The sequence below is a fragment of the Clostridium sp. Ade.TY genome (genome assembly GCF_000498355.1).
Lineage (GTDB): Bacteria > Bacillota > Clostridia > Clostridiales > Clostridiaceae > Clostridium.
This window is the reverse complement of the sequence record NZ_AVSV01000018.1, coordinates 1-57,289: the sequence shown is the minus strand read 5'-3', so window position 1 is coordinate 57,289 and position 57,289 is coordinate 1. Positions and strand designations below refer to the sequence as shown.

General features: G+C 27.6%; 50 protein-coding genes, 3 tRNA genes and 1 rRNA gene. 47 read left to right on the top strand and 7 right to left on the bottom strand.

The features are described 5' to 3' along the window. Positions 1–51: 51 nt before the first annotated feature. From rrf to O212_RS0106585, 4 genes are all read left to right on the top strand, one after another. Positions 52–168, top strand: a 5S ribosomal RNA gene (gene rrf / locus O212_RS0106600). Positions 169–175: 7 nt separating this feature from the next. Continuing rightward, positions 176–251, top strand: a tRNA-Phe gene (locus tag O212_RS0106595). 10 nt (positions 252–261) lie between these two features. Continuing rightward, positions 262–337: transfer RNA gene (locus O212_RS0106590), tRNA-Ala, on the top strand. A gap of 245 nt (positions 338–582) precedes the next feature. Next, positions 583–1,326, top strand: coding sequence for a peptidylprolyl isomerase (locus tag O212_RS0106585; RefSeq protein WP_024614338.1), 744 nt, complete (start codon positions 583–585; stop codon positions 1,324–1,326). Between the two features lie 98 nt (positions 1,327–1,424). Here O212_RS0106585 and O212_RS0106580 read toward each other — a convergent pair whose 3' ends face one another. The 3 genes from O212_RS0106580 to O212_RS0106565 all read right to left on the bottom strand — a co-directional run bounded on the left by O212_RS0106580 (position 1,425) and on the right by O212_RS0106565 (position 3,854). Next, on the bottom strand, positions 1,425–2,090 hold the full coding sequence (locus O212_RS0106580) for an HAD family phosphatase (RefSeq protein WP_024614337.1): 666 nt from the start codon (positions 2,088–2,090) through the stop codon (positions 1,425–1,427). Between the two features lie 82 nt (positions 2,091–2,172). Further along, positions 2,173–3,519, bottom strand: a complete 1,347-nt coding sequence (locus O212_RS0106575; protein ID WP_024614336.1) for a [Fe-Fe] hydrogenase large subunit C-terminal domain-containing protein — start codon at positions 3,517–3,519, stop codon at positions 2,173–2,175. A gap of 259 nt (positions 3,520–3,778) precedes the next feature. Then, positions 3,779–3,854, bottom strand: a tRNA-Pro gene (locus O212_RS0106565). 416 nt (positions 3,855–4,270) lie between these two features. Between O212_RS0106565 and O212_RS0106560 the strand changes: the two genes are divergently transcribed. The 3 genes from O212_RS0106560 to rsmI all read left to right on the top strand — a co-directional run bounded on the left by O212_RS0106560 (position 4,271) and on the right by rsmI (position 7,267). Beyond that, positions 4,271–5,533 carry a C40 family peptidase gene (locus O212_RS0106560; RefSeq protein WP_024614335.1) on the top strand — a complete coding sequence of 421 codons (1,263 nt, stop codon included), beginning with the start codon at positions 4,271–4,273 and terminating at the stop codon, positions 5,531–5,533. Positions 5,534–5,663: 130 nt separating this feature from the next. Beyond that, positions 5,664–6,419, top strand: a complete 756-nt coding sequence (locus tag O212_RS0106555) for a tRNA1(Val) (adenine(37)-N6)-methyltransferase (RefSeq protein ID WP_024614334.1) — start codon at positions 5,664–5,666, stop codon at positions 6,417–6,419. A 2-nt stretch (positions 6,420–6,421) separates the two neighbouring features. Next, positions 6,422–7,267, top strand: coding sequence for a 16S rRNA (cytidine(1402)-2'-O)-methyltransferase (gene rsmI, locus O212_RS0106550; RefSeq protein WP_024614333.1), 846 nt, complete (start codon positions 6,422–6,424; stop codon positions 7,265–7,267). 94 nt (positions 7,268–7,361) lie between these two features. Here the strand turns inward: rsmI and O212_RS0106545 are convergent, their stop codons facing one another. Next, positions 7,362–7,601, bottom strand: a complete 240-nt coding sequence (locus O212_RS0106545; RefSeq protein WP_024614332.1) for an AbrB/MazE/SpoVT family DNA-binding domain-containing protein — start codon at positions 7,599–7,601, stop codon at positions 7,362–7,364. Between the two features lie 574 nt (positions 7,602–8,175). Here O212_RS0106545 and O212_RS0106540 point away from each other — a divergent pair. The 3 genes from O212_RS0106540 to O212_RS0106530 all read left to right on the top strand — a co-directional run bounded on the left by O212_RS0106540 (position 8,176) and on the right by O212_RS0106530 (position 11,311). Beyond that, a complete protein-coding gene (locus O212_RS0106540) occupies positions 8,176–8,766 on the top strand; it encodes a DUF1836 domain-containing protein (RefSeq protein WP_024614331.1) in 591 nt (196 codons plus the stop codon). An 82-nt stretch (positions 8,767–8,848) separates the two neighbouring features. Further along, positions 8,849–8,995, top strand: a complete 147-nt coding sequence (locus tag O212_RS16390) for a YvrJ family protein (RefSeq protein ID WP_081705811.1) — start codon at positions 8,849–8,851, stop codon at positions 8,993–8,995. A 42-nt stretch (positions 8,996–9,037) separates the two neighbouring features. Beyond that, a complete protein-coding gene (locus O212_RS0106530; protein ID WP_024614330.1) occupies positions 9,038–11,311 on the top strand; it encodes a helicase C-terminal domain-containing protein in 2,274 nt (757 codons plus the stop codon). 28 nt (positions 11,312–11,339) lie between these two features. Here O212_RS0106530 and O212_RS0106525 read toward each other — a convergent pair whose 3' ends face one another. Then, entirely contained in the window at positions 11,340–12,215 is an 876-nt protein-coding gene (locus O212_RS0106525) for an aldose 1-epimerase family protein (protein ID WP_024614329.1), read from the bottom strand. 185 nt (positions 12,216–12,400) lie between these two features. Here O212_RS0106525 and O212_RS0106520 point away from each other — a divergent pair, with 185 nt between their 5' ends. After that, positions 12,401–13,249: a YihY/virulence factor BrkB family protein gene (locus tag O212_RS0106520; protein WP_035279232.1), complete on the top strand. Its 849-nt coding sequence runs from the start codon at positions 12,401–12,403 to the stop codon at positions 13,247–13,249. Positions 13,250–13,289: 40 nt separating this feature from the next. Here O212_RS0106520 and galE read toward each other — a convergent pair whose 3' ends face one another. Beyond that, on the bottom strand, positions 13,290–14,276 hold the full coding sequence (gene galE / locus O212_RS0106515; RefSeq protein WP_024614327.1) for a UDP-glucose 4-epimerase GalE: 987 nt from the start codon (positions 14,274–14,276) through the stop codon (positions 13,290–13,292). 147 nt (positions 14,277–14,423) lie between these two features. Here galE and O212_RS0106510 point away from each other — a divergent pair, with 147 nt between their 5' ends. The 28 genes from O212_RS0106510 (at position 14,424) to O212_RS0106365 (ending at position 46,687) form a co-directional block, all read left to right on the top strand. Further along, positions 14,424–14,789, top strand: coding sequence for a single-stranded DNA-binding protein (locus O212_RS0106510; RefSeq protein ID WP_024614326.1), 366 nt, complete (start codon positions 14,424–14,426; stop codon positions 14,787–14,789). Between the two features lie 409 nt (positions 14,790–15,198). Next, positions 15,199–15,513 carry a DUF6514 family protein gene (locus tag O212_RS0106500; RefSeq protein ID WP_024614324.1) on the top strand — a complete coding sequence of 105 codons (315 nt, stop codon included), beginning with the start codon at positions 15,199–15,201 and terminating at the stop codon, positions 15,511–15,513. A 94-nt stretch (positions 15,514–15,607) separates the two neighbouring features. Further along, positions 15,608–15,979, top strand: a complete 372-nt coding sequence (acpS, locus tag O212_RS0106495; protein WP_024614323.1) for a holo-ACP synthase — start codon at positions 15,608–15,610, stop codon at positions 15,977–15,979. 2 nt (positions 15,980–15,981) lie between these two features. Then, positions 15,982–17,487: an NAD(P)H-hydrate dehydratase gene (locus O212_RS0106490; protein ID WP_024614322.1), complete on the top strand. Its 1,506-nt coding sequence runs from the start codon at positions 15,982–15,984 to the stop codon at positions 17,485–17,487. A 60-nt stretch (positions 17,488–17,547) separates the two neighbouring features. Next, positions 17,548–18,228, top strand: a complete 681-nt coding sequence (locus O212_RS0106485) for a germination lipoprotein GerS-related protein (protein ID WP_024614321.1) — start codon at positions 17,548–17,550, stop codon at positions 18,226–18,228. A gap of 291 nt (positions 18,229–18,519) precedes the next feature. Beyond that, positions 18,520–18,747 carry a hypothetical protein gene (locus O212_RS0106480; RefSeq protein ID WP_024614320.1) on the top strand — a complete coding sequence of 76 codons (228 nt, stop codon included), beginning with the start codon at positions 18,520–18,522 and terminating at the stop codon, positions 18,745–18,747. An 8-nt stretch (positions 18,748–18,755) separates the two neighbouring features. Then, positions 18,756–19,109, top strand: a complete 354-nt coding sequence (locus tag O212_RS0106475) for a type II toxin-antitoxin system PemK/MazF family toxin (RefSeq protein WP_024614319.1) — start codon at positions 18,756–18,758, stop codon at positions 19,107–19,109. 290 nt (positions 19,110–19,399) lie between these two features. Continuing rightward, the gene (locus O212_RS0106465) at positions 19,400–20,224 is read left to right on the top strand and encodes a transketolase (RefSeq protein ID WP_024614318.1); all 825 of its coding nucleotides are present in this window, start codon (positions 19,400–19,402) and stop codon (positions 20,222–20,224) included. A gap of 1 nt (position 20,225) precedes the next feature. Then, the gene (locus O212_RS0106460) at positions 20,226–21,170 is read left to right on the top strand and encodes a transketolase family protein (RefSeq protein ID WP_024614317.1); all 945 of its coding nucleotides are present in this window, start codon (positions 20,226–20,228) and stop codon (positions 21,168–21,170) included. Positions 21,171–21,264: 94 nt separating this feature from the next. Next, the gene (locus tag O212_RS0106455; protein WP_024614316.1) at positions 21,265–22,110 is read left to right on the top strand and encodes a YitT family protein; all 846 of its coding nucleotides are present in this window, start codon (positions 21,265–21,267) and stop codon (positions 22,108–22,110) included. A gap of 72 nt (positions 22,111–22,182) precedes the next feature. After that, positions 22,183–23,037: a YitT family protein gene (locus O212_RS0106450; protein WP_024614315.1), complete on the top strand. Its 855-nt coding sequence runs from the start codon at positions 22,183–22,185 to the stop codon at positions 23,035–23,037. Between the two features lie 158 nt (positions 23,038–23,195). Further along, a complete protein-coding gene (gene ftsE / locus O212_RS0106445) occupies positions 23,196–23,882 on the top strand; it encodes a cell division ATP-binding protein FtsE (protein WP_024614314.1) in 687 nt (228 codons plus the stop codon). Beyond that, positions 23,872–24,762, top strand: a complete 891-nt coding sequence (gene ftsX, locus O212_RS0106440; RefSeq protein ID WP_024614313.1) for a permease-like cell division protein FtsX — start codon at positions 23,872–23,874, stop codon at positions 24,760–24,762. The genes ftsE and ftsX overlap by 11 nt, the downstream gene beginning before the upstream one ends. Positions 24,763–24,907: 145 nt before the next feature. After that, complete coding sequence (locus tag O212_RS0106435; RefSeq protein WP_024614312.1) at positions 24,908–26,158, top strand: S41 family peptidase; 1,251 nt, start codon at positions 24,908–24,910, stop codon at positions 26,156–26,158. Between the two features lie 8 nt (positions 26,159–26,166). Beyond that, complete coding sequence (locus O212_RS0106430) at positions 26,167–27,432, top strand: hypothetical protein (RefSeq protein ID WP_024614311.1); 1,266 nt, start codon at positions 26,167–26,169, stop codon at positions 27,430–27,432. A 20-nt stretch (positions 27,433–27,452) separates the two neighbouring features. Further along, a complete protein-coding gene (gene uvrB / locus O212_RS0106425) occupies positions 27,453–29,426 on the top strand; it encodes an excinuclease ABC subunit UvrB (RefSeq protein WP_024614310.1) in 1,974 nt (657 codons plus the stop codon). Positions 29,427–29,858: 432 nt separating this feature from the next. After that, entirely contained in the window at positions 29,859–31,445 is a 1,587-nt protein-coding gene (locus O212_RS0106420; protein ID WP_024614309.1) for a bifunctional aspartate transaminase/aspartate 4-decarboxylase, read from the top strand. 156 nt (positions 31,446–31,601) lie between these two features. Then, positions 31,602–33,269: an aspartate-alanine antiporter gene (gene aspT, locus O212_RS0106415; protein ID WP_024614308.1), complete on the top strand. Its 1,668-nt coding sequence runs from the start codon at positions 31,602–31,604 to the stop codon at positions 33,267–33,269. A 154-nt stretch (positions 33,270–33,423) separates the two neighbouring features. After that, entirely contained in the window at positions 33,424–34,086 is a 663-nt protein-coding gene (locus tag O212_RS0106410; protein WP_024614307.1) for a Pr6Pr family membrane protein, read from the top strand. Positions 34,087–34,132: 46 nt separating this feature from the next. Then, positions 34,133–34,579, top strand: a complete 447-nt coding sequence (locus O212_RS0106405; protein ID WP_024614306.1) for a C-GCAxxG-C-C family protein — start codon at positions 34,133–34,135, stop codon at positions 34,577–34,579. Positions 34,580–34,823: 244 nt separating this feature from the next. Then, a complete protein-coding gene (gene uvrA / locus O212_RS0106400) occupies positions 34,824–37,649 on the top strand; it encodes an excinuclease ABC subunit UvrA (protein WP_024614305.1) in 2,826 nt (941 codons plus the stop codon). A 166-nt stretch (positions 37,650–37,815) separates the two neighbouring features. Next, entirely contained in the window at positions 37,816–38,289 is a 474-nt protein-coding gene (locus O212_RS0106395) for an FHA domain-containing protein (RefSeq protein WP_024614304.1), read from the top strand. Positions 38,290–38,308: 19 nt separating this feature from the next. Continuing rightward, a complete protein-coding gene (locus O212_RS0106390) occupies positions 38,309–39,529 on the top strand; it encodes an FtsW/RodA/SpoVE family cell cycle protein (protein WP_024614303.1) in 1,221 nt (406 codons plus the stop codon). A 1-nt stretch (position 39,530) separates the two neighbouring features. Next, complete coding sequence (locus tag O212_RS0106385) at positions 39,531–41,009, top strand: penicillin-binding transpeptidase domain-containing protein (protein WP_024614302.1); 1,479 nt, start codon at positions 39,531–39,533, stop codon at positions 41,007–41,009. Between the two features lie 227 nt (positions 41,010–41,236). Continuing rightward, positions 41,237–43,105, top strand: a complete 1,869-nt coding sequence (uvrC, locus tag O212_RS0106380) for an excinuclease ABC subunit UvrC (protein ID WP_024614301.1) — start codon at positions 41,237–41,239, stop codon at positions 43,103–43,105. Between the two features lie 100 nt (positions 43,106–43,205). After that, positions 43,206–44,111, top strand: coding sequence for a UDP-N-acetylmuramate dehydrogenase (gene murB / locus O212_RS0106375; protein ID WP_024614300.1), 906 nt, complete (start codon positions 43,206–43,208; stop codon positions 44,109–44,111). Positions 44,112–44,438: 327 nt separating this feature from the next. Beyond that, positions 44,439–45,317 carry an RNase adapter RapZ gene (gene rapZ / locus O212_RS0106370; protein ID WP_024614299.1) on the top strand — a complete coding sequence of 293 codons (879 nt, stop codon included), beginning with the start codon at positions 44,439–44,441 and terminating at the stop codon, positions 45,315–45,317. Further along, on the top strand, positions 45,314–46,687 hold the full coding sequence (locus O212_RS0106365) for a gluconeogenesis factor YvcK family protein (RefSeq protein WP_024614298.1): 1,374 nt from the start codon (positions 45,314–45,316) through the stop codon (positions 46,685–46,687). The genes rapZ and O212_RS0106365 overlap by 4 nt, the downstream gene beginning before the upstream one ends. 80 nt (positions 46,688–46,767) lie before the next feature. Here the strand turns inward: O212_RS0106365 and O212_RS0106360 are convergent, their stop codons facing one another. Next, a complete protein-coding gene (locus tag O212_RS0106360; RefSeq protein ID WP_024614297.1) occupies positions 46,768–47,268 on the bottom strand; it encodes a DedA family protein in 501 nt (166 codons plus the stop codon). Between the two features lie 268 nt (positions 47,269–47,536). Between O212_RS0106360 and ugpC the strand changes: the two genes are divergently transcribed. The 8 genes from ugpC to glgP all read left to right on the top strand — a co-directional run. After that, a complete protein-coding gene (gene ugpC, locus O212_RS0106355) occupies positions 47,537–48,649 on the top strand; it encodes a sn-glycerol-3-phosphate ABC transporter ATP-binding protein UgpC (protein ID WP_024614296.1) in 1,113 nt (370 codons plus the stop codon). 29 nt (positions 48,650–48,678) lie between these two features. Beyond that, positions 48,679–49,641, top strand: coding sequence for a helix-turn-helix domain-containing protein (locus O212_RS0106350; protein WP_024614295.1), 963 nt, complete (start codon positions 48,679–48,681; stop codon positions 49,639–49,641). Between the two features lie 273 nt (positions 49,642–49,914). Further along, a complete protein-coding gene (locus tag O212_RS0106345; protein ID WP_024614294.1) occupies positions 49,915–51,126 on the top strand; it encodes a maltose ABC transporter substrate-binding protein in 1,212 nt (403 codons plus the stop codon). Positions 51,127–51,185: 59 nt separating this feature from the next. Beyond that, positions 51,186–52,124 (top strand): sugar ABC transporter permease, encoded by a 939-nt coding sequence (locus tag O212_RS0106340; RefSeq protein ID WP_024614293.1) that lies wholly within the window; start codon positions 51,186–51,188, stop codon positions 52,122–52,124. Next, complete coding sequence (locus O212_RS0106335; protein ID WP_024614292.1) at positions 52,125–52,988, top strand: ABC transporter permease subunit; 864 nt, start codon at positions 52,125–52,127, stop codon at positions 52,986–52,988. A 270-nt stretch (positions 52,989–53,258) separates the two neighbouring features. Further along, positions 53,259–54,275, top strand: a complete 1,017-nt coding sequence (locus O212_RS0106330; protein ID WP_024614291.1) for a LacI family DNA-binding transcriptional regulator — start codon at positions 53,259–53,261, stop codon at positions 54,273–54,275. Positions 54,276–54,304: 29 nt separating this feature from the next. Further along, on the top strand, positions 54,305–55,792 hold the full coding sequence (malQ, locus tag O212_RS0106325) for a 4-alpha-glucanotransferase (RefSeq protein WP_024614290.1): 1,488 nt from the start codon (positions 54,305–54,307) through the stop codon (positions 55,790–55,792). Beyond that, positions 55,792–57,289: glycogen/starch/alpha-glucan family phosphorylase (gene glgP / locus O212_RS0106320; RefSeq protein WP_024614289.1), on the top strand; the 1,498-nt coding region annotated here is incomplete at its 3' end. The genes malQ and glgP, both read left to right, overlap by 1 nt.

Here is a 57,289-nt window from a genome sequence, read left to right as displayed (position 1 = left end):
AAAAAATCGTGTGCAATTTTCAGAGAACAAATCTCTTTAAAATAAATGAAATCTAGTGATGATGGCATAGAGGAAACACTCCTTCCCATTCCGAACAGGAAAGTTAAGCTCTATAGCGCCAATGGTACTGCACGGGTGACTGTGTGGGAGAGTAGGACGTTGCTAGGTATTGTGTGGCTCGATAGCTCAGTCGGTAGAGCAGAGGACTGAAAATCCTCGTGTCGCTGGTTCGATTCCTGCTCGAGCCACCATACAATTTCTGGGGGTATAGCTCAGCTGGGAGAGCACCTGCCTTGCACGCAGGGGGTCAGGAGTTCGAATCTCCTTACCTCCACCAGTAAAGATGTTCATTAGAACATCTTTTTTTATTTTAAAAAGAGAAATTTAAAAAGTTATACACAGTAAAAACAAAAAAATGTGGATTTTTTTAACAGAAAAAAATAAAACTGTGGATAAAAATTAAAAATTAAATGAAATTTATAATAGATTTATTGCAAAAAAATAATTTACGTTGTTAATTTATAAGTATATTGGTAAAATTAAATAGTAAAATAAATTATTTACCTAAAAGGAGAAGATAATATGGAAAACAAAATATTAGCAACAGTTGGCTCAGAAGAAATAACTGAAAAGGATTTAAATGATATAATCTCAAAATATCCAGAAGATAGAAGATCAATGTTTGAAAATGAAAATGGAAGAAAACAATTATTAGAGCAAGTAATTTCATTTGAATTATTCAATAATTTAGGAAAAGAATTAAAGTTAAATGAAACAGAAGAATACAAAGAAACTGTTGAACGTTTAGCTAAAGAAATATTAACTCAAATGACTATTTCAAAAGTATTAGCTGATGTAACAGTTACTGATGAAGAAGCTAAAAAATTCTATGAAGAAAATAAAGAAAGATTTGAAGAACAACCTACAGTTTCAGCTAAACATATTTTAGTTGATAATGAAGGAGATGCTATAAAAATTAAAGAAGAAATAGATAATGGAATGTCATTTGAAGAAGCTGCAAGCAAGTATTCAAGTTGTCCATCAAAAGAGCAAGGCGGAAATCTTGGAGCTTTTGGTAGAGGCATGATGGTTCCAGAATTCGAAAAAGCTGCATTTGAAGCTGAAATAGGAAAGGTAACGGAACCAGTACAAACTCAATTTGGATACCATTTAATATTAGTTGAATCTAAAAATGATGCTAAAGTAAGACCTTTTGAAGAAGTTAAAGATGGAGTTATTCAACAATTACTTCAAGAAAGACAACAAAGAAAATACTTAGATGTATTAAAAGAATTAGAAGGAAAATATGTTGTTACTAGAAAATAATATATTATAGTGTATAGACATATACAAAAGGGAATTTTTAAAAGAAAATTCCCTTTTTATTTTAATAAGTTTTTTATTATTTTATATAGATAATTAATTTATATTGCTATATCTTTAGATGGAATTAATTCCAAAAAGTCTGATATAAATTTATCTGATAGTGAAGTAAGTTCTTCTTTTTCAGGTAAGCTTCTCTCATCTTCTACGGCTATAACCTTCATATTAGCCTTTTTAGCACCTTTTACAGCTTGTACAATATCTTCGAATACAATACAGTTTTTAGGGTTTACATTTAATTTTTGAGCAGCTAATAAATAAACATCTGGTTCATGTTTACCTATTGATACTTCATCTGTAATTGTTATAGCATCAAAATAATCATATATCTCATTATTTTTTAATACTAATTCTAATAATTGTTTGGAATTACTAGTAGCTAGTCCTATTTTTATATTTGATTCTTTTAAAAAATCAAGAAATTCTTTTACGCCTTTTTTTAATTTTATAGTATTTGAATAATGATAATTGGCCATATCATTCCAAGAATTTTTTATTTCATCTAGTGAGTCTTCTAATTTAAATCTTTCTTTAAAGTATAAAGCAACTTGATTAAAACTTAGGTGTCCAATTTCATCATTTAAATTTTTAGGAACCGGTATATTTTTAGATGTTAAATAATCAATATCTATTTGGTCCCATACCCACATAGAGTCTATTAATGTTCCATCTAAATCAAATATTGCAGCTTCTATGTTATTAAACATTTGCTACCTCCTTCATTTGTAATAAAAAACTGTAGGAATTAAAGTAAAACCTACAGTTTATTATACTATAATATTATCACTATTAAAAAGTTCTATGAAAAATCTTAGTTTTTTCTTTATCTAATAGATCCTCAAAGTTATTTATACCCAATCTTTTAAATAAATCTATTATTACATCACTATGAGTTGCAACTTTTATTGGTGAAGAATGTGCAAATTCGGTAACGTATTCAGTTCCTTTATTAGTATCTATTAATTTTTTAGGACCTCCAACGCATCCTCCAATACATCCCATTCCCTCAATGAAGTTAAAAGTATTACTAGAACTTTTAACTTCATTTAACAATTCCTTGCAAGCTTTTACACCACTTGCACTTTTACCTTTGAATAATGGTATTTTATCAGGGTATAATTCATTTACTGCATCTTTTATAGCTGTAGTTACACCGTCAGTTCTTGCATAAAGTCTACCGCCTCTAGAAGCATATTCTCTGGTAATTGTTTCATTTAATTCTGCTAGGTTTATATTTAATGTGTCAAATAATCCTTTAACTTCTTCAAAAGTCAAGACTAAGTCAACATCACCTACCAAATCTTTTTCTCTTGCTTCAGCCTTTTTAGCTATACAAGGGCCTATAAATACGACTTTTACATCTTTATTGAGATATTTAATAACTCTTGCAGCTGCTATCATTGGAGATACAGAAGGAGTTACATGCTTAACTAGAGAGCTATAAACACCTTTTATCATTCCTATCCACATTGGGCAACAACAAGAGGTTATAAGTAAGTCATCAAAACTATTTACATGACTGTTAAACTCACAAGCTTCTTTTATTGTAAGCATATCAGCAGCAAATGCTACTTCTATCATGTCAGTAAATCCAAGCTTTATAAAGGCAGTTCTAAGTTGATCCATTGATACATCAATACCAAACTGACCAGTTATTGCGGGAGCAACAGCAGCTATAACTTTAGAGTTATTTTTTAATAGCTCTAAGAGTGGTATTAGTTCTATTTTTTCGAGATAATTTCCATTTTCACAACTAGAAACACAAAGACCGCAATCAGTACATAAATTATTATCAATATAAGCATTATTAGTTTTTGTATCTTTTAATATAGCATTAAAAGGACAAGCATTTTGGCAATTGGTTTTACCATTGACATCTGTCTTGCAATAAGAACATTTTCTTACTTTTTCTACTAATTTGGTTTTTACTGAATAGTCAGTAATAGATTTTTTTAAGTTATAAATAAAATTATCTCCTTCAGGAACAGAAACTCCACATAGAGATGAAATAATAGATTTTAAATCGTCCCTTGAAAAATCATTAGATTTAAGAATTTTTTTTACTTCTTCATCAAAATTGTCATTATAATAAGAAGCAATAAGCTTATTAAGTATGTCTTTATACTTTTTATTCATAAATTTCACTCCTAAGAATTTAATAGTAGCTATGTTAATATTATTTATATTTTTGTCAATAATAATACTTAGAATATGAAATTTTGTATATAGAGAGGTTTTTAACTTATGGGATACTTTTTTTTAGGATATATAGTTATTTTTATAATAACATTATCATTATGTAAGGCAGCTAAGTTAGGGGATAGGTATATTGAAGAAAATAATAAAGAAATAGATGAATAAAAAAAAGACTATGAATATTTTCATAGTCTTTTTTTGGTCGGGGTGACAGGTCTCGAACCTGCGACCTCATGGTCCCAAACCATGCGCGCTACCATCTGCGCCACACCCCGATACAACAAAAAATATTATATATGAATAAATAAATAATGTCAACATGTTTATAATTTATTAAAAAAGGTTACAATTTTGTAATTTATGTGTTATCATATAAATAGAATAAATTTAATAATAATTTTGAATGCTACTTTTTAAGATAGTATTTTGATTAAATTTAATCATATAAAGTATGGAGTCTAAGTTTAATTTAAATAGATTACTTTATATGAAATATAATACAATTTATGGTATATCGTTGTAAACAATATCATATTTTAGGCAAATTGTTTTAAATTTTTTATTGACTTTAATGAATATGTAATAAATTACGGTTGTGCCATTTATAATGTGATGTTATAATAATAAATGTATTTTTTTACTAGATACACATTTTGAAAGGGGGGAGGTTCTACAAAGAACCGATTAACTCATGAAGAAAAAAATAGTTGCAGCTGTTATTGCGGGTATGTTAGTTATGAATTCAGCTATCCCTGCATATGCTACACCAAGTAATAAAGAAGTAAATCAAGCAAGAGATGAATATGCTGAATTAGGAGCAAAAATCTCAGGAATACAACAAAAAATAGACGAATTAAATGTTAAAATAGAGCCATTAGTTGAAAAAGTAAAAAACAATCAAGACCAAATAAACAACACTAAGAAAGAAATTGACACAACTCAAAAAGAAATCGATCAAACTAAGAAAGATATCGAAAAACAAGAACAAGTTTTAGGTGGAAGACTTAGAGAACTTTATAAAAATGGTGGACAAACTAGCTACCTTTCATTAATATTTGGAGCACAAAGTCTATCAGATTTAATAGGTAAAATTGATTCAGCAAATAGATTAGTAAATATCGACAAAGATGTTGCAGATCAATTAATAACTAATAAGAAGAGCTTAGATGAAAAAGCTACATCACTTCAAGAAAAAAATAAAAAGCTTGAAGAATTAAATGCAGAGACTAAGAAAGAATTATCTAATTTTGAAACTTTAAAGAAAGAACAAGAAAAATTATCAGATGATGCTAAATCAGCACAAAAAGAATTTGATTCAAAATATCTTTCAAAGATGGAAAGACAAATAATTGAAGGACAACTTAACGTTATAAATAACTCAAATAGTTCAATTGATGCTTTAAAATCAGCTATATCACAATTAAAAGATTTAAAAGCTAACCAAATTAAGAGTCCAACTGTAGTATCAGAAATAGATTCTGCTATATCAAAAGGACAAGATTCTATTTCTAAAAAACAAAGAGAACAAGCTGCTCAAGCTGCTAATAGAGGTGAAGCTACAAATAATAGTGGATCATCAAGTAATGGTGGTGGATCAGTTCCATCAGCACCATCAGGAAGTGTACAAGCAGTATTAAATGAAGCGTACAACCAACTAGGAAAACCATATGTATTTGGAGCAACTGGTCCAAGTTCATTCGATTGTTCAGGATTTACAAGCTATGTATATCGTAAAGCAACAGGAATTGATATAACTAGAACAACATATAGCCAAATAGGTGTTGGAAGACCTGTATCAAGAGATCAACTTCAACCTGGAGATTTAGTATTCCCACATGCTGGTCACGTTGGAATATATGTAGGTAATGGTAACATAATACATGCTCCACGTACTGGAGATGTTGTAAAAGTATCACCTATATGGAGCTTCTACGCAGCAAGAAGAGTATTATAATAGAAGTATAATTGAATTTTATAGAGATCTTAGATGTTTCTAAGATCTCTTATTTTTTTATCAAGTTGTGAACTGATTTTTTATAATGTATAATGAAAAAGAAATTTAGATGTAAAAAGGATGATTACATATGGAAATAAATAAAGTTGATTTAATAAAAAGTGATGAGAATATAGATGATTTACAACTAAATGATTTAATGTTAATTCAAAAAAAAGATGGATTTAAATTTGGTGTTGATGCAGTACTTTTATCAGATTTTGCTAACGTAAAAAAGAAGCATAAAGTAATAGATTTTTGTACTGGAACTGGTATAATACCATTTTTATTATATGGAAAGTATTCTCCAATACATATTACTGGTATTGAGATACAAGATGATATGGTTGAGATGGCTAAAAGAAGTGTAAAATTAAATAATATAAATAATATTGATTTTATAAATAAGGATTTAAAAGATATAAACTATTTAAAAACTATGGAAAAAGTAGATGTTGTAACTGTAAATCCACCATATAAACTTAATAATGCAGGAATAATTAATCCATCAGATAAATTATCAATAGCAAGACATGAAATAATGTGTAATTTAGAAGATGTTATAAAAGCAGCAAGAACTGTACTTAAAGATAATGGTAGATTGTTTATGGTTCATAGGCCAGAAAGACTTATAGATATTTTTATGTTAATGAGAAAATATAAAATAGAACCTAAAAGAGTAAGAATGATACATCCTAATAAAAATAAAGCTCCTAATATAGTATTGGTAGAAGGACAAAGAGATGGTGGCGAATTTTTAAAGTGGGATGCACCACTTTATGTTTATAATGAAGATGGAAATTATTCAGATGAAATAAATAGAATATATGGTAGAGAGGAGAAGTAAAATTGAGTAATGGAAAATTATATTTAGTTCCTACGCCTATAGGTAATTTAAAAGATATAACTTTAAGAGCTTTAGAAGTGTTAGAAGGTGCAGATGTTGTAGCAGCGGAAGATACTAGACAAACAATAAAGTTATTAAATCATTTTAATTTAAAGAAAACTTTAATTAGTTACCATATGCATAATGAACAAGGAAAAAGCAATGAGATTTTAGATAGATTAAGAGCTGGAGAAAATATAGCTTTAGTGAGTGATGCAGGAATGCCTGGAATATCAGATCCAGGAAGCGTAATAGTAAAAAAATGTATAGAAGAAGGATTAGATTTTGAAGTTTTACCTGGGGCAACAGCTTTTTCTACGGCATTAATATATTCTGGATTAGATAGTACGGCTTTTACATTTAGAGGATTTATTCCAAGAGATACTAAGTCAAGAAAAGTTGTAGTTGAAGAATTAAAAAATCAAAAAGAAACGTTAATTTTTTATGAGGCACCGCATAGGTTATTGAGTACACTTACATTTCTTAAAGAAAATTTTGGAGATAGAAATTTATCAGCATGTAGAGAACTTACAAAGCTTCATGAAGAAATAATTAGAGGAAAAATATCAGAAGTAATTGAACATTTTAATGAAAATAATCCTAGGGGAGAATTTGTTCTTGTAATGGAAGGTTTAACAGAAGCGGAAATAGAAAAAGAAAAAAGAGCAAGTTTTGAGGATCTTTCAATTGAGGAACATATAATTAAATATATTGAAAATGGTATGAGTAAAAAAGATGCTATAAAAGCAGTAGCAAAGGATAGAAAAGTTCCTAAAAATGAAATATATAAATATTCAACTAATATATAAAAATAAAAGGCCACTAAGTTTTACTTAGTGGCTTTAGTTTCAATTATGTTATAAATATATTTTAGGGGAATATATTTATATAATTAAATAAAAACTATTTCTTTAATTCCGCTAAACAGTTTTTACAGATGTTCTTTCCTTTGTAGTTAACTACATCTCTAGCATCACCACAGAATATACAAGCTGGTTCATATTTCTTTAATATGATTTGCTCACCATCTACATATATTTCTAAAGCATCTTTTTCTGCTATATCTAGAGTTCTTCTTAACTCTATAGGAATAACTATTCTTCCTAATTCATCTACTCTTCTAACTACACCTGTTGATTTCATAAAAGTTTCCTCCTCAAATTATACACTATATGATAAATTATCAAAAAAATCGCAATTTTCGACAATTTACTATGTTATCTTACCAAAATTGTAATTTAAAGTCAACATTAAAAATATTAAGTTTTATTTAACTGCAAAAATTACTAAGAAGATTACATTAATAAATATACTACCAAAAAATAGAAATGTCAATACTTTACAAATTAAAAATAAATACTCACTTAAAACAAATAAAAATACAATGAATAAGGTTGAAATATTGAATAAAATTTTAATAAATATTAAAAAAATGTATAAAAATAGAAAAAAGAAGGAATACTTAATAAGTTATGATTAAATAAAAAAGTGAAAAAAAGAGGGAAAGATGTTGAAATTTAAATTGTAATTGGTATAAGATAACATAGATGGATGTTTTAAATTATATAAATTTTATTTAAAATAGTAAAAATTTATTTGATTAGAAAACTTTTTACAGGGAATAATAAAACATAATGATGGTAAAAATAACTTGTAATAAGTTTATTCATACTATATAATAAGATTAAAGCTTGTATGGAGGTAAAGGTGAGAAAGAATGAATAAAAAAATTGATGCAGACTATATTAATGAACTTACTGAAGAAATGTCAAGAAATAGTATGATTTCATATAATGAATTGCCAAAGTACGATTTATTTTTATCCCAAGTCATAGATTATTTAAATGATAAATTTACTGATGATAAATATACAAATAATATAGTTCAAAATTATATTAAGAGTGAAGTTATAAGTAAACCAGAGGATGGTAAAAAAAGAGGTTACACAAAGATACATTTGGCTCAACTTGTTTTATTAAGTTATATGAGACCTATACTTACAACAGAAGAGATTAAGAAAGTATTTAGTTTAGCATTCAATGAAATTAATGATAGAACAGATGATATAATATCATGGGAAACTGCATATAAGATGTTTGCTGAAACGCAAAAAGAAAGTTTAGAGTCATTTTTATCAAATTCTGTAGAAACAGAAGAGAAGCTAGATGAGATAATTAAAAATCTTAAATTAGAAAATGATGAAGAAGAAAGAATAAGAATATTTTTATTAGTAGTTTCTTTAATAGCCCAAGCAAGTGTAATTAAGAAATTAGTACAGAAAATAGTAAAAGAATATCATTCAGAATAGATTTTAAAGATGGTTTTTATACCATCTTTTCTTTTTATATTTATAAATATGCATATTTATAAAATATAAGGAGGTGTTAACAATGGAACAAATTATTGATATTATAGGGAATGTAGGATTTCCTATTTCTATTTCATTGTATTTACTTATAAGGATAGAAGGAAAACTTGAAACTTTGACTAATAGTATAAATAATTTATCTAATGTGATGAATAAGCTTGAAAAATAATAAATAATAGTATTTTCTTATGTAATGAGAGGGAATGATGTTGTGAAGCGTACTGTAAGAGAGTCTGTAAGAGGGCTTGTTGAATTTATATTAAAAAGTGGAAGTATAGATAGTAGATTCTCTACTTCTAAAAGGGCTGTTGAAGGGATAAGAGCTCATCAAAAATTACAAAAAAGCAATGAAAATTTGTATGAAAAATATGATAAAGAAGTTTATTTAAGTGAAGAGTTTGATTTTGAAAATTTTATACTTAAACTTGATGGTAGAGCAGATGGGATTATATATGAAGATGAGAAAATTATAATAGAAGAAATAAAATCAACTTATATACCTTTTTTAGAAATTACTGATGAAAATGAAGTACATTGGGCCCAGGCTAAAGTGTATGGATATATTTATTTGCTTCAAAATAATTTAAATAATATAGATATACAATTAAGTTATTATCAATTAGAATGTGATGAAGTAAAAAGTTTTAGAAGAGAATATACTTTTGAGGCATTAGAAAAGTTTTTTAATGATTTAATGCATAAATATGAAAAATATATAATATTACAATCCAGCCATAAAGATAGTAGAAATGATTCTATAAAAAAAATAGACTTTCCGTTTAATAAATATAGAGAAGGACAACTTAAAATGGCAAAAGCTGTTTATGGAACTATAAAAGAAGGAAAAGAGCTTTTTGTTCAGGCTCCTACAGGAACAGGAAAGACTATATCAACTTTATTTCCAGCGATTAAAGCAATAGGAGAAGGATGTATAGAAAAAATATTTTATTTAACAGCAAAAACTATAAATAAACAAGTAGCAGAAGATACTTTTAATATATTGAGAAATAAAGGGCTAAATTTTAGAAGTATAACAATTACTGCAAAGCAAAAGATTTGTTTAAATGATAAGGTTAGTTGTAATCCAGATGAGTGTAAATATGCTGTTGATTATTATGACAAAAGTAAGGATGCTATATATGAACTTTTAAAAGAGGATAGGAATATTGATCGTGAGTTGATATTAGAAATTAGCAAAAAGTATAATATATGTCCCTTTGAATTATCCCTTGAATTAATTAATTGGTGTGACGGTATAATTTGTGATTATAATTATATTTTTGATAAAAGAGTTGGATTAAAAGGAATTGTTGATGAGGTTGGAGATGAAATTGCAGTATTGATAGATGAAGGGCATAACCTTGTTGATAGAGGTAGAAATATGTATTCAGCATCATTAAATAAAGAGAAAATTTTGAATTTAAGAAGAAATTTAAAAAGCAAAAGTAATTCATTATATAAAATAATTAATAAAATAAATTCATATTTTATTAATTTAAGAAAAGAATGCGAAAGTATAGAAAAAAATAATTATTACCAAAAGGAAGCACCAAAAGATTTATATAAGATTTTAAGAATTTTTATGAATGAAAGTGAAGATGAACTCGTAAAGCTTAAAGATGAACCTTATTATGATGAATTGTTAGAGGTGTACTTTGATATAAATAGCTTTTTATCAATTAGTGAAGAATATGATGAAAATTATGTAACTTATATTGAAAAAGGTGGAAAAGATATAAGCATAAATTTATTTTGTGTAAATCCAGCTGAAAAAATAAAAAATATAATCAAAAAATTAAAAGGGACTATAATATTTTCTGCAACTTTATCTCCTATTGAATATTATATAGATTTACTTGGTGGAGATGATGAATCTTATAGGTTAAGATTAAAATCACCATTTGATAGTAATAAGTTTATTGTGAAAAGACTCCCTATAAACACTAGGTTTAGGTTTAGGGAATTAACTGTTAAAGATATAGAGAAGGAAGTTAGAAATTTTCTAAGCAATATAAAAGGGAATAGTATGATATTTTTTCCATCATATGAGTATTTAGATATGTTTTTGAACAATATCGAAGATGATTTTGATGGGTATGAGTTATTAATTCAAAAAAGAGAAATGAATGAAGTAGATAAAGAAGAATTTATAAAAGCATTTAGAAATAAAAAGAATATAGTTGGCTTAGTAGTACTTGGAGGAGCATTTTCAGAAGGAATAGATTTGCCAGGAGATATGTTAGTAGGCGCTATAGTTGTTGGAGTTGGATATCCTAAAATTTCTACAGAAAGAGAAATAATAAGAGAATATTTTAATGAAAAAGGATATGATTATTCATATATATATCCAGGAATAAATAAAGTTTTTCAGGCTGTTGGTCGGGTAATAAGAACAGAAGATGATGAAGGTAGTGCTTTACTTATAGATGATAGATATTTTAATAAAAAATATGATAGATTACTTCCAACTGAGTGGAAAATATAAAGGGACATTTAATATGTCCCTTTTTTTATTATGATAATGTTAATGTATAACTAACTTCGAAAATTTCACCAATGTTTAATTTTTGAATTCCTGCTTTATCTTTTAATTCACCATCAAAATCAAAGAAATCAGCATGTCCATACCAAGGCTCTATGCAAACAAATGGTGCACCATCAAATTTTGACCATAATCCCATAAATGGAAAACCTTCAAAATTCATAGTTAAGAATTTTGAGTGATTCTTAGATTTTAATGATATCTCATTTGATTTTAAGTTATCAAATACTAATGCATCACCTTGGAATAATTCTTTGCTTAGGTTTATTATATTTTCATTATTTAAAAATTGTTTTCTATCTTTTATGAAGTAGCCATCTTTATTTAAAAGCATTGTGCTAACATTTTCTTTTTCATTAAATTCAAAATAATAATCATCTATAGTTTCATTAGGTTCTATTGAACATAAAAATGCAGGGTGAGCACCTATTGAGAAATATATTGTTTTATTATCTAAATTTTCTACTATATAAGATACTTTGACACTATTTTCTATAAGAGTATATTTAATTTTTAATGAAAACTTATAAGGATAAACCTTTAAAGTATCTTCAGAATATTTTAACTCAAATGTTATAGAATTTGAAGTTTGATCAATCATCTCGTAATTAGAAATCCTTCCAAGACCATGTTGAGGAAGTTCGTATATATTTCCTTCGGCTCTGTATTTTCCATCTTTAACTTTACCTACTATTGGGAAAAGTACTGGTGAGTGGTATTTCCAATAAGTTGCATCACCATTCCATAAAAACTCAGTATTATCTTTTTTAGAAATTAAATTATGTAATTCAGCTCCATAAGTACTAGCTGTAATTTTAACTAATTCATTTTCAAGTGTGTATAACAAAAAATCACTCCTTCCATATATATCTAATAAATTATACTATAAGTGAAAACGTTAATAAATACATAATAAGTTTAATAATAAAAAATAATAGTAACATAATAAATAAGTTTTGCTACAATTAATAATAAATGTTATATTATACAATAGAAATAAAATTAAGCAATAATTTTTATGTTGGTGAGATGATGAGAAATAAAAGAAAGAAAGCTTGTAATAGATCTTTTTTAGATATGATGTTATTTTTATTTATAAAAGTAAAAAGAGATGATCTATTTGCATTAGGTTCCCAAATGGCATATTATTTAATACTGTCATTTTTCCCATTTTTAATATTTTTAATAACTTTAATAGGTTTTATTAGGCTTAATTCTAATGAAGTTTTACTAGGATTACAAAATTTACTTCCAACTGCTGTATTTGAATTAACCGCTAATACTATTGAAGAGGTTGTAAATTCACAAAATACAGGTTTATTAGGAATTTCTATTATTTTGACCATATGGTCAGCATCATCAGCATTTAGAGCTGTAACTAAAGGAGTAAATAAAGCTTATAATATACAAGAAAATAGATCTTTTGTAAAAAGGTCTATAATAGGAATGATAAGTGTAATAGCATTAGCACTAACTATTATATGTACTTTACTTATGCTTGTATTTGGAAATTTGATAGGTAATTTATTAAATGAAGTATTGCCCTTTGAACATATAATAAATTTTATTTGGAATATTTTAAGATACTTAATTATAATAGTTATGATGATTATAGTTTTTGCTAGTATTTATAAGGTTACTCCAGCGAGAAAAGTTAAGTTTAGAAATGTACTTCCAGGTGCAATAATAACAACTATAGGATGGTTAATAGTATCGTTAGGTTTTTCTTTTTATATAAATAACTTTGGAAACTATTCACGATTGTATGGAAGTTTGTGGGCTGTATTTGTACTTATGATTTGGCTTTTTATAACTTCAATGGTATTTATATTTGGAGTTGAGGTTAATTCAGTTTTAGATGATGAAAAGGAAAGGATGTAATAATTAATTATTACATCCTTTTTATAAAATTTTATAAAAATTATTTTTCAAATCCATTTGGGTGATTTTTATGCCAGTTCCAAGCTGTTTCAATTATAGTTTCAACACTATTAAATTTAGGTTTCCAATTAAGTTCTTCAACAGCTTTATCACTTGAGGCTATAAGAACAGCAGGGTCACCAGCTCTACGAGGAGCAACTTCTGCAGGAATTGGATGATTAGTTACTTTTCTAGCTATTTCAATCATTTCTTTAACAGAGAATCCTGTTCCATTTCCTAAGTTGTATATTCTACTTTCTCCACCATTCATAAGTCTTTCAAGTGCAAGAGAATGAGCTGATGCTAAGTCAGAAACGTGTATATAATCTCTTATACAGCTTCCGTCTTTTGTATCATAATCATCACCAAATATCATTATTTTATCACGTTTTCCTAAAGCTACATCAAGTATAAGTGGAATTAAATGAGTCTCAGGTGAATGATCTTCTCCTATTTTTCCATTTATGTGAGCTCCAGCAGCATTAAAATATCTAAGAGTAGTATATTTTATACCATAAGCATGATCACACCATCTTAATATTTTTTCTACAATAAGTTTAGATTCTCCATAAGCATTTGTAGGAATAGTTTCGCTTTCTTCTAATATAGGAACTTCTTTTGGTTCTCCATAAGTAGCTGCTGTAGAAGAGAATACTATATATTTTATATTATGCTCTTTCATAGCTTCAAGTAAGTTTATAGTTCCATAAACATTATTATTGAAGTATTTTAAAGGTTCTGTCATACTTTCACCAACTAATGAATAAGCAGCAAAATCAATAACAGCCTCTATTTTATTTTCAGTAAAGATTTTATTTAATATATCTTTATCTCTTAAATCACCTATATATAATTTTCCGCCTAAAAGGGCATCTTTATGACCTTTCTCTAAGTTGTCTAAAATAACAACCTCATTTCCTTTTTCTAAAAGTTCTGCAACCATATGGCTACCAATATAACCCGCACCACCACAAACTAATATTGCCATTAAATCACTCCCCTAATTATTATTTATAACTCGATTTACCAACATAATAATTATATCATTAAAAATTCGCAAATATAATACTGAAAATATGAATAATTTTATTAATTAGGGAAATAATTCTAAGTATATTATTCAGGAGGTATAGATATGAATAAGATAGTTTTATTAGGAAAATTAATTAAAGACCCTGAACTTAAGCAATTAGAAAATAGTGAAAAGGTAAATACAAGATTTATTATTGCTGTTGAAAGAAGTTTTAAATCATTAGATGGTCTAAGAAAATCAGATTTAATACCAATAAGTGTTTGGGGGAAAAAGGCAGAAGTAATATGTAAGTATTTGAAAAAAGGTAATTACATAAGCATAAGTGGAAGACTTAGAACTGGAAGTTATGAAGGTAAGGATGGAACTAAAAAGTATATAGCTGAAGTTGTAGCCGAAGATTTTAAATTTGTTGGTAATAGAACGCATATTAATAATAATGTAAATGAAGATGAAAAAGCAGTTGAATAATTAACATAACAAGAAGAAATAAAAATAAATGTAAAAAATTATAAAAAATTTTCTAGAATATATTGTAATCTATTTAAGATATGTGTTATAATAAATTCAAGTTATGGTAACGTATTCACGTTTCAATTATGGTTGTTTAGGGGAAATTATGAGAAAAAAAAGAAAGCTGTGGGAGCTTTCTTTTTTTTATATTTATATGGAAAAATTATACTTAAACATTTATCGACATAATGATAAAGAAAAATTAAAGAAAGTATTGTACTGTGTAGAAAAAAATACATTTAATAGGAAAATTACGAAAGATGTCTATAAAAAAATAATTATAGGAACACTCTTTGACATATTTCACACAATACCTATGATATATTGAAATAGAAGGGTGATTTTAATATATTAAAGGGGGATGAAAATGATTAAGGAGAAATTTGTATTTTCAAGAGTTAATAATGGGATAGAAAGGAAATATTATTATAAGTTAGTTAAAAGCATAAGAGGTAATGAAGATGTATTTGGAATAGAAGTTGAAAGAATTGATATAAAGGGAGATATTGTAATAGATTCTTTTAAGGATTCTGTTGAATTAATATCACCGGTAGAGGAGAAGGTTAAGAAGTTATTAAAGATGCTTTATGATAATCAAGTATCACCTATTCATTTGATAGACATAATAGGTCCATTTGTAGATGAATATGTAAGTGATTTTAAAGAAATCAGTTTTAATTAAGTTTATATAATATTTTTAATGAATACCAGAAAGAAATATAAATTTATTTATAGTAAAATATAAATATGGAATATATTTTAAGAAGGTGAAATTATTGATACTAGGAATAGGGACAGACATTATAGAAATAGATAGAGTTGAAGTTGCAGTAAAGAGGAATCCAAACTTTTTGAAGAAAATGTTTACAGAAAGAGAAATTAGATTTTTCGAAGAGAGAAAATTTAAGTCAGAAACATTAGCAGGATCATTTTCAGTAAAAGAAGCTGTAAGTAAGGCTTTGGGTACTGGAATAAGAGGATTTGCTTTTAAGGATATTGAGGTACTTAGAGATAGTTTAGGAAAACCTAAAGTTATATTAAGCAATCACATAATGGATACTTTTAACTTAAAAAATATAAATATACATGCTAGTATATCTCATAACAATAATACAGCAGTAGCTTTTGTTGTAATAGAGGAGGCATAAATTTGGAAATTCTAAGTAGAAAAACATGTATGAATATAGATAAAGAAACTATAAATCATATAGGAATACCTTCTATTGTACTTATGGAAAATGCCGCAAATTCAATTACTGAAGAAATTAAAAATTTTGGAAATAATGTTATTATATTTGCTGGTATTGGAAATAATGGTGGAGATGGACTAGCTATATCTAGAAAATTAACTTTACTTAATAAATCTGTGAAAGTTGTTTTAGTTGGTAATACGGAAAAGCTAACTGAAGATAATAGTATAAATTTAAAGATAGTCGAAAATTTAAATATTCCAGTAATTAAGGTAAATAAGTTACTATGTTTAAATGATAAGGAATATATAAAAAAAATTATAAAAGATTCAGACTATGTAGTTGATGCTATATTTGGAGTAGGTTTAAATAGAGAAATAAAAGGTATATATAAAGAAGTAATAGATTTAATAAATCAATTTTCTAATTTTACAGTATCTATAGATATACCTTCAGGACTTGATGCAGATACAGGAGAAACACTTGGTATGGCAGTAAAGGCTAATAATACATTTACTATAGAATTTATGAAAAAAGGTTTTTTTCAAACTAAAGCTGTAAATTTAATTGGTGATATAAAGATAGTAAAAATTGATATTCCAAAATTTATAAAAGAAAAAAATAGCGAAAAGACTTACATAATATCAAGAGATAGATATAAAAAAATGATTCCAATAAGGGATATTACTGGACATAAGGGGACTTATGGAAAGGTGTTAATAGTAGCTGGTAGCAAAAAATATAGCGGAGCAGCATTTATAACAACTGAAGCTTGTGTTAGAACAGGTAGTGGATTAGTTACTTTGTTAACTCATAAATATATAGCTGATTCACTAAAAAGTAGATTAATAGAAGCGATGGTAAATGAATATTCTAATGCAGATGATATTAAAGCTTTGGATAAATTTGATGTAATAGCTTGTGGACCTGGGTTTAGTACTGAAAAGGAAAGCATTGAAATATTATATAAGATAATAAAAGAAAGCAAATGTAAACTTGTATTAGATGCAGATGCTTTAAATATAATAAGTGAAAATAAAGATATGTTAAACAAATTAAAAGGTAGAACTATAATAACTCCTCACCCTGGAGAACTAGCAAGATTAATTGGAGTTTCAATTAATGAAATCGAATCAAACAGAATAGATATAACAAGAAGTTTTGCGAAGAAACATGAAATAATAGTATTGCTTAAAGGATATAACACAGTAATATCTGATGGAACAAATACTTTTGTAAATACTACAGGAAATAGTAAAATGGCTTCAGGAGGAATGGGGGATTGCTTAACAGGAATAGTTGCATCATTTCTAGGACAACAATTATCTATGATAGATGCAACATTACTTGGAGCATATATCCATGGTTATATAGGTGATGAACTTTCAAGGTGTAGATATTCAGTAAATGCAAGAGATATAATAGAAGAATTACCTAAAACAATAGAAAAATTATGTGAAAATTAGAATAAATCTTACGTTAGCTTAATATTAGTATTAATGAACAATTAAGCTACGGAGGTTTAAATGAAAGTTTTAGATAAGATAAAAAATATTTCTATAAAAAAAGAAAATAAAAATAAGTCTAATGATAATAATTTAAAAAAGAAATTATTAGTGACAGTTTTAATGATAATACCCTTTGTTTCAATAATATTAATAATATCATTAAGGCACGTAATAACCCCAACTAATGAAGATATATTAAATAGTGTTAAAAATTTAGATGATTATACATCTATAGTTGAATATAAGATAACAAATGATAATGGAACATATAATCAAAAAGCCGAATTATCTTATTGTAAAGACAATGGTATAAGATTAGATTTTGGGGAAGAACTTACTAAAATATATAGTGATGAAAAAATAACTATGATATATAACAAAACAGATGAAAAGTATGAGGTTGATAGAGAATTAGATAGAGTATATGATTTAGCTGCAATGAAAGAACTTTTTAAAAACCCAATTTTAGAATTTAAAGAAGGACAAGAAGAGTGGGGAGATTTAAAATACTTAAAAGTTGAATTTGATTTAATTACTAAAAACATTCATATTGATAGAGCAACTTTATATATAGATAAAAATAAAAAAGAGCCAATGCTTTTAAAAGTATATGATAGTAATAGTAAAGAGAGAATTAAAATAGAATATAGAGAATTTCTAAAGAAAAAGTTTTGTGAAAAGGAAAAATTTAAAAAATAGTATAAAATAAATTTGTAAACAGAATATATTATGAACAAGTAGGATAATAAGAAAGTTTACAATATAAATGGATATAAAAAATAAAATAAGCCAAAGGTCAAAATCATAACATTATAAATGGTTAAGTGTTAATTTAAATGTACATATAGATAAAAAAATAGGGTATCAAATGATTTTTAGAAAATTTAAAACAAGTTTAAAAATATATTACAAATCCTTTGACATTGTGACATACTTTTATATATAATTTGAATATACATAAAATTCTTTGTTGAATTAGGAGGAATTATCATGTCACGTCAAAAGGATTTAGAAAAGTTACGTCAATTACAAGAAAGTTGTAAATATAATGGAGATAATTTAATAGTATATATAGATAGTAAAAATAATGATGAAATCGAGGATATTATGAAAAAAGGATATCAGGAGATGGCTTTCTTAAATTTACAATTAGCTTTGATGACAGAACATGAACTAGTTGATGTTGATGATTATGAGACATGGCTTTGCGGAGAGTGATAATTCTTATGACGACTATGGTAGTAAAAAGAGGAGATATATTTTATGCTGATTTGAGTCCAGTTATTGGATCAGAGCAAGGTGGTATAAGACCTGTTATCATAATTCAAAATGATATAGGTAATAGATATAGCCCTACAGTTATTGTAGCAGCTATAACATCTCAAATTAATAAAGCAAAATTACCAACTCATGTTGAAATATCTTCAGAAGAGTATGGTTTAAATAGAGATTCTGTTGTTCTTTTAGAGCAAGTTAGGACATTAGATAAAAGAAGGCTTAAAGAAAAAATAGGACATATGACAGATGAGGATATGAAAAAAGTAAATAGAGCTTTATTAATAAGTTTGAACTTAATTTAGAATAATTAATAAAATTTAAATAAAAGATGAACAAGCTACGCAAATGATTACATTGGCGTAGCTTTTATTGTTTTATAATATCTATTAAACTGTTGAAATATTTAAGAAAACTAATGTAAAGGATATACTATTAGAAATAGAGTATGCTAAAACGTTAAATATGAGATACTATTTAAAAATAGTGTATATTATTATGTATACAAAGTGGAAGATATATGATAAAATAAAAAACGTAAATAGCGGAAAACTAAATCTATATAATGTTAAATTAAATACTGGGAGGATAAAAAATGAAAATGAATAAACAAGAGCTAATGGACACAGCTAAAATTATAAGAAAAGACATAGTATCAATGTTAACTGAATCTGCATCAGGACATCCAGGTGGATCATTATCAGCTACAGATATAGTAACAACATTATTTTTTAACGAAATGAATATTGATCCAAAAAATCCTAAAATGGAAAACAGAGATAGATTTGTTCTATCAAAAGGTCATGCTGCACCAGTTTTATATAGTGCTTTAGCAAGAAGAGGATTTTTTAATCCAGATGAATTAAAAACTTTAAGAAAATTTGGTTCAAACCTTCAAGGACATCCTAACATGAATGATTTACCAGGAATAGATATGTCAACTGGATCACTTGGTCAAGGTATATCAGCAGCTGTTGGAATGGCTCTAGCAGGTAAGGTTGATAACAAAGATTATAGAGTATATGCTCTACTTGGAGATGGAGAATTAGAAGAAGGTCAAGTATGGGAAGCTGCAATGTCAGGAGCCCACTACAAATTAGATAATTTAACAATATTTATAGATTTTAATGGTCTTCAAATAGATGGAGACATAACTAAAGTAATGAACCCTTCACCAATAGATAAGAAGTTTGAAGCATTTGGTTGGAATGTATTAGTAATAGACGGACATAATTATGATGAAATATTAGAAGCTATAGAAAAAGCTAAAAATCATAAAGGTCAACCAACTGCAATAGTATGTAAGACTGTAAAAGGAAAAGGTGTTTCATTTATGGAAAATGAAGCAAGCTGGCATGGAACAGCTCCAAGCAGAGAACAATGTGAAAAAGCTTTAGAAGAAATTGGAGGGGACAAATAATATGAGTAAAAAAATCGCAACAAGAGAATCATACGGAAGAGCATTAAAAGATTTAGCTGAAAGCAACAAAAATGTTGTTGTATTAGATGCTGACCTTTCAAAATCAACAAAGACTGCAGAATTTAAAGCAGTTGCACCAGAAAGATTTTTTAACATGGGAATAGCGGAAGCTAACATGATGGGTGTAGCAGCAGGTATGTCAACTTGTGGAAAAATCCCTTTCGTTAGTACATTTGCTATGTTTGCAGCAGGTAGAGCATTTGAGCAAATAAGAAACTCAATATGTTATCCTAGATTAAACGTTAAAGTATGTGCAACTCATGCTGGATTAACAGTTGGAGAAGATGGAGCGTCTCACCAAGCCATTGAAGATTTATCATTAATGAGAAGTATTCCAAATATGACTGTTATAAATCCATCAGATGACGTAGAAGCACAAGCTGCAATAAAAGCAGTTGCAGAATTTAATGGTCCTTGTTATGTAAGACTTGGAAGAGCAGCTGTTAATGTTATAAATGATAATGCTGATTATAAGTTTGAAATTGGTAAAGGAGTTACTTTAAAAGAAGGTAATGATGTTACTATAATTGGAACTGGTATAATGGTTGATACTGCTATAGAAGCAGCAGAAATGCTAAAGAATGAAGGAATAAATGCAAGAGTTTTAAATATTCATACTATAAAGCCTATAGATGCAGAACTTTTAATAAAAGCAGCTAAAGAAACTGGTGCAATAGTAACAGCAGAAGAACACAGTGTAATTGGTGGATTAGGTTCAGCTGTTTCAGAAGTATTAGCTGAAGAGTATCCAGTACCAGTATTAAAAGTTGGTGTTATGGATAAGTTTGGTGAAAGCGGAAAACCAAATGAATTATTAGAAGCATACGGACTAACTGCAAAAAATGTAGTAGAAAAAGCAAAGAAAGCTATAAGTTTAAAAAAATAATAGAAAAAATTACCTTATTTATGATATAACAGTATAGTGAAGGCTATACTGTTATTTTTTATATAAAATTATATATTTAAAACAGGAGGGTAATATGAAGGGGAAAATTAAAGAGTATGGGATTATAACATTTGGGATAGTTTTAGTTGCAATAGCTATTCAATTTTTTTATGTACCTAATAATATTACAGGGGGAGGAGTTACAGGTATTGCTTTAGTTATAAATAACTATATTCCAAATGCTAATCTAGGTATTTTAATGGCTATAATGAATGCATTTCTTTTTGTTGTAGCATTTATTGTAATTGGTAGTAGTTTTGGAGGGAAAACTATATATGCAGCTATGGGATTATCATTTTTTAACTGGTTTGCAGAAGAATTTATAAAACCGGTAGGATTACAAAATAATCCGATGCTTGCAACAATTGCTGGAAGTATACTTTTAGGAACTGGGCTTGGAATTGTATTTACACAAAATGCTTCAACAGGTGGTACAGATATAATAGCAAAGATTTTAAATAAGTTTTTTCACATAGATATGGGAAAAGGAATGCAGATAGTAGATTTAATCGTAGTAATACTTAGTGCTGCAACTTTTGGGGTAGAAAAAGGAATCTATGCAGCAATATGTGTACTGTTAAATGGAATAGTTATAGATAAAGTTATATCAGGATTAAATACATCTCACCAAGTAGTTATATTTACTAAAAAAATTGATGAATTAAAAAATTACATAATAAAAGACATTGACAGAGGATGCACTATATTTAAAGGTGAAGGTGGTTACACTGGTAAAGAAAAAAGTGTATTGTATTGTGTACTTGGTAGATCACAACTTATGAAACTTAGAAAATTTATAAAAGATAATGATAAAGAAGCCTTTATAATAGTAAATGATGCACATGATGTCCTTGGTAAAGGATTTTGTGACATAGAATAGTATAATTAAATTTAGGTAAACTAATAATAAAATATTGATTAAAATATTTTATTAAGAATTGGGGTGTTAATTATGGAAAAGAGAATTTTTAAAGATTATACAATAATAACATTGGGGGTAATCTTGGTAGCAATATCAGTGGAATATTTCTTTGCACCAAATAATTTAGCGGCTGGAGGAGTTACTGGATTTGCAATAGTAGTTAATAACTTTGTACCTTCCATTGGTGTTGGTATTATAACTTTAATAATAAATGTTATTTTATTTGCAGTAGCATTTTTATTTATAGGTGGTAACTTCGGTGGAAGAAGTGTTTATGCAAGTTTGATGCTTTCAGCAGTAATGTGGATTATAGAAAGATTTTTTAATCCCTTTGCAATAACTCATGATTTAGTTATTGCTACAGTAATAGGAACACTTATATCAGCTTTTGGTATGGCATTGGTATTTAATGCTAATTCTTCAACAGGTGGAACTGATATAATAGCAAAACTTATGAATAAGTTTATGCATATGGATATTGGTAAAGCGCTATTAATAGTAGATATTATAATAACACTTGCTGGTGCATATGTATTTGGATTAGATTTAGGATTTTATTCAATGTTAAGTGTAATAATACTTGGTATATCAGTTGATAAATTTATAGAAGGATTTAATTCATGTAAACAAGTTATGATTATAAGTGAGCATACAGAGAAAATAAGTAAGTTTATATTAGAAGAGCTTGAAAGAAGTTATACAGCAATAAAAGGTGTAGGTGGATTTTCAAAAAAAGAAAGCTATATAATATATACAGTTTTAAATAGAAATGAGTTTATAAAACTTAAAAAACATATAAGAGATGTGGATAAGAGAGCATTTATTACAGTTGGAGAAGTTCATGAAGTTTTAGGAGAAGGATTTTCTGATATTAATGAAGCGTAGTTCTACAAATTTCATTAAAATATTTTGTAGAAATTTATCGTAATATAAAAAACTTAATAAAATATTATATTATATGGGTAGACACATGTGATATAATGGTTCTGTATAATGGACAAGGGGTTTATGGAGGAGTCCAATTTATAAGGAGTGTTTAGAGAATGATAGAATTTAAAAACGTATCTAAAGTTTATGATAATAATGTAAAAGCTCTATCAGATGTCAACGTAGAAATAGAGTCAGGTGAATTTGTCTTTCTAGTTGGTCCATCAGGAGCTGGTAAATCAACTTTTATAAAAATGTTATTAAAAGAAGTGGAACCTAGTTCAGGAGAAATAATAGTTTCAGATCAAAATTTAACAGATATAAAAAGAAAACAAACGCCATATTATAGAAGAAAAATAGGAATGGTATTCCAAGATTTCAGATTAATACCTAATCTTAATGTTTATGAAAATGTTGCATTTGCTATGAAAGTAGTTGAAGCAGCACCAAAAGAAATAAGAAGAAGAGTTCCAATGGTATTATCATTAGTTGGATTATCACACAAATATAAAATGTTCCCACATGAGTTATCAGGTGGTGAGCAACAAAGAGTATCTTTAGCAAGAGCTATAGTTAATAATCCAGCAATATTAATTGCTGATGAACCTACAGGAAACCTTGACCCAGATACAGCAAAAGAAATAATGGAACTTTTAGATGATATCAATAAGGCTGGTACAACAGTTCTTATGGCAACGCATGCTCAAGAAATAGTTAATGATATGAAAAAGAGAGTTATAGCTATTGAGAAAGGTGAAATTGTAAGAGACGAAAAGAGAGGTAGGTATAATGATGAAGATTAATACGGTAAATCATTTTATTTCTGATGCCTTTAAAAGCTTAAGAAGAAATAAGACTCTTTGCTTTGCATCTGTTATTACAGTGCTTATTACATTCTTTGTACTAGGTATATTCGTGCTTATAAGTAAGAATGTAGGATTAGCTCTTAATGATGTACAATCAAAAGTTGATGTTAGAGTATATTTAAAAGATGATATTAAATTAATTGAACAAAGAGAAGTTGAAATAAAATTAAATGAGCTTCCAGGTGTTAAAGAAATACAATATGAATCAAAAGATCAAGCATTTAAAAATTTCCAAGAAAGCACTAAAGATAGTAAGGGATTATTAGAAGGATATAATTTAGATAACAATCCTTTCCCAGCATCATTTATAGTAAAATTAAAAGATCCTAGTTATGCAAAATCAATAGCAGATGCGGTTCAAAGTATGCCTGGGGTTGAGAGTATAGGAAATCAACAAGATATAGTAAATACAATTACGAAAGTAGTAAATGCATTTAGAGTGTTAGGCTTTGTTCTATTTATAATATTAACAGGTGTAGCTGTATTCTTAATTATGAACACAACAAAGTTAACTGTTTACTCAAGAAGAAGAGAAGTTGGTATAATGAAGTTTGTTGGAGCTACTGACTGGTTCATTAGATGGCCATTTATAATTGAAGGTATGATAATAGGACTTATAGGTTCAGTATTATCTATACTATTCTTAGTACTGGCATATAATGGATTTGTAAGTTGGATTTCTGATAAAGTATTATATATATCACTACTTCCAGTAAGTTATGTTGCAACTAATTTATTATTATACTTTGGATTAGGTGGATTAGTAGTTGGTGGAGTATCAAGTTATGCTTCATTAAGAAAATTCTTAATAGTATAAAATTATTAAAATTGAATAAAATATTATTAAAATAACTCAGTAGGAATTTATTCCTACTGAGTTTAGTTTAATATGGAAAAATTTTATAATTTAAGTTATACTATTGAATTATATGGTTTGAGAAGCGTGAAAGGATGTTGTGGTTATGTATCAATATAAAGGGAAGAACAATAGGAACAACAAAAAGATTATCTATACAGTGTTAGGTGCTCTTTTTGTTGTTTGTTTATGTTTAGGAAGTTTTTACTTAGGAAATTTATTTGCGACTAAGGGATTAGTTCTTGCAACGACTAATTCAAAAGTAGATAAAGAATTTAAAGATTTTAATAATATTGATGAATACAAAGAATTATTTGAAGTTAGGGATGCATTAATAAAAAATTATGATGGAGAAATTAATGATAACATAGCTGTAGAAGGTGCTATAAAGGGTATGGTAAATTCACTAGGAGATCCATATACAATTTATATGAATAAAGATGAATATAAAAAATTTAAAGAGCAAAATTCAGGGGAGTATATGGGAATTGGGGTTTATGTTGGTGTTAAAAATAATAAAGTTACAGTAATTGCACCAATTGAAGGCTCACCAGCAGATAAAGCAGGAATAAAAAGTGATGATATAATTATCGCAGTAAATGGGGAGCAAGTAGGAAATGATGTTGATAAAGCTACATCACTAATAACAGGAAAAGAAAAAGAAGAAGTAACTTTAACTATAAAAAGGGATAATAAAGATACCTTTGATGTAAAAGTAAAAAGAGATGTTATTAAAACTGATTCAGTAAAAGGAGAAATGATTGAAAATAATATTGGGTATATTCAAATAAAATCATTTAATGCTGGAGTTACTGAAGATTTTAAAAAGGAAATTGAAGCATTAAAAGATAAAGGAATGAAGGGCTTAATATTAGATTTAAGAGGAAATCCAGGTGGATATCTTACAGAGGCCGTTGGTGTTGCATCACAATTTATACCAAAAGGAAAGTTAATAACATATACAGTAGATAAATACGATAAGAAGTCAGAAGAAGTATCAAAAGGTGGTATAGCAGAAGGAATGCCATTAGTTGTGCTTGTAGACAAAGGAAGTGCAAGTGCATCAGAAGTTGTTACTGGAGCTTTAAGAGATTATAAAGTTGCAACCATTGTAGGAGTTAATACTTTTGGAAAAGGTATAGTTCAAGCACCAGTAGAATTTAATGATGGAAGCGCACTTAAGGTAACTATATCAAAGTACTATACTCCAAATGGAGAAAATATTCATGGTAAAGGAATAAAACCTGATATTGATGTTAAATTGTCTAAAGAACTAGTAGGAAAACCATATAATAGAAATTTGGATAATCAATTTAAAAAAGCATTAGAAGTTATAAATCAAAAGATAAATAAATAGGAGGAACAATGGACGTAATTTTAAACGCAATAAAATCAGTAGCATATATTTTTGTAGACCCATTATTTATAATATTTTTAATTGCTATAACCATATTGTTTTATGTGAAAAATAAGAAGTTAACTTTTATGCAAAAGATGATTATAGGGGAGAATATTAATTCTCCCTTAGAATTAACATTATCACAATTAACATTAGGTTTAGTTGCTGGATTTCTTGCAAGTATATTAATAAGTATATTAGGAATAACATTTAAAGATGGTTCGGGTATAGAAATAATATTTAGCTTGACTATTTTGGCTATATTTTTTAGAGGCAAAATAATAAAACTTCCATATTTAGCAGCTATCTTTGGAGTTTTAAGCATAGTATTTACATATTTTAATATTGGAGGACGTGATATTAATTTATTTAGAATAAATATTACTTCCTTAATATCACTTATAGGAGTCATATACATATTAAAGGGATTTTTAATTATATTTGATGGAAGCAAAGGATCAATGGCTGTATTCTCTAAAAAAGAAGGTAAAATTATTGGAGGATATGTATTAAGTAGAAATTGGATGTTACCTATTGCAATATTTATAGCTGTAAAATTAAGTGGAGATAGTTATAATGCTCAAGAGATTATAAACACTCCATCATGGTGGCCTTTATTAAATTCAAGTAGTATACTTGAGTTAATAAAAACATCAGCTTTAGCAATGGTTCCGTTTTTCACATTAGTAAATTATAATGCGACTACTTTTACTAAAACTAAAAAAGCAAAAAGTAGATTAATTGGATTATATACATTGTTATACGGAATTATAATCATTGGTATTTCATTATTAACAAAATTTGGACTAGCTATGGAAATAATAGCAGTAGTCCTAACCCCTTTAATTTATGATTTAATATTTAGAGTTGAGAGAAAAAGAGAAGAGAAAAGAGAACCTATATTTTTTAGTGATGATATAGGGATATGTGTTTTAGATGTTGTTCCTTTTTCAAGAGGATATAATGTTGGAGTTCAAGCAGGAGATAAAATAATAAGTTTAAATGGTAATAAAGTATTAAATGAAAAAGAAATATATACAGCAATTACGAATAATTATATGAATATAGAGTTAGAATTAATAGATGGAAATGGAAAGAAAAAGGTTGTAGTATTTGAAAAAGGTAAAAAACCTGGAATATTACTTGTACCAAAAACTATAGAGGAAAATAAAAAAGTAGATTTAACAAAAGAAAAAATATTAGAAATGATTCAAAAGTTAAAAAATAAATAAAATTGAGATGAGGTGAAGTTATGGGGGAATTTAAAATAAAATCAAAGTTTAAGCCTATGGGAGATCAACCTAAAGCAATAGATAAATTAGTTGAATCTATTGAAGAGGGAAATGAGTTTCAAACACTTTTGGGGGTTACAGGTTCAGGTAAAACTTTTACTATGGCAAATATAATAGAAAGAGTTCAAAAACCTACAATAGTTTTAGCACATAATAAAACATTAGCAGCACAGCTTTGTTCAGAATTTAAAGAGTTTTTCCCAGATAGTATAGTTGAATATTTTGTTTCTTATTATGATTATTATCAGCCAGAAGCTTATGTACCTCAAACAGATACGTTTATTGAAAAAGATGCATCTATAAATGATGAAATAGATAAGCTTAGACATTCAGCAACATCAGCATTATTTGAAAGAAAAGATGTAATAATAGTTGCGTCAGTATCTTGCATATATGGTCTAGGTAATCCAGATGAATATAAAAAGCTTACTATAAGTCTTAGACAAGGTATGGTAAAAGATAGGGATGAAGTAATAAAAAAACTTATAGAAATTCAATATGAAAGAAATGATGTTGATTTTTCTAGAGGAACATTTAGAGTTAGAGGTGATTCTTTAGATATTATTCCAGCATCATCTTCAAGCAAAGGAATAAGAGTAGAATTTTTTGGTGATGAGATTGATAGAATAAGAGAATTTGATGTTCTTACAGGAAAAATATTAGGAGAGAGAAATCATGCTCAGATTTATCCTGCATCTCACTTTGCTGCATCAAAAGAAGTTTTAGATAGATCTATAAATAGAATAGAGGAAGAGCTTGAGGATAGACTTAAAGAACTTAATTCTCAAGATAAACTTCTTGAAGCTCAAAGACTTAGACAAAGAACTAACTTTGATATAGAAATGATAAGAGAAATGGGATATTGTAGCGGAATAGAAAATTATTCAAGAATATTAGATGGAAGAGCACCAGGAACTCCACCCAAAACATTATTAGATTATTTTCCAAAGGATGATTACTTAATGTTTATTGATGAAAGTCATGTAACACTTCCACAGGTTAGAGCAATGTATGCAGGAGATAGATCAAGAAAGGATTCATTAGTTGAATATGGATTTAGACTTCCATGTGCATATGATAATAGACCATTGAAATTTGAAGAATTTGAAAAGAAAATAAATCAAGTTGTATTTGTTAGTGCTACACCTGCAAAGTATGAAGAAGAACATTCAAAGGTTGTTGCAGAGCAAATAATAAGACCTACAGGGCTTCTAGATCCAGAAATTATTATTAAACCAGTAAATGGACAAATAGATGATTTATATAGTGAAATAATAAATACAACTAAGCGAGGATTTAGAACATTAATAACAACATTAACTAAAAAAATGGCAGAAGATTTAACTAAGTATTTAACTGAACTTGGTATAAAGACAACTTATATGCATTCGGATATAGACACTATAGAAAGAATGAAAATAATAAGGGATTTAAGACTTGGAAAATATGATGTTTTAGTTGGAATAAATCTTTTAAGAGAAGGGCTTGATATTCCAGAAGTAGCTTTAGTTGCAATCTTAGATGCTGATAAGGAAGGCTTTTTAAGATCGGAAACTTCACTTATACAGACAATAGGAAGAGCAGCTAGAAATTCAGAAAGTAAAGTTATAATGTATGCAGATAGAATAACAGGATCTATGGAGAGAGCTATAAAGGAAACAGAAAGAAGAAGAGAAATACAAAAGGAATATAATAAAGAACATAATATAGTTCCAAAAACTATAATAAAAGATGTAAGAGACGTAATTGAAGCTACTAAAGTTTCCGAAGAAGAAACTAAGTATGAGGTAGAACATCAACCTAAAAAGATGACTAAGAAAGAAAGAGAAGATTTAATTAAGAAGTATACAGATGAAATGATGGATGCATCTAAAAATCTTCAATTTGAAAGAGCAGCGGAACTTAGAGATATGATAGCTAAATTAAAAAAATAATAAAAAAGTACTCCTTAATTTAAGGAGTACTTTTTATTTATAATAATAATTTTTTTATTTTATTATAAAGTATTTAAAATTAAAAATATGAAATAGTGAAGTTTTAAGTTCATAAGTTAATGTTATATGGTTCATAAGTTAATGTTATATAGTTCATAAGTTAACAAAGAATATACAAAATATTGGATAAAATGCAAGAAATTAAGAAAACAATTACAATAATGACCTAGATTATAGAATAATCACTATTTAACTGCAAGATTAATTATATTTTAATGCAAATATTGAAAAAAATGTATAATTAATAACTTTAAAATTATAATAAAAGTATTAGTATAATAGTTGATTAAAATATTTAATATATGTATTCGGGAATTAATGAATGTAAATGTTAGATATTTTGCAATAATTTACTGTAAGGAGTTGTTATTCGTGATTACAAAAGAATTTGAAGAAAAATTAGAAAAGTTAGGAGTTTTTGAAATTAGTAGTAAAATGTTAAGCCTAGCTAAGAATAATGAAAAACACAATACATTCTTAAATGCAGGAAGAGGAAATCCAAATTGGATAAATACACAAGGTAGATTAGCACTCGCTAGAATAATTGAATTTGGAGTTATTGAATCAGAAAGGACAATGCATGATAGTAATTTGGCAGGATATACATCATTAAAGGATATTAGTAAAAGATTTGATTTATTTTTAGATGGTAGTCATACTGTAGATAATTTTCTAAAAAAAGCTATGATCTATTGTGAAAGTGAATTAAATATGGATAAGGATCAATTAGTTAAGGAATTTGTAGATGGTGCTGTAGCAAATAATTATCCAGTTCCAAGTAGATGTTTAGTAAATACAGAAAAGATTTTAAATATGTATCTACAAAAAGAATTATATAATGGAGTAAATTTATCAGATAAAACATCAGTATTTCCAACAGAAGGTGGAACAGCTGCGATATGTTATATATTTAGCTCATTAAAAGAAAATGGGTTAATAAATGAAGGAGATAAAATAGCAATAAATACTCCAATATTTACTCCATATTTACAAATACCAGAGTTAAGAGATTATGAAATGGTAGAAATAGATTTAGCATCTAAAGAAGAAAATAATTGGATATTAGATCCACAAGAATTAAATAAATTAAAAGATGATAGTATTAAAGCTTTATTTCTTGTAAATCCTTCAAATCCAGGATCAAGAGCATTAAGTCAAGAAACACTTAAGCATATAGCTGATATTGTTAAAGAACGTAAAGATTTAATTATAATTACAGATGATGTTTATGGAACATTCGTAAATGGATTTCAAACAGTATATTCAGTAGCACCTCATAATACATTATTAGTATATTCTTTCTCAAAATTATATGGTGCAACAGGATGGAGATTAGGTGTAATTGTAGCAAATGAAGAAAATGTTTTTGATGATTTAATAGTAAAATTACCTGAAGAAAAATTAAAAGAGCTTGATAAAAGATATGGATTAGTTACATTAGAGCCACGTAAAATGAAATTTATAGATAGAATAGTAGCTGATAGTCGTTCAGTAGGACTTTATCATACATCAGGTTTATCAACACCTCAACAAATTCAAATGGCACTATTTGCATTAAGTGCATTAGTTACTGCTAAATGTGATCCATATATTGAAAGTGCTAAAAAGCTAGTTAGATCAAGGTATCATGATTTATTCTCTACATTAGGAATAAAAGAAGATAATAGTATAGAAAATGCTAAATATTATTCATTAATTGATATTTATGAATTAGCTAGTAAATTATATGATGATAAGTTTAAAGAATATTTGAAAGATAATTTTGAACCAATTGATTTCTTACTACGTTTAGCAGAAATGAATGGTGTTGTATTAATGGAAGGTGTAGGATTTGGTGCAACTCAAGGAACACTTAGGGTATCAGAAGCTAACTTACCAGACGATGCTTACGCAAAAATAGCTAAACAAGTTTTAGAATTATTATCAGAATATCACACTAAGTACAATTCACAAAAATAATTTCTGATAATAATTAATAGTTCAGGTGAAACTTAGATTATCACCTGAACTATTATTAAATGTATAAAATACATAGTATTTCTAATGCTTCTAAAATAATTCTATAATTTATGGAAGTATTAGAAATGCTAAATAAATATATAGAAGGTGGTTCTTTTGAGAATAGTAATTGATTTTTTAGAAAAAAATCCAAGTGTTGCTATATTTATTTGTTTAGCATTAGGATATTTAATAGGAAAATTGAAGTATAAGTCATTTAGTTTAGGATCAACAGTAGGAACCCTTATAATAGGTTTAATTTTAGGACAATTTGGATTATTTAAAATTTCACCTATAGTTAAAAATATATTTTTTAGTTTCTTTATCTTTACAATAGGTTATGAAGTTGGACCAGCCTTTGTAAATAGTTTAAAGAAATCAGGAGTAAAACTTGTAATACATGCAGTATTCTTTAGTATAGTTGCCTTTGCTGTTGCTATGGGATGTTTTAAAATATTCCATATAGGGGCAGGAGAAGGAGCAGGAATAATAGCAGGTTCTCTTACACAATCAGCAGTTATAGGAACTTCTGCTTCAGCAATTAATGGATTAGATATATCAGCAATACAAAAAACTGCTATGGAATCTAAAGTAGCAATTGCTTATGCAATAACATATGTATTTGGAACAGTTGGTATACTTATATTCTTAAAAAATATTGCTCCAATGCTTTTAGGAGTAAATTTAAAACAAGAAACTAAAAGGATGATTGAAAAAATACATTTTAAAGGTGACAAATCAAATGATTCACTTATTTTAAATAGTATAAAAATGCGTTCTTTTTTAATAAATGATGGTTCAGATTATATTGGAAAAACAGTTGGAGATATAGAAAAAGAATTTAAAAATAGAATAACTTTTGAAAAAGTATTTCATAATGATGAAGATGTTAATTTTAATCAAGATACAAAATTATCATCAGGTGATTATATTACAATAATAGGTAACTTAACAGAGATTATAGAAGTTGCTAGTTCTAAATTAACTGAAGTTTCTGATGAAAAATATAGAAATGTATCATTGAAAAAATCAGAAATAATATTAACAAAAGAATTTAATATAAAAAATCTACAAGATTTATATAACAACAATATTATGTTGATATCAGTTAAAAGAAATGGAACTGAATTAGAAGATAAAACTCAAATGAAAAATGGTGATGTGTTAGTAATAGTTGGACCAGCACATGCAATACAAAAAATAATTAAAGAATTTGGTTATATTAAAGATGTTGGAACATCAACTGATGTAAGCTATTTAACATTTGGTATCGTTGCAGGTGTTTTAATTGGTACATTAGCATTAACAATACATAATGTTCCGCTAACACTTGGTAGTGGCGGAGGAGCATTATTTTCTGGTTTATTATTTGGATGGTATCAAAATAAACATCCACACTTTGGAGAAATACCAGCATCAACACGTTGGTTCTTAAAGAGTGTAGGACTAAATTTATTTATATCAGTAGTAGGATTAGAAGCAGGTGCTGCCTTTGTACCAGCATTAAAATCTATGGGATTTGCAGTACTTTTAATTGGTATATTAGTATCATTAGTACCACATGTACTTTCATTATATTTTGGAAAATATGTTTTAAAATTAGAACCAGTAGATATAATTGGATCACTTTGTGGTGCAGGTACAATAACAGCAGCATTAAATGCAATTACTGAAGAAAATGGAAGTAGTATATTTGCATTAAGTTACACCCCATCATATGCAGTAGGGAATATACTAATAACAGTTATGGGACCTCTTACAATAGGTTTATTGTTTGTAAGATAATAGAAGAAAAGCCAATCAATATTTAAAATATTGATTGGCTTTTTTATTTATAAATAAACATGTCTTTACAAATTGTTAAAAGAAAATAGTTTGATTATCAAAATAAATTTAAATATAATCTATAAGTAAATTGTTTTTATAGAAAGGTGATTAAATGAATAATAGTATAAAATTTTGGAGAGGATTTGCTGGAGTATCAATATTAGTGGCTTTAGTAATTTCTTTGGTTGGACAACTTATGAATTCAGAAATTCCTACATACTTTGGAAGAATATTAGGATATTTTTCTTATTTTACTGAGTATAGCAATATATTAGTAATGCTTTGGTTTATTAATAAATCATTTTTAGGTGAAAAAATTAAATTTTTAAATAAAAAAACTGTAAGAGGAGCATTGACTTTATACATATGTATAGCTGGACTTGTTTTCTTTTTAATATTAAACAAAGCTTGGAATCAGCAAGGAATAGAAAAACTTGAAAGTTATACTTTGCATGGTTTTGCACCAATTGCATTTGTAGTGGATTGGTTATTATTTTCTGAAAAAGGAATTTATAAATATAAGGATATAATAAAATGGGTAGTATTTCCTATAGTGTATTTATTCTGGGCATTATTTATAGGAAATTTAATTGGCGTATATCCATATCCATTTTTAGATTTAAATGTTATAAGCTTTAATGAGTTTTTAAATTATTTAGTATATTTAATAATAGGATTTATAGGTTTCTCAATTATTATAGTTACATTTGATAAAATATTATTTAAATTACAAAGTTTAAAGAGAAGTGAGAGAAATATAACAGAATACAATTAAATAATATGATAAAATTATTTTGTATATAATTTAGGAGGAGTTAATTATGAAGGACGAAAGACTAACTAGAATAAAAGAAACAGCTGAAAAATATTATAGAGATGGACAACTTTTCTGTTCAGAATCTATAGTTAAGACATTAAAAGATGAATTTATGCCAGAGTTAAGTGATGATGTAATAAAATTTGCTTCAGGATTTCCAGTAGGAATAGGAAGAGCAGGATGTACATGTGGAGCATTATCAGGTGCTGTAATGGCAATTGGAATGATATTTGGTAGAAATGAATTAGGTGGAGAAGAAGTAAATAAAACTATGGAGCTATCAAAAGAATTACATGATAGATTTAAAGAAGCAAATAAATTAACTTGTTGTAGTGTATTAACAAGAGGAATGATTATGGGCTCAAAAGAGCATAAAGATCAGTGTGTAAGATTTACAGGTGAAATGGCAGAAGCGGCTGCTGAAATAATAATAAGAGAAAAAAATCTTTAATCAATAAAATTATATATAAAATAAAATTAAAGCTAAACAATATAATAGTATATTGTTTAGCTTTTTAGTTTTAATAAAATATAGATAATTATTAAATAATATTAATTATTAGGGAGTAAAATGAATGGTATAATTGACAATAAAGAGATATAAATTTAAAATTAATAATAAGAATGTATGTTCGTGTATTTAATTATAAACTTAAGTTAAAAATAGAGTTATAGGTTAAAAGAGAGGTAATTATATGAAAGATAAAATTATAATAAAAGGAGCTAAAGTACATAATTTAAAAAATGTTAGCTTGGAGATACCAAGAGATAAATTAGTTGTATTCACTGGACTTTCAGGTTCAGGTAAATCATCATTAGCTTTTGATACTTTATATGCTGAAGGTCAAAGAAGATATGTTGAGTCTCTCTCTGCTTATGCAAGACAATTTTTAGGTCAAATGAATAAGCCAGATGTTGAAAATATTGAAGGATTATCACCAGCAATATCAATAGATCAAAAAACAACAAGCAAAAATCCAAGATCAACAGTTGGGACTATAACAGAAATATATGATTATTTAAGATTACTTTATGCAAGAGTTGGAACACCACATTGTCCAAAGTGTGGAAAAGTAATAAGTAAACAATCTGTAGATCAAATAATTGATAAAGTTATGCAGCTTGAAGAAAGAGCAAAGATTCAAGTTTTAGCACCTGTTGTAAGGGGCAGAAAAGGAACTCATGAAAAGTTATTAGAAAACATAAAGAAAAATGGTTTTATAAGAGCAAGAATTGATGGAGAAGTATATGATCTTACAGAAGATGAAGTAAAATTAGAAAAAAATAAAAAGCATAATATAGAAGCAATTATAGATAGATTAATAATAAAAGAAGGAATAGAAAAAAGATTAACTGATTCAATAGAAACAGCTTTGAAACTTGGAGAAGGATTAGTAATTATAAATGAATTTGGTGGAGAAGATACTCTTTATAGTGAAAATTTTGCTTGTCCAGATTGTGGGATAAGTATTGAGGAATTAGCACCAAGAATGTTTTCATTTAACTCACCTTTTGGTAAATGTGATTATTGTGATGGACTTGGATCATTAATTGAAATTGATGAAAATCTAATAATTCCAAATAAGGATTTAAGCATAATGGAAGGTGCTATAGCTTGTTGGGGAGAAGGTAGACTTAAAGAAGATTCTTGGACTTTTGCTTTTTTAAAAGCTTTAAGCAAAGAATACAAATTTGATTTAAACACCCCTATAAAAGATTTATCAAATGAAGCTGTTAAAGTATTATTATATGGAACAGATGGCAAAAGATTAAAAGTTGATTATGTTAAAGAGGGTGTAAAAGCAACATATAATTCAGCATGGGAAGGGGAAATAAATGCTCTTCAAAGAAGATACAGAGAAACAAACTCTGATTTAATCAAAGGTGAAATAGAGCAATATATGAGTAATAAGCATTGTCCAAAATGTAAAGGAGCAAGACTTTCTAAGGAAGCACTAGCAGTAACAGTTGGCGGAAAAAATATTTATGAGTTTACTGAAATGTCTATAAAAGATGAGTTAGATTTTATAAAATCTATAGAGTTTTCAGAAAAAAATAAAATAATAAGTGAGCAAATACTAAAAGAAATTGTTAGTAGATTAGAGTTTTTAATCAATGTAGGATTAGATTATTTAAATCTTTCAAGAAATTCAGGAACATTATCAGGTGGAGAATCTCAAAGAATAAGACTTGCAACTCAAATTGGTTCAGCACTTATGGGTGTTCTATATATTTTAGATGAACCAAGTATAGGACTTCATCAAAGAGATAATGATAGGCTTATAGGAACTTTAAAGCATTTAAGAGATGTTGGTAATACAGTAATAGTAGTTGAACATGATGAAGATACAATGAGAGCGGCAGATTATATTGTTGATATTGGACCAAGAGCTGGTGAGCATGGTGGAGAAATTGTTGCAGCTGGTACATTAGAAGAAATAGAAAAAAATGATAATTCAATAACTGCTCAATATTTAACAGGAAAGAAAAAAATAGAAGTTCCAGCCGAAAGAAGAAAAGGTAATGGAAATAAAATTACTATAGTTAAAGCTAAGGAAAATAATCTTAAAAATGTAACAGTAGATTTTCCTCTTGGAGTATTAACTATGGTTACTGGAGTTTCAGGTTCGGGTAAAAGTACATTAGTTAATGAAATTCTTTATAAAGGATTAAATAAATTAGTTAATAAAAGTAAAAATCCAGTTGGAAATCATAAAGAAATTAAAGGTTTTGAAAATATAGATAAAATAATAGATATAGATCAAAGTCCTATAGGAAGAACACCACGTTCAAATCCAGCAACATATACAGGAACATTCGATATAATAAGAGAATTATTTTCTCAAACACCAGAAGCAAAAATGCGTGGTTATAAACCAGGAAGATTTAGTTTTAATGTAAAAGGCGGAAGATGTGAAGCATGTTCAGGAGATGGAATTATAAAAATTGAAATGCAATTTTTATCAGATGTATATGTACCATGTGAAGTTTGTAAAGGAAAAAGATATAATAGAGAAACTTTAGAAGTTAAATACAAAGGTAAAAATATAGATGATATTCTTAATATGACTGTAGAAGAGGCACTAGAATTTTTTGAACATATACCAAGAATAAAAAATAAACTTCAAACATTATATGATGTAGGACTTGGATATATAAGACTTGGTCAACCATCAACTCAGTTATCAGGTGGAGAGGCGCAAAGAATAAAACTTGCATTTGAGCTTTCAAAAAGAAGTACAGGAAAAACTTTATATATATTAGATGAACCAACAACTGGTCTTCATATAGATGATGTTAATAGATTAGTTGAAATATTACAAAGATTAGTTGATGCAGGTAATTCGGTTGTAGTAATAGAACATAATTTAGATATGATAAAATGTGCAGATTATATAATTGATTTAGGACCAGAAGGCGGAGATAAAGGTGGTACCATATTAGGAACAGGGACACCAGAAGAAATATGTAAAATAAAAGATTCATATACTGGACAATATTTACGTAAACTATTAAAGTAAACAACGTAAACATAAAATTATAAAATAATTAACTAGGTTTTAGAAAAATTTACTCAAATACCTAGTTAATTACTATATAGATTAATAATTGTAATAGAAATGTATGAATTTAATACTATTTTGGTGTATAATCAAAAAGATAAAGTATTTTTTTTGAGGTGAAAAGATGGATTTTTCAAAATTTATTGCAGGTGTATTTGGAATAATTTTTATAGTAATTTTATATTTCATAATTGTATACGCCTTAAAAATAATGGCCAAAGATGTCAAAAGTGGTGGAAATCCAGGTGGTGCCAATAAAAAAGCTAACAATAGAAAACCTATTCCTAATAAAAAGAAATATTTAGGTGTAGAAATAGTGAAGGCTGGTGAGAATTCTTCGCTAAAAGTTGGCTCGGTGGTACCTATAAGAGATGTAGCCACAATAGGTAGAAGAAGCAATAATACTATAATATTAACTGATAAATATGTATCAGGAAATCATGCTAGAATAATGGCAAAAAATAATGTGCTCATTTTAGAAGACTTAGATAGTACAAATGGAACTTATTTAAATGGTGAAAAAATAAACGGAAAAGTTAAATTATTCCCAAAAGATCAAATTGCTATAGGAACAGCTATATTCAAGGTTATTCCTTAGATAGTGGCGAGGTGATTAAATGAAAAAAGACAATAAAGAAAGAATAATGCTTGGATTGACATATTTATTATGTATAGCTCTTTTTACTAACCTAGCACTTTTAAAAACTCCTATAGATAAAAATGCATTATATTTGGGTGGAATATTATGTGTAGTTATATTTGTAGCTAATTTAATTGTAAGAAAATTTTATCCAGAAGGAGATAAATTTATTCTTACGTTTTCGTGTATCTTAGTAGTTATTGGTATAGCTATGCTTTATAGACTAGATCCGAAAGTTGCAGAAAAGCAACTTATTTGGTTTTTAGCAAGTATAGTAGTATTTATGGTTGTACTTAAAGCTTTTCCAGATTTTAAGAATTTTGCTAAATATAAAAATTTATATATGATTGGTGTAATAGTATTTATGCCGATGGCACTTTTATTTGGTAAAGTAGTTTATGGAGCTAAAAACTGGGTGATAATAGGACCTGTAAGTTTCCAACCATCTGAATTTGGTAAAATAGCTTTAGTTCTTTATTTAGCAGCAGCACTTAAAGAATATAAAGTTGGAGATAATTCAAAAGGAAATTTTAAAAGTCTTATAAAACCAGGGCTTATTGTAATGTTTAGTTTAGGATGTATGGTACTTCAAAGAGACTTAGGATCAGCACTTATTTTCTTTGGAATATCAGTAACTATGTTATATATTGCAACAGGAAAGAAAAAGTATATATTTACATGCTTAGGACTTTCAGTAATAGGTTCAATTGGAGCATATAAATTTTTTGGACACGTAAGAGATAGAGTTTTAATATGGAAAAATCCATGGGAATATGCTCAAGACCAAGGATATCAAATAGTTCAAGGTCTTTATGCTATTTCTTCAGGTGGAATGTTTGGATCTGGACTTGGAGAAGGATATCCACAGTATGTACCAGTACATACTACAGACTACATATTTGCAATAATATGTGAAGAGCAAGGTATGATATTTGGTATAGGAATAATGATATTGTATTTCTTATTATTTTATAGATGTATAAGAACAGCATTCGTAACTGATGATGAATTCTCACAATTAAGTGCAGTTGGATTCAGTGCAATGATAGTTTGTCAGGTACTTGTTATTATTGGTGGAGTATTTGCAGTAATACCATTAACAGGTATAGCATTACCACTTATAAGTTATGGTGGTTCATCAATATTAACGATGTTCTTTGCATTAGGAATATTACAGAAAATATCAGAGGAGGGCTAGAATGAAAGGTGATATTAAAAATAGTGTAACAAAAGTAATGATTGTTTTCTTATTTTTACTTATAGCCCTTATATCCTATATGGCTTATTTTCAGGTATTTAAAGCTCCTAAGATTGCAGAAATGCCAGGTAACCAAAGAGCTTGGGCAAAAAGAAATGAAGTCTTAAGAGGAGACATAAAAGATAGAGACGGAAATATAATTGCAAAAAGTGTAAGAGAAAAAAATAATACCCAAGATAGAGAGTATGAATATGGAGCTTTATATGCTCATCCAATAGGATACGTTGATAGTAGATTTGGAATATCAGGACTTGAGGATGCTTATGATAAACAACTTACTACTTGTTCATCATCAAGTTTCACAGATTTACTTCATAATTTTAGCATAGATAATTTAAAAAAGGCTTTTGAAGATAGAAATAATGATAAGAATAAAATAGGAAACACTGTATTTACTACACTTGATACTAAGATTCAGAAAATAGCTTATGATGCATTAGGGGATAATAGAGGTGCAGTTGTTGCACTTAATCCTAAAACAGGAGAAGTATTAGCTTCAGTTTCAAAGCCAAGTTTTAATCCTAATAAGTTAGCATCTGAGATGAAAAAGGCTAATTCAGGTGATCAATTGCATAGTCCGCTTATAAATAGAGCTACTGGAGGATTATATCCACCAGGTTCAACATTTAAGATAATAACAACGACAAGTGCTCTTGAAAATATTCCAGGAGTTACAAGTAAAACTTTCGATGATAATGGTGAAATTAAATTTCCAGACGGAAGAACTATGAAAAATGCAGGTGGTGCTTCTTATGGAAATATTGATTTAAGAAAAGCATTTATAGTTTCAAGTAATGTTGTTTACGGAACACTTGCTATGCAGCTTGGAAATGATAAGTTGTTAAAAACAGCAGAAGGTTTTGGATTTAATAGTCAAATACCTGCAAATGGATTTAATATAACTCCTAGTAAATTTCCTAAGCTTGAAAGTTATCAAATTGGTGAAATTGCTCAAAGTGGTATTGGTCAAAGTAGTATACTTGCAACACCGATGCAAATGGCACTTGCAGCTTCAGCAGTTGCAAATAATGGAGTTATAATGGAGCCACAATTAGTAAAGAGTGTTGTTAATGACAAAGGTAAAACTGTTGAAACAATGCAGTCTAAAGAATATAGAAAAGCTATGACTGAAGATCAAGCTACAACTATTAAAGGTTATATGCAAGGATTAGTTGATAACAATGTAAAAAGTGGGAAATGGAGTTTCTTTGATGGAATAAATGCAGCAGGAAAAACAGGAACTGCAGATCATAATAATCCAAATGGTACTCCTGCAGAACCGCATTCATGGTTTGTAGGTTTTGCACCAGCAAATAATCCTAAAATATTAGTAGCAGTAATAGTTGAAGATGGTGGATTTGGAGCTGGAAAAGCAGCAACAGTTGCAGGCAAAGTAATGAATGGTGAATTAAACAAATAAATAAAAAGAGCATTTTAAAATGCTCTTTTTTAATGTATATAAAAGTATATAAAGTTAATATGTAAGCCTATTTATAAAGGTTTCAAAATTAAAAGAGTAAATTAAATAATGTGGCGAAAGCCACTTTTTTATTTTGATTAATTGAGATTTAATTTTAAGATAAAATTACTTTACTTAAGTGATATAATTGTTTATATAATAATTATTATAGTTTGGAGGGGATTAGAATTTTTGATTTTGAATATCAATTAAAAATACTACCAGACAATCCAGGAGTCTATTTAATGAAAAATAATCTTGGAGAAATAATTTATGTTGGTAAAGCAAAAAATTTAAAAAATAGAGTAAGACAATATTTTAGAAATTCAAAAAATCATTCAGAAAAAGTAAAAGCTATGGTAAAAAATATAGCTGAATTTGAATATATAATTACAGACTCCGAGGTTGAAGCTTTAATATTAGAATGTAATTTAATAAAAAAGTATAGTCCTAAATATAATATATCTTTAAAAGATGATAAATTTTATCCTTTTATAAAAATAACTACTAATGAGGATTTTCCAAGAGTTTTTGTAACAAGAAATTTTGCAAAGGATGGGAATAAATATTTTGGACCATACACTAATGGTGCAGCAGTATATGAAACTATAAATTTAATAAGAAAAGTATTTCCAATAAGGACATGTAAAAGATCTATTGTTGAAGGTGGAGAAAAAACTAGGCCTTGTTTAAACTTTCATATAAATAAATGTAATGCACCTTGTGGTGGATATGTTTCAAAAAGTGATTATGGTAAAATGATAAATTCAGTAATTGATATATTAAATGGAAAAGATAAAGATGTTACATTAGAACTTAAAAAGAACATGGAAGAATCTGCAGTAAATTTAGAATTTGAAAAGGCAGCATCTTATAGAGATAAAATACTTGCAATAGAAACTTTAGTTCAAAAACAAAAAATGTTTAAAGTAACTGATGAAGATGAAGATTTTATAAATATATATAGTGATGAAAAAGATAGTTGTGTTCAAGTTTTCTTCTTAAGAGAAGGTAAGGTTACTGGAAGAGAACACTTTATGATTGAAAATACAGCTGGTGAAGAAGAAAGTGAAGTTATAGCTAAGTTTATAGTTAACTTTTATAGTGGTGCATCAAAGATAGCTAAAAATATATATGTACCAGATGTTTTTGATCAAGATGTTTTAGAGGAATTATTAACTGTAAAGAGAGGTTCTAAAGTTTGGATTAAAATTCCTAAAAAAGGTGATAAAAAAAGTATGTTAGAAATGGTAAAAGAAAATGCCAAAATAACATTGGAACAATTTAAAGATAAAATTTTAAAAGAGAAAGAAATAAATAGAATTTCTTTAGAAGAACTTAGAGAACTACTTAATTTAGATGATATTCCAAGTAGAATAGAAGCCTATGATATATCTAATATACAAGGTGTTGATTCTGTAGGAAGTATGATTGTTTTTGAAAACGGAAAAGCAAAAAATAGTGATTATAGAAGATTTAGAATAAAAACTGTAAAAGGTGCTAATGATTATGATAGTATGAGAGAAATACTAGAAAGAAGATTTGAACATGGATTAAAAGAAATAAAAGAAATTCAAGAAAGAAATCTAGTTTTTTCAAAAGGTAAGTTTTCTAACTTTCCTGATTTAATAATGATGGATGGGGGAAAAGGACAAATCAATATAGCATTAGAGGTTTTAAATAAGTTAGGAATAGAAATACCTGTATGTGGACTTGTAAAGGATGATAAGCACCAAACTAGAGGTATTATATATAATAATGAAGAGCTTATAATAAATAGAAGTTCAAATCTTATGCAGCTTATAAGAAGAATACAGGATGAAGTACATAGATTTGCAATAACATATCATAGGTCTCTTAGAGATAAGAGAACACTTCACTCTATACTAGATGATATACCGAATATTGGAGCTAAGAGGAGAAAAGAACTTCTTATGAAATTTGGTAGCGTTGAAAATGTTAAGAAAGCAACATTAGAAGAGCTTTTAGATACAAAAAGTATAGATTTAAAAGCAGCTAAAAGTATAGTAGAATATTTTAATGGAACTAAAATTTAATTAAAATAATATAAATGTAATGGTAAAAGACTTGTTTTAATTTCCAATTTAGCATATACTAATTAATTGTAAAAAAAATATATTTCAAGGAGTTTTATGGATGAATAAGTATAGTGAATTATTCAAAAACATATATTCAGAAAATCAAATAGAGTTTAATGCAAAAATGCGTGATCATATATATTTTAAAGTTGGTGGACCAGTAGATGTATTACTTAAACCTAATACAAAAGAGCAAGTAGTTAAAACTATAAAAGTTTGTTTAAAAAATAACATTCCTTATTACGTTATAGGTAATGGTTCTAATTTACTTGTTAAAGATGGTGGAATTAGAGGAGTAGTAATAAAACTTACAGAGCTTAACAACATAAGAGTAGAAGGAAATAAGATTATTGCTGAAACTGGGGCTCTTTTAAAGGATGTTTCAAATGCAGCATTAGAGAATAAGTTAACAGGTTTAGAGTTTGCTTGCGGTATACCAGGATCTATTGGAGGCGCTGTATTTATGAATGCAGGTGCTTATGGTGGAGAAATTAAAGATATTATTGAAAGTGCAGAAGTTTTATTAGAAGATGGAAACATAGTAAGTCATAATAATGAAGAGTTAAAGTTAGGATATAGAACTTCAAAAGTAATGACTGAAAATGGAATAGTTTTAGAAGCTACTTTTAATTTAAATGATGGAGAATATGAAAATATAAAAAATGTAGTTGAAGATTTAACTGAAAAGAGAGAATCAAAGCAACCATTAGAATATCCATCAGCAGGAAGTACATTTAAAAGACCAGAAGGATATTTTGCTGGAAAGTTAATTCAAGATGCTGGACTTAAAGGATATTCAATAGGGGGAGCTGCTGTATCATCAAAACATTCAGGTTTTGTTATAAATAAGGGTGGAGCAACAGCTAAAGATATATTAGATCTTATAGCACATATTCAAAAAGAAGTTAAAGATCAATTTGGTGTAGATCTTCATCCTGAAGTTAGAATAATCGGAGAAGACTAATAAAGTTAGATTTTGTTATTTTAAAATAAGCTCATTTTTATGAGCTTATTTTTTTGTAAATATATATTAATTAGAGAATATATTAAAGAATAAAAAGATAAATAAATTTTTGATTATTGTAGAAAACTATTAACTATATATGTAAAATAATTCTAGAAAATAAAGAGTTTCTTAAATTATTTAAATAATCTATAAAAGATAAACAGAGTGATTTATAATATAATTCGTTATTAAGATTACAATGTTAGGTAGAAGTTTGAATTATACATTGAAAAGAATATATATATGGTATAATTATTATAAATTAGACTTAAAGGAGGAGTAGGTATGAGATTTGTAATAGTTACAGGATTATCAGGAGCAGGAAAGACAGAAGCAACAAGAAGTTTAGAAGATTTAGGATACTTTTGTGTTGATAACCTTCCACCACAATTAATACCTAAGTTTGCAGAGGCTTGCAAGAATGGGAATATAGAAAAAGTAGCAATAGTTACAGATATAAGAGGTGGAGTATTCTTTGATGACTTATTTGAGAGTTTAGTATATTTAAAGAATAATGATTTTAAATATGAAATTTTATTCTTAGAAGCATCAAATGAAGTGTTAGTAAAGAGATTTAAAGAAGCAAGAAGAAGCCATCCTCTTTCACCAAAGTCTCGTGTACTTACAGGAATAATTGAAGAGAGAAATAAACTTAGAGAAGTTAAAGATAGAGCTGATGTAATAATTGATACATCAAAATATGCTATTAGAGATTTAAGAGAAAAAATGAATTCATATTATGGTTCAGCAGAAGAACCAGATAAGGAGCTTTCAGTAACTGTGTTAAGTTTTGGATTTAAATATGGAATACCAGTTGATTCAGATTTAGTATTTGATGTTAGATTTATTCCAAATCCATTTTATATACCTGAATTAAAACAGTTTTCAGGGTTAGATGAACCAGTTAAAAAGTATGTTTTAGAGCAAAAGGAAACAGAAGGATTTTTAGAAAAACTTATGGATATGTTAAAGTTTTTAATTCCTAATTATACTAAAGAAGGAAAGAGACAACTTATTATTTCTATAGGATGTACAGGTGGAAGACATAGATCAGTTGCAATAGCAAATAGAGTATATGAACTTTTAGCTGAAGAAGGATATAAAACAGGCATAGAGCATAGAGACATAGTTGAAGATGTAAATAAGGGAGAAAAGAAACTATGAGGCTCTCTGATTGGATAAAACCTGGTATTAGGGTTAAGAGATGGATTGCATTTGGTTTATTTGGAGTACTTTTAATAGCATTTGGATTTAATGAATTAGTTACCCATAGAGTATATGATATTTATTATAAATTATTTTATATATGTCTTAATGTAACAGGAATATTTGTTATGTATATATCAATAACAGAAGGAATGAAATCTGTTATTGCACTTATGAATAAAGGATATATAAGAATGTCTTTAGATAGTAGAAAAATAGAGACATTAATAACAGAAAAAAGGCTGTTAGTAAAAGGACCTAAAATAGTTGTTATAGGTGGGGGTACTGGACTTTCAACAATGCTTAGAGGATTAAAGTATTATACATCAAATATAACTGCTATAGTTACTGTTGGAGATGATGGAGGCGGTTCAGGAGATTTAAGAGAAGATCTTGGTATGTTGCCACCAGGTGATATAAGAAACTGTATATTAGCTCTAGCAGATACAGAGCCTTTGATGGAAGATTTACTTCAATATAGATTTAAAGATGGAAGGCTTAAAGGACAAAGTTTTGGTAATTTATTTTTGGCTGCTATGGATGGAGTTTCAGGAAACTTTGAAGAAGCAGTACAAAAGATGAGTTCAGTACTTGCTGTAACAGGTAAAGTATTACCAGTTACATTAGATGATATGAAATTAATTGCAGAACTTGAAAATGGAAATATTGTTATAGGTGAATCAGATATACCAGGAGAGGCTTTAAGACAAAAATCAAAAATAAATAGGCTATCTATTGAACCTAAGGATGCTAAGCCTTTAGAAGAGGCTATTAAAGCAATAGAAGATGCCGATGCAATAGTTATGGGACCAGGAAGTCTTTATACAAGTGTGCTTCCAAACCTTTTAGTAAATGGTATTGTAAGCACAATAAAAAAATCAGATGCATTCAAAATATATATATCAAATGTAATGACACAACCAGGTGAAACTGATGGATTTAATGTATCAGACCATATAAAAGTTTTAAGAAAATATGGTGGAAAAAATATTGTTAATTGTGTTATTGCAAATGTTGGTAGTATAAGTGATTTTATGAAAGAAAAATATAAAGTAAAAGGATCAGAACCAGTTAAGATTGATAATAAGAAATTAAATGATCTTGGAATTGATATAGTTGAAAAAAATCTTGTAAGAGTTAGTAAAGGAACAATAAAGCATGATTCAGACTACTTAGCACAAGTATTAGTTGAAACTATAATGGAAAAGAAATTACTTTATGATAGAAAGAAAATCATTGAATATATGTATCTTTCACAACGTATAAAAGAAAGAGATAAGACTGAAAAGAAACAAAAGAGAGAAAACTCCAATAATCAAGAGAAATAATAGGATATGATTATTAGAAAATAAAGAGCTAAATAGTATTAAAATATAAACATAATACTATTTAGCTATTTTTATTTATATTAAGGGAATATTATATTACCAAAGAAATAACCAGCACTAATAAATAAAGTATTCCAAACAAAAATTCCAAGGGAAGAAAATAAAACAAAGTTGGTAAAGTTAATTTTAAAAGCACCAGCTGGTATTGCTACTAAAGTTCTAGCTACAGGAATTAGTTTGCTTATGAATATTCCATAATTGCCTTTTTCATTTATTCTATTAGAAATTTTATTTATAATATCTTTTTGATTCGGAAACTTAGATACATATTTATTTAATAGAAAATTACCACTATAACGACCAATAATATATAAACAGATGCTAGCTAAAACTCCAGCTATTACTGAAATTATTATGGCAGATATAAAGCTAATATTACCTTTAGCTATAAGAACACCACATGCAGGCATTATAATACCAGCAGCAAGCCCAGGTAAATTAAGATATTCTAAAAATATAATAATAAAAATAAATATTAGTCCATATTGTGAAAAATAATTTGTAATTATATCTAAATTCATAAGTAGTAACCTCCAAAAAAATTCAAATTAACTATATAAAAATAGTAACAAAGGAAACTTTAGTTTCTCTTAAAGCAATCTTAAAGAAATATAACTTAAAAAATAAAAAAACTTACTAATAACTTAAAAATTTATAAATTTTAGAAATTTATACAAAAATATAACATGAGCTTTGTGATTTTTGTGCATAGATGAAAATGTTTAACTAATGTAATATAAGGCTATAAGGTTTTGTTAGAATTTATATTAGTTATTGGAGGAAGATAATATGGCAAATTTATCATTAAAACATATTTATAAAATTTACCCAGGAGATGTAGCAGCAGTTAAAGACTTTAACTTAGAAATAGAAGATAAAGAATTTATAGTTTTTGTTGGTCCTTCAGGTTGTGGTAAATCAACAACATTAAGAATGATAGCTGGTCTTGAAGAAATATCAAAAGGTGAGCTATATATAGGAGATAAATTAGTTAATGATGTAGAACCAAAGGAAAGAGATATAGCAATGGTATTCCAAAGCTACGCATTATATCCACATATGACAGTTTACGATAATATGGCATTTGGATTAAAATTAAGAAAATTACCAAAGGAAGAAATTGATAAGAAAGTACATGATGCAGCAAAAATATTAGATATAGAACATTTATTAGACAGAAAGCCAAAGGCACTTTCAGGTGGACAAAGACAAAGGGTTGCGTTAGGAAGAGCTATAGTTAGAAATCCTAAAGTTTTCTTGATGGACGAGCCACTATCAAATCTTGATGCAAAACTTAGAGTTCAAATGAGAACAGAAATTTCTAAGTTATATCAAGAATTACAAACAACTTTTATATATGTAACTCATGACCAAGTTGAAGCTATGACAATGGGTACAAGAATTGTTGTTATGAAAGATGGTATAATACAACAAGTAGCAAGTCCTTCTGAAATTTACTCAGAGCCAGCTAATATGTTTGTTGCAGGATTTATAGGAAGTCCACAAATGAACTTTTTAGAAGGAACTATAGAAGAAAAAGATGGACAATTCTTTGTTAATTTCAAAAAAGGTGGTAGAGTAAGACTTTCAGATAAAAAAGGAAAAGTTATAAAAACAAAAGGTCTTATGGGAGAAAGCTTTATATTTGGAATAAGACCAGAAGATATAAAGGATGAAGAAAATTTAGTTGAAAATAATAAAGATTCACTTTTAGAATGTGAAGTTGACGTTGTTGAACGTATGGGAGCAGAAAGTTATATTTATGGTAAATCAAATAATCAAAATATAACTGTTAGAGTCAACGGTAATAGTGCTTTAACAATAGGTAGCAAAGGCATGTTTTACGTTGAACCAGATAGAATTCACATATTTGATAGGGAGTCAAATGATAGAATTTGCTAATTAATATTTAAGCTTAGAGAGGTAATGAAATGTGCAGTTTTTATAAGTTTTTAGAAGAAGTAAATAAAAATACTAAAATCCCATTTTTAGTTAAGTATGATGGAAAAATAGAATTCTCAACGATTAACCCGAAAATAAATTATAAAAAAGAAAATATATCTACTTATATAAATATAAAAGGTAGACGTATAGAAATTACTACTTTAAATGAATATAAAAACTGTATTTCTCTTCTAAGCTATTTAATAAAAGATAAGCTTAGTAGTCTTATAGTAAGCAAAGAAGATATGCTTAAAAGTATATTTAATGGAGAAAAAACTTATAATGAGGCTATTATGAATCATATATATTTTTCAAAAAAGAATCTTTTTGTTATAAATATTTTCATAAAAGAAGAATTAAGTCTTGGTGAAGAGTTAATAAAGGCTAGTTATGAAGACAGCGATATTATATGTACTATTATAGATAATAATATTATTTTAATTGGAAATTTTGAAGATATTGAAGAGCATATAAATGGAATAAAAGAATCAATAATATCCAATTTATATAATAATTGTTATATAAGCTATAGTAAAGCTTCAAATTTAGATGAATTAATTGAAGCTTTCAATAAGAATAAAGTAAATATTTCAATAGGAATAAAATATGATTTGCAAAAAAATATTTATAGAGAAGATGAATTGTTATTTGAAAGTATTATAGATAATGTGAATGATGATTTTAAAAATAAAATATATAAAAAATTTGAACCTGTCCTTAAAAATTTAGATTCTGAGTTTATGAGGACTATAGATGTATTTTTAGGGTGTGGAACAAATTTAAGTGAAGCATCAAAAAAATTATATATCCACAGAAATACACTTATTTATAGGTTAGATAAAATTTATAAAAATACTTCTTTTGATTTAAGAGATTTTAATGATGCTAATGTATTTAAAATAGCGTATTTAATATGGAAAGAAAAAAATTTAGAAGAAAAATATGAATAAATTTTTAATAAGATTTAAATATAATATTAAAAATAGGGAAATGTGTAAAAATGTAGTTGAAAACATTTCCCTAAAGTTATAAAATATAGTTGAAAACGATAACAAAAAATATTTATTAGAATATCATTTAGTGTTGTTTAAAATTTTGTGGTTTTTGGAATCGTTACCTAAATTCCAATAGGAACTATTTTAAAAGATCATTCAGTGGTATTAAAATTTTTTATGGCTTTTTTGGAATCGTTACCGAAATAATAAGGTATAGGGGGATTTAAAATGTTAAAACGTAAGAAGAAAATTTTAGCAGCGTTAGTTGCAACTACTGTACTAGCAGGAGCATTAGCTGGATGTGGAAGTTCAAAGGAAGCTAGCTCTACAAAAGAACTTAAAGTTTGGTCTCATTTAACTGATCAAGAAATTGATGCAATGAAACCAATGGTTGAAAAATGGGGACAAGATAATGGCGTTAAAGTAACACTTGTACATGATAAAGGTAAAACACAAGAAGCTGTTCAAGCTACTAAAGCAGGAAAAGGTCCAGATTTAATGTTTGGTGTAGCTCATGACCAATTAGGTATTTATGAAAAGGCTGGTCTTTTAGAAGAAGTACCAAAAGATTTAGTAAAAGATAGTGAATTTTCATCAGACCAAGTTATGAAAGCTGTAACTATAAATGGAAAAAGATATGCACTTCCAGTAGCAGAAGAGACAATAGCACTTTTCTACAACACAGATAAAGTTAAAAAAGCTCCAAAAACTATGGATGAAGTTGTAAAAGAAGGAAAAAATGTTGGATTTAAATATGATATAAATAACTTCTATAATAGCTATGGATTTATAGCAGCAAATGGTGGTTATGTATTTAAAGATAATAACGGAACATTAGATCCAAATAATATAGGATTAGATAATTCAGGAGCTATTAAAGGATATCAATTTATCCAAGACTTAGTTCAAAAAGATAAATTAATGGCAGCAGATATCAAAGGTGATATGGCAAAAGGTGACTTTACATCAAAGAAAATTGGATTATATATATCAGGTCCATGGGATGTAACACCATTTAAAGAAGCAGGAGTAAACTTTGCAGTAGCTCCAATGCCAACATTAAACGGTAAGAAAGTACCAACATTTATGGGTGTTCAAACAGCATTTGTAAGTTCTAAATCAGAAAATAAAGAATTATCTTGGAAATTAGCTAAATACTTATTAGATAATTCAGGAAAAATAGTATTAGATAAAGGTAACAGAATTCCAGCACTTAAGAAAGATATAGAAAGTAAAGATTTCAAAGATAACAAATACATGTCAGCTTTTGCAGAACAAGTAAAAGTAGCAGTGCCAATGCCAAATATTCCAGAAGTACAAGCAATGTGGCAACCTGCTGGAAATAATTTAATTTTATTAACAGCTGGTAAAATAACTCCACAAGAATGCGGTAAACTTATGGACGAACAAATAAAACAAGGTATAGCTCAACAAAAATAGTTATTAAGAAATGAGGGGATTTAATCCCCTTATTTTCTATAAACTATTAAAATAAGGAGATGAAAAGGGTGGCAAAAAAAAGTAAGAAAAAAAATGATAATCTAAAGGCATTACCATATATGCTTCCAGCACTTATATCAATGCTTATATTTACAGTTTTCCCAATAGTATATACAGTATATATAGCTTTTACTGATTACACAATGTTTACAAATGGATCACCAAAGTTTGTTGGATTAAAGAACTTTGTTGATGTATTTACTGGTCCTTTTAAAGATGTATTTTTACCAGTACTTGGATGGAATATAGTGTTCGCAGTTTTAGCAACACTAGGAACATTCTTCTTAGGTCTTATTGTTGCAATGGCGGTAAATAATCATAACTTAAAAGAAAGAGGATTTTATAAGGCAATATTAATTATTCCATGGGCATTACCTGCAACAGTTGCAGTACTTTCATGGCAAGGTCTTTTAAATGGAAGTTATGGTGCGATAAATAATTTATTAATGCATTTACATATAATAAGTCAACCTATTGAATGGTTAACAGATCCGAATATGGCTAGATTATCAATAATTTTAGTAACTATATGGCTTGGATTCCCATACATGATGAATGTATGTATAGGGGCATTGGGAGCTATACCAGATACGTATTATGAAGCAGCAGAAGTTGATGGAGCTAGTAAATGGACTCAATTTAAAAAGATAACTTTACCAAGTTTAGCTAGGACAGCATATCCTTTAGTAATTTCATCTTTTGCATTTAACTTTAATAACTTTGCATCAGCGTTCATGATTACAGAAGGTGGACCACCTAGAGTAGCAACGCAATTTGCTGGTTATACAGATATACTTGCATCAGTAAACTACAAACTTTCAACTCAATTTGGAAGATTCGATATAGCATCAACTATTAGTATAATATTATTTGTTATATTAGCTTCAATGTCATATTTCCAAATGAAGAAGTCAGGACAATTTGAGGAGGTTGAATAGATGAGTAATACAAATAATTTAACTTATAAGAAAAAGTTAAGACCTTCAGAAGTTAAAGGAGTATGGATTTCTAGAATATTTCTAATCTTTATGGTTTTTATAGTTTTATTCCCTATTGTATCAATAGTAGGAGCATCAATGGCGAAAGGTGAAGCCTTTACACAAACAACTTTATTTCCACAAAGTTTTTCATTAGAAAACTATAAAAAGGTTTTAACAGAAACAGACTTCCTACAATGGGTTAGGAACTCATTAATTGTATGTTTTGCTGTATCAGTAATTCAGTTAATACTTACAATACCAATTGCGTTTGCTTTCTCAAAATTAAAATTTACAGGAAGAAAAAACGGACTAATGTTTTTATTATTACTTCAAATGTTCCCAGCAGCAATGGCATTACCAGCAATATTAGCAATAGTATATAGATTAAATGCTATGGATCATTTAATTACATTAATTATTATTCAATGTGGTGCTACTGCATATAATATTTGGCTTATGAAAGGTTTCATTGATGGAATACCAAAGGAACTTATAGAAGCTGCATATGTGGACGGAGCAAGTACATTCCAAACATTTTTAAAGATTGTATTACCATTAACAAGAAATATGTTATTAGTAATATTCTTATTTACATTTGTTGGAGCATATAGTGAATTTATATTTACATCAGCAATTATGAAGAGTCCAACACTTCAAACAGTTCCATTAGGATTACAACAATTTATAACAAATCAATTCTCAACTAACTGGACACAATATTCAGCAGGTGCAATAATGGCATCTATTCCAATTGTTGTTTTAGCATCTATTGGACAAAGATACATGTCAAAGGGACTAGTCGCAGGATCAGTAAAAGGTTAAAAATTATTTTATAAAAGTATAGAAAACTGTATTTTGTGGAGATTCAAAGAAGATTATGAAATAGATTTTTAAAATTTAGGGGTAAATTTTATTTATAGAAATATAATTATTTGAATCTCCATATTTAAGCATAAGAAATGATTAAAGAACATATAACTAAATAAGTTTTAAAATTTATTTGGGTAAGTTGCTAAAAACCTACTTTAAATAGTATAATTATTTTTATTGGTAACGATACCGGTATTTATTACAACTTAGGAGGTATATCTTATGAATATAAAAGATATTGCTAAAATGGCTGGAGTAGGAGTTAGTACAGTATCAAGAGTTATAAATGATCACCCAGATGTAAAAGATGAAACGAGAGAAAAAATAAAAAAGATAATAAAAGAAAGCAAGTATGTACCCAATAATAGTGCAAGAATTTTAAAACAAAATTCAACTAGAAATATTGGTGTTTTAATAAAAGGGGTATTTAACCCATTTTTTTCAGAAATGTTAAATATAATAGGAAATAAAATTACAGAAGCTGGTTATACAATGATTATTCAAAATAATGATTATAAAACAGAAGATGATATTGATGGACTTATAGCATTTGTAAAAGAAAAAAGATTACAAGGTGTTATTTGTCTTGGTGGAAACTTTTTAAATATTGATGATAGCAGCTTAGAATTATTAGATGTTCCTGTTGTGTTAACTTCAGTAAATACATTATTTAAAGAAAATAAGAACAAATTTTCATCTATAGGAATAGACAATGTAGTAGCAGCAGAAGATGTTACTAAGTATCTTATTAAAAAAGGACATAGAAATATAGGAATACTTATTGGTGATGAGAATGACGTTGGAATAAGTAAATTAAGATTACAAGGATATAAAAAAGCAATTGAAGATTTTGGATTAAAGTACGATGAGAATAATGTTTTTATAGGTAATTATGATTATAAGCCAGCTTATGATGCAGTTAAGTATATGCTGGAAAATAAAAATGATATTACAGCTATATTTGCCATTTCAGACATAATGGCAGTTGGAGCAGCGAAGGCTGTTTCTGATAAGGGATTAAAAATAGGAGAAGATATTTCTATTATTGGATTTGATGGACTTGATGTTAGCAAATATTATACTCCAGGTATAACGACAGTTAAGCAGCCTAAGAAAAATATGGCTAAGCATAGTGTTGAATTACTTATTGATTTACTTAATAATAAGGGAAATCATGAACATGTACTTTTTGAAACACAAATTATAGAGAGAGAATCATGTAGAGAGATTAAGAGTTAAAAGATCAAAATATAAGGGGGAGAGGTAATATGGAAAGAGCAAGCGGAATTATAATGCACATTGCATCTTTACCAGGAAAATATGGAATAGGTACTTTTGGAAAGGAAGCATTTAAGTTTGCAGATTTTTTGCATAAATCAGGGCAGACTTATTGGCAAATATTACCCTTAGGACCTACAAGTTATGGAGATTCACCATATCAATCATTTTCTGCGTTTGCAGGCAATCCATATTTTATAGACTTTGATATTTTAAGAGAAGAAGGATTATTAAAAAAAGAAGATTATGATAATGTGAATTTTGGTGATGACAGAGAGTGCATAGACTACTCAGTATTATTTAAAAATAAGATGAAAGTCTTAAAAAAAGCATATGAAAATTCTAAAGAAATAGAAAAAAAAGAAATAGCAAAATTTAGAGATGAAAATAAGTTATGGCTTGAAGATTATGCTTTTTACATGGCCCTTAAAGAGAAATTTAATTTAATAAGTTGGCAAAAATGGGATGAAAAATTAAAGTTAAGAGATGAAAAGACTTTAGATAAATATAGAGGAATATTGAATAAAGAAATTGATTATTGGGTATTCTTACAATATCACTTCTTTAAGCAATGGAATAAGCTAAAAAGTTATGCAAACAATTTAGGAATTAAAATAATAGGTGACATGCCTATATATGTGGCAGAGGATAGTGCTGATGTTTGGGCAAATCCAGATGCATTTTTATTGGATATAAATAAAGAACCTATTAAAGTTGCAGGTTGTCCTCCAGATGCATTTTCAGAAACTGGACAACTTTGGGGAAATCCAATATATGATTGGGATTACTTAGAAAAGACAGGATATGCTTGGTGGATTGATAGGGTTAGAGAAAGCTTAAAGCTCTATGATATTGTAAGAATAGACCATTTTAGAGGTTTTGAATCATATTGGGAAATACCCTATGGTGATGCTACAGCAGTAAATGGTGAGTGGGTAAAAGGTCCTGGAATTAAATTATTTAATGCTATAAAGAGAGAACTTGGAGATGTTAACGTTATAGCAGAAGATTTAGGATACTTAACTCAAGAAGTAATAGATTTTAGAGATGAGACAGGCTTTCCAGGAATGAAAGTGTTACAATTTGCTTTTGATTCAAGAGAAGAAAGTGATTATTTACCACACAATTATATAAATAACTCAATAGCTTATACAGGTACTCATGATAATGATACAGTCAGAGGATGGTTTGAAGTTACAGGAAATAAAGAAGATGTAAAACATGCTATAGATTATTTAAAACTTACAGAGGAAGAAGGATATAATTGGGGTTTTATAAGAGGTGTTTGGAGTAGTGTTTCAGATACATCAATAGCTCTTATGCAAGACTTTTTAGATTTAGGAAATAAAGCAAGAATAAATTTACCATCAACATTAGGTGGCAATTGGGTTTGGAGAGTTAAAGAAGAAGATTTAACTGATGAATTAGCTAAAAAAATATATAAAATTACGAAGCTATATGGAAGGATGAAAAAGTAATGAAAAGAGATGAAATAAAAAAAGGTATATCAAGATATTTAAAAGTAAAATATGGCATAAGCGATATAAAGAAAGCAAAAGATTTTGAAGTATTTAATGCTTTATCATTAACATTACTAGAAAATATAGTTGATAATTGGAATGAAACAGAAGAGCTTTATTCAAAAGAAAAAAATGCGTATTATTTCTCAGCAGAATATTTAATGGGAAGAGCACTTGGTAATAATCTTATTAGTTTAGGATTATATAATGAGGTTGAAGAAGTTTTAGATGAACTTGGATTTAGTTTAAATGATATAGAAGAAATAGAAGAAGATGCAGGACTTGGTAATGGAGGCCTTGGAAGATTAGCTGCATGCTTTATGGATTCAGGAGCGACTCTGGAAGTTCCTTTAAATGGATATGGAATAAGATATAATAATGGTTTATTTAATCAATATTTTGAAGATGGATTCCAAAAAGAAGATGTTGATAGTTGGCTTAAATATGGAGAACCATGGAGTATAAGAAAAGAAAGTGAATTTGTATGTGTTAATTTTAAGGATATGACAGTTAAAGCAGTTCCTTATGATACTCCAATAATAGGATATAATAGCAAAAATATAAACACTTTAAGACTTTGGAAGTGTGAACCTGTAAAAGAATTTGATTTTAAATTATTTAATGATCAAAAATATGATGAAGCATTAGAACTTAAAAATAGAGCTGAAGATATTTCAAGAGTATTATATCCAAATGATTCAAATAGAGAAGGAAAGCTTTTAAGACTTAGACAACAATATTTCTTAGTAAGTGCATCACTTCAAGATATAATAAGAAAGCATAAAGAAGTATTTGGAAAGGTTACTGAAGATTTTGCTAAACTTCATGCAGTTCAATTAAATGACACTCATCCTGTACTTGCTATACCAGAACTTATTAGAATTTTAGTTGATGAAGAAGGATTTAAGTTTGAAGATGCTTTAAATATAGCTAGAAAAACTTTTGCATATACAAATCATACAATACTTGCTGAAGCACTTGAAAAATGGGATGTAGATCTTATTGAAGAATTGTTCCCAAGAATATTAGAAATAATAAATTTAATAGATGAAATATTTATATCAGAGTTGGAAGCTAAGGGATATGATGAAGAAAGTATTGAAAATTTAAGAATCGTTTCCGAAGATAAAGCAAGAATGGCAAACCTTGCAATTTATGTAGGATTTGCAGTAAATGGAGTAGCAAAACTTCATACCGATATATTAAAAAATATAGAATTACATGAATGGTATAAATTATATCCAGAAAAATTCCAAAACAAAACTAATGGAATTACTCCAAGAAGATGGCTTAGACTATGTAACAGAGAATTATCAGAGCTTATAACTGAACTTCTAGGAAGTGAAGATTGGGTTAAGAACCTAGACCTTTTAAAGAATTTAGAAAAGTTTATTGATGATGAAGCTGTATTAGAAAGATTTATGAAAATAAAATATACTAAAAAAGAACAGCTTG

Excerpts from the sequence above, each read along its gene's own strand:
- O212_RS0106340 (WP_024614293.1), top strand. The coding sequence starts at position 51,186 with ATGAAAAGGGTGGCAAAAAAAAGTAAGAAAAAAAATGATAATCTAAAG.
- ugpC (WP_024614296.1), top strand. The coding sequence starts at position 47,537 with ATGGCAAATTTATCATTAAAACATATTTATAAAATTTACCCAGGAGAT.
- O212_RS0106520 (WP_035279232.1), top strand. The coding sequence starts at position 12,401 with ATGAGAAATAAAAGAAAGAAAGCTTGTAATAGATCTTTTTTAGATATG.
- rapZ (WP_024614299.1), top strand. The coding sequence starts at position 44,439 with ATGAGATTTGTAATAGTTACAGGATTATCAGGAGCAGGAAAGACAGAA.
- O212_RS0106465 (WP_024614318.1), top strand. The coding sequence starts at position 19,400 with ATGAAAATGAATAAACAAGAGCTAATGGACACAGCTAAAATTATAAGA.
- O212_RS0106430 (WP_024614311.1), top strand. The coding sequence starts at position 26,167 with ATGGACGTAATTTTAAACGCAATAAAATCAGTAGCATATATTTTTGTA.
- O212_RS0106450 (WP_024614315.1), top strand. The coding sequence starts at position 22,183 with ATGGAAAAGAGAATTTTTAAAGATTATACAATAATAACATTGGGGGTA.
- uvrB (WP_024614310.1), top strand. The coding sequence starts at position 27,453 with ATGGGGGAATTTAAAATAAAATCAAAGTTTAAGCCTATGGGAGATCAA.
- O212_RS0106360 (WP_024614297.1), bottom strand. The coding sequence starts at position 47,268 with ATGAATTTAGATATAATTACAAATTATTTTTCACAATATGGACTAATA.
- O212_RS0106395 (WP_024614304.1), top strand. The coding sequence starts at position 37,816 with ATGGATTTTTCAAAATTTATTGCAGGTGTATTTGGAATAATTTTTATA.
- O212_RS0106385 (WP_024614302.1), top strand. The coding sequence starts at position 39,531 with ATGAAAGGTGATATTAAAAATAGTGTAACAAAAGTAATGATTGTTTTC.
- malQ (WP_024614290.1), top strand. The coding sequence starts at position 54,305 with ATGGAAAGAGCAAGCGGAATTATAATGCACATTGCATCTTTACCAGGA.
- murB (WP_024614300.1), top strand. The coding sequence starts at position 43,206 with ATGAATAAGTATAGTGAATTATTCAAAAACATATATTCAGAAAATCAA.
- O212_RS0106435 (WP_024614312.1), top strand. The coding sequence starts at position 24,908 with ATGTATCAATATAAAGGGAAGAACAATAGGAACAACAAAAAGATTATC.
- O212_RS0106460 (WP_024614317.1), top strand. The coding sequence starts at position 20,226 with ATGAGTAAAAAAATCGCAACAAGAGAATCATACGGAAGAGCATTAAAA.
- O212_RS0106555 (WP_024614334.1), top strand. The coding sequence starts at position 5,664 with ATGGAAATAAATAAAGTTGATTTAATAAAAAGTGATGAGAATATAGAT.
- O212_RS0106575 (WP_024614336.1), bottom strand. The coding sequence starts at position 3,519 with ATGAATAAAAAGTATAAAGACATACTTAATAAGCTTATTGCTTCTTAT.
- O212_RS0106585 (WP_024614338.1), top strand. The coding sequence starts at position 583 with ATGGAAAACAAAATATTAGCAACAGTTGGCTCAGAAGAAATAACTGAA.
- O212_RS16390 (WP_081705811.1), top strand. The coding sequence starts at position 8,849 with ATGGAACAAATTATTGATATTATAGGGAATGTAGGATTTCCTATTTCT.
- O212_RS0106335 (WP_024614292.1), top strand. The coding sequence starts at position 52,125 with ATGAGTAATACAAATAATTTAACTTATAAGAAAAAGTTAAGACCTTCA.
- O212_RS0106480 (WP_024614320.1), top strand. The coding sequence starts at position 18,520 with ATGTCACGTCAAAAGGATTTAGAAAAGTTACGTCAATTACAAGAAAGT.
- ftsX (WP_024614313.1), top strand. The coding sequence starts at position 23,872 with ATGAAGATTAATACGGTAAATCATTTTATTTCTGATGCCTTTAAAAGC.
- ftsE (WP_024614314.1), top strand. The coding sequence starts at position 23,196 with ATGATAGAATTTAAAAACGTATCTAAAGTTTATGATAATAATGTAAAA.
- O212_RS0106365 (WP_024614298.1), top strand. The coding sequence starts at position 45,314 with ATGAGGCTCTCTGATTGGATAAAACCTGGTATTAGGGTTAAGAGATGG.
- O212_RS0106330 (WP_024614291.1), top strand. The coding sequence starts at position 53,259 with ATGAATATAAAAGATATTGCTAAAATGGCTGGAGTAGGAGTTAGTACA.
- uvrA (WP_024614305.1), top strand. The coding sequence starts at position 34,824 with ATGAAAGATAAAATTATAATAAAAGGAGCTAAAGTACATAATTTAAAA.
- O212_RS0106455 (WP_024614316.1), top strand. The coding sequence starts at position 21,265 with ATGAAGGGGAAAATTAAAGAGTATGGGATTATAACATTTGGGATAGTT.
- O212_RS0106405 (WP_024614306.1), top strand. The coding sequence starts at position 34,133 with ATGAAGGACGAAAGACTAACTAGAATAAAAGAAACAGCTGAAAAATAT.
- O212_RS0106540 (WP_024614331.1), top strand. The coding sequence starts at position 8,176 with ATGAATAAAAAAATTGATGCAGACTATATTAATGAACTTACTGAAGAA.
- galE (WP_024614327.1), bottom strand. The coding sequence starts at position 14,276 with ATGGCAATATTAGTTTGTGGTGGTGCGGGTTATATTGGTAGCCATATG.
- O212_RS0106545 (WP_024614332.1), bottom strand. The coding sequence starts at position 7,601 with ATGAAATCAACAGGTGTAGTTAGAAGAGTAGATGAATTAGGAAGAATA.
- O212_RS0106510 (WP_024614326.1), top strand. The coding sequence starts at position 14,424 with ATGAATAAGATAGTTTTATTAGGAAAATTAATTAAAGACCCTGAACTT.
- O212_RS0106475 (WP_024614319.1), top strand. The coding sequence starts at position 18,756 with ATGACGACTATGGTAGTAAAAAGAGGAGATATATTTTATGCTGATTTG.
- O212_RS0106350 (WP_024614295.1), top strand. The coding sequence starts at position 48,679 with ATGTGCAGTTTTTATAAGTTTTTAGAAGAAGTAAATAAAAATACTAAA.
- O212_RS0106485 (WP_024614321.1), top strand. The coding sequence starts at position 17,548 with ATGAAAGTTTTAGATAAGATAAAAAATATTTCTATAAAAAAAGAAAAT.
- O212_RS0106580 (WP_024614337.1), bottom strand. The coding sequence starts at position 2,090 with ATGTTTAATAACATAGAAGCTGCAATATTTGATTTAGATGGAACATTA.
- O212_RS0106410 (WP_024614307.1), top strand. The coding sequence starts at position 33,424 with ATGAATAATAGTATAAAATTTTGGAGAGGATTTGCTGGAGTATCAATA.
- O212_RS0106560 (WP_024614335.1), top strand. The coding sequence starts at position 4,271 with ATGAAGAAAAAAATAGTTGCAGCTGTTATTGCGGGTATGTTAGTTATG.
- O212_RS0106390 (WP_024614303.1), top strand. The coding sequence starts at position 38,309 with ATGAAAAAAGACAATAAAGAAAGAATAATGCTTGGATTGACATATTTA.
- O212_RS0106345 (WP_024614294.1), top strand. The coding sequence starts at position 49,915 with ATGTTAAAACGTAAGAAGAAAATTTTAGCAGCGTTAGTTGCAACTACT.
- O212_RS0106500 (WP_024614324.1), top strand. The coding sequence starts at position 15,199 with ATGATTAAGGAGAAATTTGTATTTTCAAGAGTTAATAATGGGATAGAA.